47 protein-coding genes and 2 pseudogenes are annotated in these 55,230 nt (G+C 40.9%); 24 read left to right on the forward strand and 25 right to left on the reverse strand.

The window, feature by feature from the left end:
- Together BV372_RS37235 and BV372_RS28870 are read left to right on the forward strand one after the other, a co-directional pair.
- Positions 1 to 403 (forward strand): annotated as a pseudogene (locus tag BV372_RS37235) (hypothetical protein); the annotation flags it as partial.
- 142 nt (positions 404 to 545) lie between these two features.
- A complete protein-coding gene (locus BV372_RS28870) occupies positions 546 to 1,136 on the forward strand; it encodes a Uma2 family endonuclease (protein ID WP_179198267.1) in 591 nt (196 codons plus the stop codon).
- A gap of 22 nt (positions 1,137 to 1,158) precedes the next feature.
- Here the strand turns inward: BV372_RS28870 and BV372_RS28875 are convergent, their stop codons facing one another.
- The 4 genes from BV372_RS28875 to ndhC all read right to left on the reverse strand — a co-directional run bounded on the left by BV372_RS28875 (position 1,159) and on the right by ndhC (position 4,421).
- Positions 1,159 to 2,487, reverse strand: a complete 1,329-nt coding sequence (locus tag BV372_RS28875; protein ID WP_086690019.1) for a GIY-YIG nuclease family protein — start codon at positions 2,485 to 2,487, stop codon at positions 1,159 to 1,161.
- A gap of 323 nt (positions 2,488 to 2,810) precedes the next feature.
- The gene (locus BV372_RS28880) at positions 2,811 to 3,338 is read right to left on the reverse strand and encodes an NAD(P)H-quinone oxidoreductase subunit J (protein ID WP_086690021.1); all 528 of its coding nucleotides are present in this window, start codon (positions 3,336 to 3,338) and stop codon (positions 2,811 to 2,813) included.
- The gene (gene ndhK / locus BV372_RS28885; RefSeq protein WP_086690023.1) at positions 3,331 to 4,068 is read right to left on the reverse strand and encodes a photosynthetic/respiratory NAD(P)H-quinone oxidoreductase subunit K; all 738 of its coding nucleotides are present in this window, start codon (positions 4,066 to 4,068) and stop codon (positions 3,331 to 3,333) included. The genes BV372_RS28880 and ndhK overlap by 8 nt, the downstream gene beginning before the upstream one ends.
- Positions 4,059 to 4,421, reverse strand: a complete 363-nt coding sequence (gene ndhC / locus BV372_RS28890) for a photosynthetic/respiratory NAD(P)H-quinone oxidoreductase subunit C (RefSeq protein ID WP_045872960.1) — start codon at positions 4,419 to 4,421, stop codon at positions 4,059 to 4,061. Before ndhC ends, ndhK begins: the two co-directional genes overlap by 10 nt.
- 196 nt (positions 4,422 to 4,617) lie before the next feature.
- Between ndhC and BV372_RS28895 the strand changes: the two genes are divergently transcribed.
- The 6 genes from BV372_RS28895 (at position 4,618) to BV372_RS28920 (ending at position 6,920) form a co-directional block, all read left to right on the forward strand.
- Complete coding sequence (locus BV372_RS28895; RefSeq protein ID WP_086690025.1) at positions 4,618 to 4,962, forward strand: rubredoxin; 345 nt, start codon at positions 4,618 to 4,620, stop codon at positions 4,960 to 4,962.
- Between the two features lie 100 nt (positions 4,963 to 5,062).
- On the forward strand, positions 5,063 to 6,085 hold the full coding sequence (locus BV372_RS28900) for a photosynthesis system II assembly factor Ycf48 (protein ID WP_086690027.1): 1,023 nt from the start codon (positions 5,063 to 5,065) through the stop codon (positions 6,083 to 6,085).
- A gap of 119 nt (positions 6,086 to 6,204) precedes the next feature.
- Positions 6,205 to 6,453: a cytochrome b559 subunit alpha gene (gene psbE, locus BV372_RS28905; RefSeq protein ID WP_086690029.1), complete on the forward strand. Its 249-nt coding sequence runs from the start codon at positions 6,205 to 6,207 to the stop codon at positions 6,451 to 6,453.
- A gap of 9 nt (positions 6,454 to 6,462) precedes the next feature.
- The gene (gene psbF, locus BV372_RS28910) at positions 6,463 to 6,600 is read left to right on the forward strand and encodes a cytochrome b559 subunit beta (RefSeq protein WP_015115279.1); all 138 of its coding nucleotides are present in this window, start codon (positions 6,463 to 6,465) and stop codon (positions 6,598 to 6,600) included.
- A 9-nt stretch (positions 6,601 to 6,609) separates the two neighbouring features.
- Positions 6,610 to 6,729 carry a photosystem II reaction center protein L gene (locus BV372_RS28915; RefSeq protein WP_010997988.1) on the forward strand — a complete coding sequence of 40 codons (120 nt, stop codon included), beginning with the start codon at positions 6,610 to 6,612 and terminating at the stop codon, positions 6,727 to 6,729.
- Positions 6,730 to 6,800: 71 nt separating this feature from the next.
- Positions 6,801 to 6,920, forward strand: coding sequence for a photosystem II reaction center protein J (locus tag BV372_RS28920; protein WP_086690030.1), 120 nt, complete (start codon positions 6,801 to 6,803; stop codon positions 6,918 to 6,920).
- Between the two features lie 178 nt (positions 6,921 to 7,098).
- Here the strand turns inward: BV372_RS28920 and psaI are convergent, their stop codons facing one another.
- From psaI to BV372_RS28950, 6 genes are all read right to left on the reverse strand, one after another.
- Positions 7,099 to 7,254 (reverse strand): photosystem I reaction center subunit VIII, encoded by a 156-nt coding sequence (gene psaI, locus BV372_RS28925; protein ID WP_086690032.1) that lies wholly within the window; start codon positions 7,252 to 7,254, stop codon positions 7,099 to 7,101.
- Positions 7,255 to 7,365: 111 nt separating this feature from the next.
- Positions 7,366 to 10,176 (reverse strand): hypothetical protein, encoded by a 2,811-nt coding sequence (locus BV372_RS28930; RefSeq protein WP_086690034.1) that lies wholly within the window; start codon positions 10,174 to 10,176, stop codon positions 7,366 to 7,368.
- Positions 10,177 to 10,693: 517 nt separating this feature from the next.
- On the reverse strand, positions 10,694 to 10,939 hold the full coding sequence (locus BV372_RS28935) for a hypothetical protein (protein WP_086690036.1): 246 nt from the start codon (positions 10,937 to 10,939) through the stop codon (positions 10,694 to 10,696).
- A 2-nt stretch (positions 10,940 to 10,941) separates the two neighbouring features.
- Entirely contained in the window at positions 10,942 to 11,844 is a 903-nt protein-coding gene (locus BV372_RS28940; protein WP_086690038.1) for a hypothetical protein, read from the reverse strand.
- 162 nt (positions 11,845 to 12,006) lie between these two features.
- The gene (locus tag BV372_RS28945) at positions 12,007 to 12,783 is read right to left on the reverse strand and encodes an RNA polymerase sigma factor SigF (protein ID WP_086690091.1); all 777 of its coding nucleotides are present in this window, start codon (positions 12,781 to 12,783) and stop codon (positions 12,007 to 12,009) included.
- Positions 12,784 to 13,734: 951 nt separating this feature from the next.
- Positions 13,735 to 14,568, reverse strand: a complete 834-nt coding sequence (locus BV372_RS28950) for a photosystem II manganese-stabilizing polypeptide (RefSeq protein ID WP_086690040.1) — start codon at positions 14,566 to 14,568, stop codon at positions 13,735 to 13,737.
- Positions 14,569 to 15,561: 993 nt separating this feature from the next.
- Here BV372_RS28950 and BV372_RS28955 point away from each other — a divergent pair.
- On the forward strand, positions 15,562 to 15,921 hold the full coding sequence (locus tag BV372_RS28955) for a hypothetical protein (protein ID WP_086690042.1): 360 nt from the start codon (positions 15,562 to 15,564) through the stop codon (positions 15,919 to 15,921).
- Between the two features lie 77 nt (positions 15,922 to 15,998).
- Here BV372_RS28955 and BV372_RS28960 read toward each other — a convergent pair whose 3' ends face one another.
- Both BV372_RS28960 and BV372_RS28965 read right to left on the reverse strand, forming a co-directional pair.
- Positions 15,999 to 21,026 (reverse strand): hypothetical protein, encoded by a 5,028-nt coding sequence (locus BV372_RS28960; RefSeq protein WP_086690044.1) that lies wholly within the window; start codon positions 21,024 to 21,026, stop codon positions 15,999 to 16,001.
- A gap of 366 nt (positions 21,027 to 21,392) precedes the next feature.
- Positions 21,393 to 22,724, reverse strand: a complete 1,332-nt coding sequence (locus BV372_RS28965; RefSeq protein WP_086690046.1) for an ATP-binding protein — start codon at positions 22,722 to 22,724, stop codon at positions 21,393 to 21,395.
- Positions 22,725 to 23,705: 981 nt separating this feature from the next.
- Here BV372_RS28965 and BV372_RS28975 point away from each other — a divergent pair.
- The 3 genes from BV372_RS28975 to ftsZ all read left to right on the forward strand — a co-directional run bounded on the left by BV372_RS28975 (position 23,706) and on the right by ftsZ (position 27,188).
- A complete protein-coding gene (locus tag BV372_RS28975) occupies positions 23,706 to 24,551 on the forward strand; it encodes a cell division protein FtsQ/DivIB (RefSeq protein WP_086690050.1) in 846 nt (281 codons plus the stop codon).
- A gap of 722 nt (positions 24,552 to 25,273) precedes the next feature.
- Positions 25,274 to 25,852 carry a hypothetical protein gene (locus BV372_RS37990; protein ID WP_256973525.1) on the forward strand — a complete coding sequence of 193 codons (579 nt, stop codon included), beginning with the start codon at positions 25,274 to 25,276 and terminating at the stop codon, positions 25,850 to 25,852.
- Positions 25,853 to 25,898: 46 nt separating this feature from the next.
- On the forward strand, positions 25,899 to 27,188 hold the full coding sequence (gene ftsZ, locus BV372_RS28985; protein ID WP_086690052.1) for a cell division protein FtsZ: 1,290 nt from the start codon (positions 25,899 to 25,901) through the stop codon (positions 27,186 to 27,188).
- Between the two features lie 413 nt (positions 27,189 to 27,601).
- Here ftsZ and gshB read toward each other — a convergent pair whose 3' ends face one another.
- From gshB to BV372_RS29000, 3 genes are all read right to left on the reverse strand, one after another.
- Positions 27,602 to 28,582, reverse strand: a complete 981-nt coding sequence (gene gshB / locus BV372_RS28990; RefSeq protein WP_086690095.1) for a glutathione synthase — start codon at positions 28,580 to 28,582, stop codon at positions 27,602 to 27,604.
- Between the two features lie 119 nt (positions 28,583 to 28,701).
- Entirely contained in the window at positions 28,702 to 28,974 is a 273-nt protein-coding gene (grxC, locus tag BV372_RS28995) for a glutaredoxin 3 (RefSeq protein ID WP_086690097.1), read from the reverse strand.
- 529 nt (positions 28,975 to 29,503) lie between these two features.
- Positions 29,504 to 30,322 carry an XDD4 family exosortase-dependent surface protein gene (locus BV372_RS29000; protein ID WP_143845361.1) on the reverse strand — a complete coding sequence of 273 codons (819 nt, stop codon included), beginning with the start codon at positions 30,320 to 30,322 and terminating at the stop codon, positions 29,504 to 29,506.
- A gap of 351 nt (positions 30,323 to 30,673) precedes the next feature.
- Here BV372_RS29000 and BV372_RS37995 point away from each other — a divergent pair, with 351 nt between their 5' ends.
- Positions 30,674 to 31,240: a hypothetical protein gene (locus BV372_RS37995; protein WP_256973526.1), complete on the forward strand. Its 567-nt coding sequence runs from the start codon at positions 30,674 to 30,676 to the stop codon at positions 31,238 to 31,240.
- 182 nt (positions 31,241 to 31,422) lie between these two features.
- Positions 31,423 to 31,617, forward strand: coding sequence for a hypothetical protein (locus BV372_RS38000; RefSeq protein WP_256973527.1), 195 nt, complete (start codon positions 31,423 to 31,425; stop codon positions 31,615 to 31,617).
- Positions 31,618 to 31,683: 66 nt separating this feature from the next.
- Here BV372_RS38000 and BV372_RS29010 read toward each other — a convergent pair whose 3' ends face one another.
- Positions 31,684 to 32,340: a 2OG-Fe(II) oxygenase gene (locus tag BV372_RS29010; RefSeq protein ID WP_086690054.1), complete on the reverse strand. Its 657-nt coding sequence runs from the start codon at positions 32,338 to 32,340 to the stop codon at positions 31,684 to 31,686.
- Positions 32,341 to 32,475: 135 nt separating this feature from the next.
- Positions 32,476 to 34,221 carry a GTPase HflX gene (gene hflX, locus BV372_RS29015; protein ID WP_179198269.1) on the reverse strand — a complete coding sequence of 582 codons (1,746 nt, stop codon included), beginning with the start codon at positions 34,219 to 34,221 and terminating at the stop codon, positions 32,476 to 32,478.
- A gap of 98 nt (positions 34,222 to 34,319) precedes the next feature.
- On the opposite strand from hflX, the gene BV372_RS29020 reads away from it, so the two are divergent.
- On the forward strand, positions 34,320 to 34,508 hold the full coding sequence (locus BV372_RS29020; protein ID WP_086690058.1) for a DDE transposase family protein: 189 nt from the start codon (positions 34,320 to 34,322) through the stop codon (positions 34,506 to 34,508).
- A 19-nt stretch (positions 34,509 to 34,527) separates the two neighbouring features.
- On the opposite strand, the gene ctpC is transcribed toward BV372_RS29020, so the two are convergent.
- Together ctpC and ispG are read right to left on the reverse strand one after the other, a co-directional pair.
- Positions 34,528 to 35,811 carry a carboxyl-terminal processing protease CtpC gene (gene ctpC / locus BV372_RS29025; protein WP_086690060.1) on the reverse strand — a complete coding sequence of 428 codons (1,284 nt, stop codon included), beginning with the start codon at positions 35,809 to 35,811 and terminating at the stop codon, positions 34,528 to 34,530.
- Positions 35,812 to 35,957: 146 nt separating this feature from the next.
- Positions 35,958 to 37,184, reverse strand: coding sequence for a (E)-4-hydroxy-3-methylbut-2-enyl-diphosphate synthase (gene ispG, locus BV372_RS29030; protein ID WP_086690101.1), 1,227 nt, complete (start codon positions 37,182 to 37,184; stop codon positions 35,958 to 35,960).
- A gap of 660 nt (positions 37,185 to 37,844) precedes the next feature.
- Between ispG and BV372_RS29035 the strand changes: the two genes are divergently transcribed.
- Genes BV372_RS29035 through BV372_RS29045 form a run of 3 tightly spaced genes read left to right on the forward strand, consistent with a single transcriptional unit; the run spans position 37,845 to position 39,430 of the window.
- Positions 37,845 to 38,063, forward strand: coding sequence for a hypothetical protein (locus tag BV372_RS29035; RefSeq protein WP_086690103.1), 219 nt, complete (start codon positions 37,845 to 37,847; stop codon positions 38,061 to 38,063).
- Entirely contained in the window at positions 38,060 to 38,338 is a 279-nt protein-coding gene (locus tag BV372_RS29040; RefSeq protein ID WP_086690062.1) for a type II toxin-antitoxin system YoeB family toxin, read from the forward strand. The genes BV372_RS29035 and BV372_RS29040 overlap by 4 nt, the downstream gene beginning before the upstream one ends.
- Before the next feature lie 54 nt (positions 38,339 to 38,392).
- Positions 38,393 to 39,430: a cysteine hydrolase family protein gene (locus BV372_RS29045; RefSeq protein ID WP_086690064.1), complete on the forward strand. Its 1,038-nt coding sequence runs from the start codon at positions 38,393 to 38,395 to the stop codon at positions 39,428 to 39,430.
- 73 nt (positions 39,431 to 39,503) lie between these two features.
- Here the strand turns inward: BV372_RS29045 and BV372_RS29050 are convergent, their stop codons facing one another.
- Positions 39,504 to 40,385 (reverse strand): M23 family metallopeptidase, encoded by an 882-nt coding sequence (locus tag BV372_RS29050; RefSeq protein WP_086690066.1) that lies wholly within the window; start codon positions 40,383 to 40,385, stop codon positions 39,504 to 39,506.
- Positions 40,386 to 40,622: 237 nt separating this feature from the next.
- Here BV372_RS29050 and BV372_RS29055 point away from each other — a divergent pair, with 237 nt between their 5' ends.
- The gene (locus BV372_RS29055; protein WP_086690068.1) at positions 40,623 to 41,831 is read left to right on the forward strand and encodes an HhoA/HhoB/HtrA family serine endopeptidase; all 1,209 of its coding nucleotides are present in this window, start codon (positions 40,623 to 40,625) and stop codon (positions 41,829 to 41,831) included.
- Between the two features lie 52 nt (positions 41,832 to 41,883).
- On the opposite strand, the gene BV372_RS29060 is transcribed toward BV372_RS29055, so the two are convergent.
- The 3 genes and pseudogenes from BV372_RS29060 to ispD all read right to left on the reverse strand — a co-directional run bounded on the left by BV372_RS29060 (position 41,884) and on the right by ispD (position 44,101).
- Complete coding sequence (locus tag BV372_RS29060) at positions 41,884 to 42,228, reverse strand: DUF760 domain-containing protein (protein WP_086690070.1); 345 nt, start codon at positions 42,226 to 42,228, stop codon at positions 41,884 to 41,886.
- A 455-nt stretch (positions 42,229 to 42,683) separates the two neighbouring features.
- Positions 42,684 to 43,241, reverse strand: a pseudogene (gene scpB / locus BV372_RS29065) (SMC-Scp complex subunit ScpB).
- A gap of 176 nt (positions 43,242 to 43,417) precedes the next feature.
- Complete coding sequence (gene ispD, locus BV372_RS29070) at positions 43,418 to 44,101, reverse strand: 2-C-methyl-D-erythritol 4-phosphate cytidylyltransferase (RefSeq protein ID WP_086690072.1); 684 nt, start codon at positions 44,099 to 44,101, stop codon at positions 43,418 to 43,420.
- Positions 44,102 to 44,170: 69 nt separating this feature from the next.
- Between ispD and BV372_RS29075 the strand changes: the two genes are divergently transcribed.
- Together BV372_RS29075 and BV372_RS29080 are read left to right on the forward strand one after the other, a co-directional pair.
- Positions 44,171 to 45,130, forward strand: coding sequence for a glycosyltransferase family 9 protein (locus BV372_RS29075; RefSeq protein WP_086690074.1), 960 nt, complete (start codon positions 44,171 to 44,173; stop codon positions 45,128 to 45,130).
- Between the two features lie 667 nt (positions 45,131 to 45,797).
- Positions 45,798 to 46,559, forward strand: a complete 762-nt coding sequence (locus BV372_RS29080) for a hypothetical protein (protein ID WP_086690075.1) — start codon at positions 45,798 to 45,800, stop codon at positions 46,557 to 46,559.
- Between the two features lie 85 nt (positions 46,560 to 46,644).
- Here BV372_RS29080 and BV372_RS29085 read toward each other — a convergent pair whose 3' ends face one another.
- A complete protein-coding gene (locus tag BV372_RS29085; protein ID WP_086690077.1) occupies positions 46,645 to 47,115 on the reverse strand; it encodes a CRR6 family NdhI maturation factor in 471 nt (156 codons plus the stop codon).
- A 1,467-nt stretch (positions 47,116 to 48,582) separates the two neighbouring features.
- Here BV372_RS29085 and BV372_RS29090 point away from each other — a divergent pair.
- On the forward strand, positions 48,583 to 49,029 hold the full coding sequence (locus BV372_RS29090) for a Fur family transcriptional regulator (protein WP_086690079.1): 447 nt from the start codon (positions 48,583 to 48,585) through the stop codon (positions 49,027 to 49,029).
- Positions 49,030 to 49,041: 12 nt separating this feature from the next.
- Here the strand turns inward: BV372_RS29090 and BV372_RS29095 are convergent, their stop codons facing one another.
- A complete protein-coding gene (locus BV372_RS29095; protein WP_086690080.1) occupies positions 49,042 to 52,032 on the reverse strand; it encodes a pentapeptide repeat-containing protein in 2,991 nt (996 codons plus the stop codon).
- A 133-nt stretch (positions 52,033 to 52,165) separates the two neighbouring features.
- Here BV372_RS29095 and BV372_RS29100 point away from each other — a divergent pair, with 133 nt between their 5' ends.
- Positions 52,166 to 53,968: a DUF3685 domain-containing protein gene (locus tag BV372_RS29100; protein WP_086690082.1), complete on the forward strand. Its 1,803-nt coding sequence runs from the start codon at positions 52,166 to 52,168 to the stop codon at positions 53,966 to 53,968.
- A gap of 427 nt (positions 53,969 to 54,395) precedes the next feature.
- Entirely contained in the window at positions 54,396 to 55,121 is a 726-nt protein-coding gene (locus BV372_RS29110; protein WP_086690087.1) for a diacylglycerol/polyprenol kinase family protein, read from the forward strand.
- The last annotated feature ends 109 nt before the right edge of the window (positions 55,122 to 55,230 follow it).

The following is a 55,230-nucleotide window of genomic DNA, read 5'->3' on the forward strand; positions in this document are numbered from 1 at the left end:
AATGCTACCTATACTTAGATTTACCATCTGTCGCATTCTTTTTTCAAATTGGTATAATTTAAAACGTGGAATTTGCAGTTCAAAGATTAAGCGATCGCCTTCACAACCCCATCATTCAACCTCAGAACACGACACTTCGAGTTCAGAACAGGAAACATTGAGCTTGGAACACGAAACGTCAAGCTTAGAACTCGGAACTTCGAGTTCGGAACACGAAACGTCGAGCTTGGAACTCGAAACTTCGAGTTTGGAACTCGAAATGTCAAGCTTGGAACACGACACTTCGAGTTCGGAACTCAAAACATCGAGCTTAGAACTCGGAACTTCGAGTTCAGAACACGAAATGTCAAGCTTGGAGTATGAAATGTCGAGTTTAGATGATACCTGCGGTAAGCTTTGCTAACGCGCCTTTCAAAATTTTATTGACAAACTCAGCAAAGCATTATTAGCTTTGAATTAAACTTTATAACAAAAGACAATAAAATAAGCCTATTTTTAGTTTATTAATGTTCCTGCTAGTATAACAGCACATAGATTGCCTATTTATGCAAATACAAACACACAAACGCTATTACACACCTGAAGAATATTTAGAACTTGAAGAAAAAGCAGAATATAAAAGTGAATACCGCAATGGAGAAATCGTACCAATGACGGGCGGTACTACAAATCATAATAAAATTGCAGGAAATTTTTATGCTTACTTAAGGTTTGCTTTAAAAGGAAAACAATACGAGACTTATATCAGTGATGTACGTTTGTGGATACCTCGTTATCGTCAGCATACTTATCCTGATGTGATGGTGATTGAGGGACAACCTGTTTATACAGGAACCAGTACTACAACTGTGATGAACCCTTCCTTAATTGCAGAGGTTTTATCGAAATCAACTCAAAATTATGGCCAGGGAAATAAGTTTCTTTACTATCGCTCTATTCCAGAATTCAAAGAATATATTTTAATTGATCAATACCAGCATCATGTAATGCAGTATGTAAAAACCGCCGTAGGTCAATGGTCATTCATTGAACTTGAAGGTGAATCAGCAACTTTATCACTGCAAACAATTGATTTTCAAATTTCATTGAGCGAGCTTTATGAGCAAGTAAATTTTTCTGAAAGCGGTGAAGATTAATATTTTTTGAATTATTTGCTGTTTAGCTGTTATTGGTTGATAGAAGCGAAGATAATGAATTACTTTGCAGCCATACACACAGTTTTATCTTTTTTGAATCATCTGGTTTTGGTTTATATTCACCGGTTTTAATTTCTTCTAGAAGTTTGCCATTAAAGCTTGACTTATCTCTCATCAGGTCTTCAAACATTCCTAGTGGTAGTAGTATACTATCAACTTCTACATCATCCTCAGTGAACATAATATTTTCAATTCTAAACTTATAACCAGACCATCTAATAGTCGGGAGTCTATCGACTGCATTTTTTAAGTTTTCTATTATATTATAGCGTACCGGATCAGGATTTTTCTGCTCATAAATTATCCACCAATAAACATTGTGTCTAACAAAATGCTTACCATTTTCGCTAGTACAAACCTCTATTTCTACATCATCTACATACAAAAATTGACGATTCATTACTCTAGCTTCACCTTCAGCCATTGGTTCTAATTCCTCCCAAGGTTCAACTTCAACTACACTTTGATGATTACTATTGCTCTGATATTTCTTCTCAACCAGTTCTATTGGAATAGGGTCATCTTCTAAAGCCTCTAAACCTGAAGTTTCTTCCTTAAATTCCGGTGTATTTTCTAGAAGTATTTCTAGTTGTTCACTACTAAAAGCCATAAGTTCAACCCCTGCGATAGTGCGACGAGTCGAATCATCCATAAAGTGAACTAAACCCTGAAATGGAGCTAAATCTATTCGTATACCGTTGTACTCAGTTTGCCAATAGCCAAATTTTCCTAAATATTTAGGATCTGTGTGGTACTCTTTCCACTTCAGTGTGCTAGCTTTTTTATTGATATTTTTTAGTGCAGATCGTATGCTTCCTGATAAACCACGCCTATCGTAAACAGGATAAACCAAATATATTGTTGGTGGTTCTTCATTAGCAATTGGATCGAACCCAAATATCATAGTGTTACACTTAGCCAACTGCTGAAGACTCTGCTGTAGTGCTGTCTCTGCTGGAGTTATTCTTCTAATTGGTGCTACAACTTTTGACCAATTAAGCGGCGGCTTGTATAAATTTATTAACTCATTTTCGATAGTTGGAAGAGCATTTATCTGATTACTACAATTTATCCAACTAATACTAATACGGTCTTTGCGATTAAATCTTTTAAGCTGTTTAAATCTATGATGTTCTCGCCATCGCGCAACTAAGTTGATTGTTCTGCCAATATAAAGAATCTGACATTTGCTGTCAGAAACAAAGTAGATAGCTGCACAATTTGGCAATTGATCTTTGTCTAATAAATAAACAGATGGTAGTTCAGATAAATTGATGTTTTCTAATAACATCACAGGTTATCAAGATGTGAAATTGATATTCGAGTCAATTTAACCTTTGCAACTAAAGATATAATCACTTGCTATTTACAGAGAAAAGTAGTGACATCTTATTTTTGTATAGAGGCTACATTATATAGACTTCCCTCAAATTCTTCTAAAGTAACTTTCAAAAGCAAACTAGAAATAAAACAATAGCTCTGTACTTTCTTCTTCCTCCGCGAACTTCCGCGCTTACCTTTGCGTTAAAAAACAATACCCCCCTCCGCCGCCGGAGAGGGGTTAGGGATGAGATATCACAATTCTCACTGCTGAAACTCAGCACTCAGCACTGTCTAATAAGCGTCTTGCAACTCGTAGAAATCAGGCGAGATGTAATCCTTACGCAAAGGCCAACCCACCCAATCTTCTGGCATCAAAATCCGCTTCAGGTTGGGGTGTCCTTCATAGACAATGCCGAACATATCGTAGGACTCGCGTTCTTGCCAGTCTGCGGTTTTCCAAATCCAGTAGACTGAAGGTACTCTGGGGTTTTCCCGTGGTAAGAACACTTTTAATCGGATTTCTTCGGGGCGATCGCTATTATCACCAACTTTAGTTAAGTGATATACACTCGCCAAGTCTTGTCCAGGGCCAAGGTCAACACCACCTTGAAACTGGAGATAATTAAACCCGTAAGCATATAGGGCTGTAGCGGTAGGTAGTAAGAAATCTGGCTCTACCTTAATTATCTCTACCCCGTTGACATCTGCTGGCAAAACCTCATGGTCAAATCCATTTTCAGTCAACCATTGGGAAACTTTCCCGGCTTTTACCAGAGACTCTTCCGCTGCTGGTACTGGCTTAGATTCTTCTTCAGCCACGGTTTGTTTCCTCCTTTTGTTTCTGGGATGTCAGTAAAGCAGGTGGAACTGGCAAACCAATCGCTTCCGCCAATTCCTTCGGTGGTGTATAGCGAGTGTCTGATTGTAAATACTTACCAGTTAAAATTTCCTCTACTGGCTTGAGGTTATGAGTTGTGCTGTAGTAGCGGTGAATTTGCTTGATTTGATCCCGTTCTTGGATGGAATCGTTAGCTATCTTCTTCCGCAGCTTAATGATTGCGTCAATAATCGCTTCTGGACGCGGCGGACAACCAGGCAAGTACACATCTACAGGAATGAGTTTATCAACTCCACGCACAGCAGTAGGAGAATCAACGCTGAACATCCCGCCTGTAATTGTACAAGCTCCCATTGCAATTACATACTTCGGCTCAGGCATTTGTTCATAAAGACGCACAAGTTGAGGTGCCATCTTCATAGTGATTGTCCCAGCTGTAATAATTAAATCAGCTTGGCGGGGGCTGGAACGGGGAATTAGCCCAAAGCGGTCAAAGTCAAAGCGAGAGCCAATTAAAGCTGCAAATTCAATAAAGCAGCAAGCCGTACCAAATAGCAACGGCCACAAACTAGAAAGCCGCGCCCAGTTGTAAAGGTCATCAACCGTAGTCAGAATGACGTTTTCTGAAAGGTCTTGAGTGATTGAGGGACGCTCAATCGGGTTGATGATTCGCTCTTTGTCCTGGGTTGTTAAGTTAGAATTCAAGACCATTCCAAAGCTCCTTTACGCCATGCGTAAACTAAGGCGATTACAAGAATTGCAATAAAAATTAGCGCTTCAATGAATGCCAATAGCCCTAGACGGTGGAAAGCAACCGCCCAAGGATACAAGAACACAGTCTCCACATCAAAGACGACAAAGACCAGCGCAAACATATAGTAGCGAATGTTGAACTGAATCCAGGCTCCGCCGATGGGTTCCATGCCTGATTCATAGGTGGTGCGCCGTTCCGCACTTTTGCCGCTAGGCCGTAGAAGCTTGGACGCTGAGAGCGCCAGGGCAGGCACTAGGCTACAGATAATGAGAAAGCCTAGAAGGTACTCGTAACCGCTGAGAACAAACACAATGGATATCTACCGCTTATGGTGTAAATAACGCTGTAACTTTCTTTTACATTATATCTTTTAGCCCTTTCTGAAATCTGGGAAACAGACGCGCTGAGGGTATTTGATTCGTTTTTAGTTGTGATAGAAAAGTCTAACAGTTATGTCATAATTTTTAACGTATATTTAATATTTGCCCCTCTGCGAGGCCTAAGCCATGAGCGAACAAAGCGAACAAACTGTTGAAAATCAAGAGTTAGACCGCTACGAGTGTCGCGCCTGCGGTTACGTTTATGAACCTGAGAAGGGAGATGACAAGCATGACATTCCCTCAGGAACATCTTTCGCAGAACTGCCATTCACTTGGCGTTGTCCGGTGTGTAGTGCAAAGAAACAAGCTTTCACTAACGTTGGTCCTGCGGGACAAGTATCCGGCTTTCGAGAAAATCTTGGTTATGGTTTAGGTGTCAACACTTTGACGCCAACCCAAAAAAATATCTTGATTTTTGGTGCTTTAGCGCTTGGCTTCTTGTTTTTTCTCAGTCTCTACGGCTTGCAATAATACCCGCGATCTTTTTTCCAGTCCGTAGAGTGCCCGTTGCCTTTAAGGTAAACCTTTTAAAGAACCCGTACACAAATTTAGAAACAACTAAGAAATACTGATGCACGCAATTTTAAAAAGTTGGCAACGAATATTTGCCTTGTTGATAGTTGTCCTGATGTGTATAGGTTGTAGCAAAGTCCCCTCTACCAGCTATAACCCTTGGTCAATCATTTCTGTCCCCACAGAAGCGAAGCTGCTAGATATTGCTTTTACTGATAATTCTCAGCATGGCTACTTAGTAGGTAGCAACGCCACCATTTTGGAAACTAATGATGGTGGTGAGACTTGGAAACCCTTAACCCTAGCACTGGATGATTCAAGGTATCGCTTTGATTCCATTAGTTTTGCTGGTAAAGAAGGGTGGATTGTCGGAGAGCCTGCTTTGCTGCTGCATACTACTGATGAAGGTCGTTCTTGGTCACGCATTCCCTTGAGTGAAAAATTACCTGGTAGTCCTATTCGGATCAGTGCTTTGGGACCAAATGCAGCTGAGATGGCTACTGATGTGGGAGCAATATATCAAACCAAAGACGGCGGTAAAAACTGGAAAGCCCAAGTGGAAGCAGCAGTTGGTGTGGTGCGTAACCTAGAGCGTTCTGCTGACGGTAAATACGTTGCTGTTTCCGCTAAAGGTAGCTTTTACTCTACTTGGGAACCAGGACAAAATGCTTGGGTACCCCACAACCGCAATAGTTCTCGCCGGGTAGAGAACATGGGCTTTGCTGACAATGGGCAAATGTGGATGCTAGCACGAGGGGGTCAGGTGCAGTTTAGCGACCCAGCAAAACCAGAAGAGTGGCAAGAAGCACAAAATCCAGAATTATCCACCAGTTGGGGTTTACTGGATTTGGCCTATCGCACACCCAATGACATTTGGGTAAGTGGAGGTAGTGGTAATTTGCTGCACAGTGCAGATGGTGGCAAAACTTGGGCAAAAGACCGGGATGTGGAAACAGTTGCCGCTAACTTTTACAAAATTGTGTTTTTAGAGCCAGAAAAGGGATTTATCATTGGCGATCGCGGCGTATTGCTGAAATATAACCCCAAAGCTGAAACAGCTTCCCAAGCAGAGGCAGCTTAGGGCAACATTGGTTTATGTATTTATCCAGATTTCTGAGAACGACGTTGCAACTTGTAACTCTTTCTAAACTTTGTAGGATAATAAACTCAATAACAGTCTTTGTGAAGGTAGGAAATTAAATGTCAGGTACCACTGGAGAACGTCCGTTTTCGGACATTATTACCAGCGTTCGTTACTGGGTAATTCACAGCATCACCATACCAGCATTATTTATTGCTGGCTGGTTATTCGTCAGCACCGGACTGGCATATGATGTTTTTGGCACACCCCGCCCCAATGAGTATTTCACAGAAGTACGGCAGGAAGTGCCAATTGTGAACAATCGCTTTGAAGCTAAACAGCAAGTAGAAAAATATATCGGAAAGTAGTTTGAAATCATGACTAGCGGCAACAACATCAATCAACCAGTTACCTATCCAATTTTTACGGTTAGATGGCTTGCAGTTCACACTTTAGGTGTGCCAACTGTCTTCTTTTTGGGCGCGATCGCCGCAATGCAGTTTATTCAACGCTAGGAGCAACTCATGGAAAGAACGCCCAATCCCAATAATCAGCCGGTTGAACTAAACCGGACTTCACTGTACCTGGGACTACTACTGGTTTTTGTTCTGGGTATTCTGTTTTCCAGTTACTTCTTTAACTAACTGGCAAAATCTTTGTTAATCATTTGTTTATTGAACTTGTGTTGATTTGTTGTTAAGGGAGGAGAAAAGCTGTGTCTGGAAGTGGGAGAATTCCCCTGTGGGTCGTCGCTACGATCGCAGGATTAGGTGTAATTACCGTTTTAGGCATTTTCTTTTATGGAGCCTATGCCGGAATCGGTTCATCGCTTTAATATTAGCTGTAGCCCAATAGCATAAGTAGTGTGGATTCTCTAGCACTTGTTTAGAAATCAACATTATGAAAAAACCGCCTGTCTCACTGAGATAGGCGGTATTTTAGTATTTATTAGCTAGACAATGAGCTAAATAAATAATTGCTGCTCGGTAATTAGTAAAAAGTGAAGGAACTTATTACTTATTATCCGATTGGATAGCATCTTCGCGTTCAATGTATAAAAAGAAAAACGCGAAGGTCAAAGCTGGAAAAACTAGACCAGTCAGAGGAACCAAGATAGAAGGCAAGAAAGTAGAATATGCCAAGAGAGAAGGCAAAAATGCAGTTGACATCGCAAATATTCCTGTTAAATGACACTACAATTCAAGACGAGCTTACTGCAAATTCTGTCTCAATTTTTAAATTCTAAAGATTTTTAACACAGCAGCAGTTGCTAGGGATGTTTAAATACCTAAGAGTTCATCTAGCTGTAAAGTCGGCAAGTCTGGAGGAATCACAGTTCGCGTAATGGTAACTTTGTGACTTTCCTGTTGAGTCTGGGGATCAAGCGCGATCGCCTCAACTCGCATTTCTAAGCAGCCAAAAGGAATATGTAATTGCGTAGTCACTTCTAGCTCTGCCAAGGAATTCATCTGCAAATTTTTCAGCAAATGGGGACCGTCCATCAACCAGCGCGTTTGGCAATCTTCAATCCATAGCTTGATCACAACTTCTGAGGATACCTGAGGTAGTTCCACACGCACCCTTACAGATGTACCTGCTATTAGTTCGCCTTCTGGCACATGCAGTTTTGGAGTTGGTAAAGGTTCGACAATTGCCGCAGTCATCAGCTGTAAACGCGATGGCTCTGCCACAATTGGTACTGCTGGTACTTCCTCTTCCACGGTCAGACTCTCAGGTATGTCTACCTCAGGTTCAATATATATATCATCTACAACAATTTCTTCCGCAAACCTCGGTAGCGGTATCTTCGGATAACGCGGAGGCGGGGGGGGCGGTTCTGGAAGTGATGGAGTGGAATATTCTTTTGAGAGATTTTCTGCTGTCTCTAACTCCTGTTGAGCGATCGCCAACCAATCTGTTGGTATCTCCATCTCAGCATCTAAGTTTAATGGCAAGTGTAGTTCAACAGAGGGAGTTTCAGGATTATGAGCAACACGAGCCTGCTGATTGGGATTTGTCTGAGGCTCTACAAGATCGGTATCGTAATCTTGGTTTTGCAGATAGATGGGTTCAGGTAAAGAGAATCCTTGATTCTGCAACCATTTTGTAATCAACGGAGATGAGTATGGATTACCTTCTACAATTAATTTTGGATGAGGCGAAGTAGCTGTTGGTACGACAGGCTCATCAATTAATTCTGGAGTAGGCGGGGTAACTGTTAGTACAACAGACTCATCAATTAACTCCGAACTAGGTGGGGTAGCTGTTTGTGCAACAAACTCATCAATTAACTCCGGGCGAGGTGGAGTAGCTACTTCTGCAAGATAGGCATCTATTAATTTTGAACGACGGGAGACAGCTACTTCTGCAACAGACTCATCCTGAGATTCTTGATTGTTGATCAACAATTCAGTTGTTTTGTCAAACCCACCTAAAGTTATATCCAGCGCCTTTGAGTTTTCTGGACGTTGAGAGTCGGATGCATCTGAGACATCCCTGTTTACTGCTTCGCCATCGCTTGGCAAGTCAGTTAACGGTTTTAAGTATGGAAATGTGCTGCCAATCATTGATGCTCGCCGATTTTTAATGACAAGTTGATCCATGTCAATGGCGGCAAAAGTTTCAACTTTCTCTAAATCCTCTTCCTGTGTAGCCAGTTCTGCTTTAGTAGGCTCTGATGTGGAAGATTCTGCCAAAAGCGCAGTAGCAGCCGTCTTAACTGATGGGAGCGGTGGCATATTTGGCAAGTCCAACCCACGATGGCTATCTAATGATTTCTTACGCGATCGCGGTTTAATTTGTGGTGGCAAGAATTTATTTTCTGAGGGACTCAGAAGTAGAGACTGGTCTGGTTTGACAGCTTTAACTAAATTCAAAAGCGACAAATCGAGGATACCCGATGATTCAGGTGCTTGAGACACATCTGAAGTCATTGTTGTGCTCTGATTATCTACCAGTTCTGGTGTATTAGGTGTTAATGCGGCTCTGATTGCCAATAATTCGCTAACATCTGCTGTAATTGTGAAAGCATGGCTAGCTAACAGTGTTACCTCACCAACATCCGTAAGTGCCCCATACAAACTAATATCCGCCAAAATTAACTTAGATTCACAGCCAGCGGGAATATCAATTGAGGATTTGATAGTAAAAGGCAGCACCTCATTAGATAAGGGTTGCCTTACCTGGTTCAAGATTTCTAATTCTAGAGGTGAGCGCAGATAAATTCTTAATTCTAGAGAATAAAGACTTTCAAGGTAAGGTATCTCAACTTCCAGATCTGCTTTTGGTTGGAGTTCTACTCGCCCATTAATAGTAAGAGCTTGTCCCCACTGAGCAACATAAGTTTCCCGATCTAGGTTGAGTAATAGTGGTGGTAATGCTTGAGTTGCTGGAGGATTTTCCAGCATTTCATCATCCAGTAGGGGTTCAGAAGTAGGTAAAGCTAAATCTATTAAGTTTTGTAAAATCTGCTCTGCCGTCTCACCTTTAACCCACACTGGGCTGACAGGCTGATCGATGATCTCTTCTTCTAAAACATCAACTAGCGCTTCAGTGGTAGTAGAGCTACTGTGAGCCACAATTGCTAGTTTGGAATCTTCGGTAACAGTTGTTTCTAGTGCTGTTGTGGATTCTACTGGGACAGCAAATGCCAAATCACCATCAGAAATAGTATCTAGGTCATAGGATAAATCTGATTCTATATTGTCCCCATCTCCCGATGTTTTTACCTCCCCATCTGCATACTGAGGTAAAACTCGCAGATAGGCATTGTACTGCCAAGATTTACCGAGAATATCTGACATCAAGTCACCAGAGCATTGCAACTCCCAAATTCCTGGTTTGAAGTAAGTATAGGGAATTACAGCCATTAAGCCTTCTGAATTAGTGCGACGAGATCGCTTCTGAACTCGCCGCTTTGGTGGTATTTCTTGGGTAGAGGAGTGAGTTACCCGTACTTCCACATCTGTATTAGGGCGGTTAGAACGAGCTAAAACTCTATACCGACCCTCCAAAATTTCTACTTTTGGCGATTCCAGGGTATGCCAAGCGCGATCGCCCTGTCTTTGTATCAGAAATTGCCAATGTTCCATTGTGAGTGATGCCCAGACCGAAGACCAGCTGAGTAATATTTTGCATTACTTGCTTGCAAGTTTACCTCAGCAATTTACAATTGCATAATCTTAGACAATGATTTCATTTCAAAACTAGCCAAATTTGGCTGGGATGCCTGTGCCAGTTGTTATTTATCAGTTGTAAGTTGTTCAAAGGATCTCGTGTAATGCTGCCAAAGCGCACTACGCTTAGCTTGCTTCACCGAAGAAGTACGTAGGCGGCATATACGGCATACATATTTATTTACAATTAACCAGTGACTACTTCCTACTGACAAAATCCTTACCCACAAGGGAATCAAGATTTTTAAAGCATATTAAAATACCCCCAACTGCCCTCGTTAATTCGAGCAATTGGAGGAATTATCTGTGGCAAACATCTCGACAAAAGGTATCAAAGTTTTTGAAATTGAACTAAACCTGAGTGCGAGACACAGCAGAAATAGGTAATATCTCGCATTTAGGTATAGTCTGATACTTGAGATTAACTCAAGCTTCAGATACCATAACGATTTTGATAGTAAGCCAAAATTTGCTGAACAAGTTGCCGAGCCGCCGATGTAGGGTTCGATATCCAGCTAATCCACAAGCCTTCGATTTGACTCTGATGGTAATCAAACTGTTGGGATGACTGAGGAATCAAACCCACTTCTAAACCTTCAACTTGACGCAAATGAGCCGCTATCTCTCGATAGACTGCTAATGGCAAGCCAGCAAATTCAATTTTTTCCTTAGTCTCCATCTTTATGAAGCTCCGACAACAACAATATTTTGAGCTGGCATTATCCTAGAAACAGGATTTCCGCCAGGATTCGTATTTGGTGTTGCTGAGTTAGTAGGATTATCCCCTACCATTCTGGCAACTTCAATACCGTATTGTTCCACAATAACAATAGGATTGGAGCCTTCATTCATTTCAATACGTTTAATCAAAAGACCGTTTGCTAGGCGCTGTCCCGCTTGCACATAGCGACTCGTCGGCTCATTTGGTACTTTAATAATCGCCTGGAGTTGTTTACCAATTAAAACTACACCAGTCACAAGAACTGACCTTGCTAACTCAGGTTGTGGAGGTTGTGGTAGTACAGAAACTAGATTTGGGCTAGGAACAACTGGCGGCAAAAGTTTAGGCAAGACGGGAGTCAACTTAGGAGGGGCATTTACTCCTTTGTTAATGTTAATTTTTTGGGAAATTAAATTAGCTGCTTTGACCGCACTCCTTACTGGTCCTTTAACTACCGTGGTTACTGCTGCGGGTTTAGCAATCGGTAAGGAAGGTAACTGAGGAACAGGTTTGGTAGTATTGGTGGGAACTCCGGAAATCGTCTGTCCCATAATTTGTGCAAATGGGTCAGTTCGCCCTTTTGCTACCAAAATTAACCGCTCTGTAGTATTGGTTGTTTGAATCAAATTAGACGACGGACTGTAAGTTGCTGCTGCAACTTTTGATACCTTTTTGCCAGGCACTACTGGATTATTAAAAGATTGAGTAGCTGGCGGCGACTTAACTACTGGTGTTGCAGTTGGGGGAAGATTGGCCGCAGTCGGACTAGGATTACTAGCTTGCGGTGTTTCTTCTGAGCTACATCCAGCGATCGCCAAAATTAAAATAGCTGCACTTGCAATTGTTGAATTTCTTCTACCCATTAGCCGTTCTCAAAAGCCATAGGAAAATTTGTTTGGGACATAACATGCCTAAAATTTGTATTTAAGGCTAAGTCTGTTCCTTTTATAACCTAATTTTTAGCATTGCAATGGTTATTTTAAGCACTGCAAGCCTAGCATAACTGCGGAGTGAACTGATTGAGGTTAATCTTCAACCACACCCATGAGATTTTTCAACAAATCTAATCCTTTCTTGACCCTACGAGAAACCGTAACTACACTAATTCCTAAGTGTTCTGCTACTTGTTTTTGTGTCAAATCATGTAAAAATACGCATTCCAAAACTTCACGGGTGCGCTGTTCCAACTGCACCAATGCCTGTTGTAAGCGTATTTGGTCTTCTTGCGCTAGTTGAAAACTACGGTAGTGAGGATCTGGAACTAATTCTCCTAAGCTTGTAGCACCTTCTTCCCCATCTTGTATTGGTACATCCAAACTTAAAGGTGCACGATTAATCCAAGCTAATTTAATTTCTTGCCATTCATCAGGAGAAATTTCTAGTGCTGCTGCTACTTCAGAGTCCGTAGGTTGACGGTTATATTGTGCGCGCAAAGAACGCGAAACTCCTATCGCCTGCTGTTGAAGCGCCAAGTAGCGTCGGGGAATGCGTACAGTGACACCTTTATCTCGCAAGTAGTGCTGAATTTCACCACGAATATAGGGAATAGTAAAAGAACTAAAGGCATATCCTTTAGAAATTTCAAATTTTTCGATAGCCCTAATTAGACCTAAACAACCGACTTGGAGCAAGTCTTCGTAGTTTTCATGACATTGATTCATCCAGTAGTGAGCTTCTCTTCTCACCAGTCCAAAATTAAGTTTGACCAGTTGATTGCGAACGGTTTCTGAGCGGGAGTGCTGATATTCTCGCAATAACTGCCAAGTTTCATGCTTCAGTTCATTGGTGGCTGTGGTAGGCATAGCACCGCGTTTATTAAGCAGAGCAAATAAAGCTTTAAGTAATCGTTTGTAAACTACGGTGTGATTGGGCGATATCAAAGTAAATATCACCTGATATTAGCCAATAAAACCTATGGCACATAACTAATGATTTGCTAAAAGAACCATAGTAGGTTGGCAATCCAGCCGAGTTTAAACAACCGAAACTAGTATTTTGTTTGTTATTTAGCTTTGGTATTACCTGGAGCCAAAAAACTGTATATAGCCAAAATATAAAATTTATTACTAAATTTGAAACCGAGATTGTACCTAATTTATCTTATTAATTACGAGCTAAAGCCTTGAATAAAAAACTGTATTTTTGAAAATCATAGTAACTACTAAATAAATTTTGTAATCAGTAAAAATACGGCACTAATTACCAGAAGTTTATAGTAATTTTAAATTTATAAATATATTGCCTTGAATTTACTTAAATATCTACTATTATTCAGTAATTTATAGCAGATACAACTTTAAACTTCCTGTTACCCAGCTAGATGCTTTGATTGATTTATAACTTGTGATTATTAACTGAAAATTTAAACTTCAAAACAGTGAATTTTATATTGTCAACTATGATAGTAATTAGCTTAAGTCAAATTAAATGACTAATACTTATTTCCTAAATCACAGTTACAATTTATTCTTGCCTATACCTCAGCATCCTTACTACTACTTGATAGTGATCTTAAAAGCAAAACGTTACCCAGACGAATTTGTTAGTACTTAAGAGGAAGTAAAAATATTTGGATTATTTAAGCAAGCTCATACAAAAGAGAAAGCATAAGATATCTCTTGTTCTACATTATAAAAAAACACATACACCCTTTATAAAGGGGTGTATGTGAGTTAGATTTTGCATTCAAGCCTAATGCATATGAAATTTTTTTGCCGATTTGAGTGCCTGGAAGTTGCGGTACTCAAGAGAAGTTAGCTTTGAGATGGTTCAACGCGAGCGTAGAACAGACCACGAATCTTGACCTCCTTAGGTTCGCCAGCACCTAAATCGGTATCAGATGGCTGTTCGCTCTCGAAAGTACCTGCAATTTCACCACTAGCACTATCTACTTTTGCTACTTGCAGGGAAACTTTACCGCTAAGAATTTCAGCACGCTTGACGTTAGTGCGGGTAAGTTCTTCATCATCCGCTTGAGCAGGGAGAGCCACGGCATTATCATAGCCAGTAACCACACCCCGACCTTTGGGATCTAAGAAGGCAGCACCACGATATGAAGGTACTTTGAAGGTACCTTCAAAATCTGTGGAGGTATTAACACTGTTCAAACCAGGTTGTGTTTGAGCAACTAAGTTTTTGATGGTGAATAAGAAAGGTACTCGCTCACCACCAGGAAGCTGCACAGTAATGGCTTGGAAGTCAAGACCATCTTTTTCCTCAAATGTCAGGCTATTATCTGGATTAATTTTCAGATCGCCTTGTACTTGGTCAATGGTGGAGGTATACCTGGTTAACAACTTGCCAGCAACAAATTCTGCTTGTTGCCGTTTATTAGCGGGTTCTTCTTTGACAAAGAAATTAGTTGGTTCCAAGCAAAGTTCTTTGATCGTATAAGACTGGCTAGAATTTAAAGGAATTGAACCTCGGCTTGTTTCTGCCAGTTGAGGGCATTTGTTAGCCAAGCCAGTGCCGCGAATTTGTTCGTATGTGAGCACATCTCTACTGTTAGAAGATGGACCATCACTACAAGCAGTTATTAGCCCCAGGCACAAAGCCAAAAATGCAACAATTAAAGCGCGATACCTCATGGTCAACCTCAATTTCAAAAATTAATATCTAACGTTGTAAAACTGCACCAAAGTTTTGATCTCTGATGAGAAGCAGCCCTAGTGTTAGGGCATTTAAGGCGTTTGCCTTTAAGTGTCCTCAAAGGGGTTGCTGTTAGCCTTTAGCATTCCCATAGACGCGCGAAGCGCGGCTTGCCGCAGGCTAGGATAGGCTAGGGTCGCCACCGCTCAAACTGATCTTTGCTAAACGTATTTAAACGTTTCGCTGTGTTTAAGTCTGGGATTGAAACCCCAGGCTAGCCAGTACACCGCATCCGTTTTGGATGTGTGACCCAATAAGGGCAAAAACCAGCAGTTCTACTATTGTCAGCATCTGGTAGCGTCTGGGCGCATAGATGAGTGTGCCCAGACAGAGAGCGGCATAAGCCTTTACCTTTAAGGACACGAAGAGCGAAATTCCCTTCGTACTTTCCTCTAGCGTATGGCAAAAGTGGCATCGCCTAAGACATTCTGTATTATGTATGTGTCCCCACTACATACAGCCCTTTGTTTTAAAAAGTAAATCAGCCAGATCATACGATTTTTTGAAACTCAAAATCAAAGCACTCTAGTTTTAACCAAGAATACTTTGATCCCATTTAGCTCGCGTCTAGGCTGTACTCATTGTCACTGCTATGTTTTAAAAGCGATCGCAATTGTTTTGGACGAGATCCTAATCGGGCTATACTCTGCCCAAGAAAGGGCAGTCAACGCTAGAGAATTAACACAAGCTAATCAGGAGACAGCAAAGTAAAAACCTTTCCCAACTCTACAAGAAGTTGAATCCACTCTTCCGAAAATACGGACTCTTGTCAGGCCAGTGAGTACAACTACGGAACTAAGCAACCTGTTGGTTTCCGCAGTGGCCATTTATAACATCCTAAAAATGAAATGCTATTACAGGCTTGGCAGCCAATGAAAGCCAAAAATCTTGGGTAAATTTGAGTAGACCTTAATTTATAGGGAAAAGCTGGCATGGACAACAATAGAAGCTTGGAATCCGAGAAGTTGACTTCTAAATTAGAAAAGATCGCAACTACAGTCAATGATGTAGCAAAAAGTTGCCAAGGAGATTCGATAGCTCTTTTGGCTCTACTAAGGCAGTTGGAGCAGTTACACCGAGATATCCGGGATGGCTATTTTCAAGAAACTTTGCCTGATAACCGTCAGCAACTTTACTCATTACTGAAAGATATTGAGTCTGAGGGTGGTTGGCCTTATATCGAGCGCATGAAGTTACAAGCCTTTTTAGCACAATTGCTACAAAAAGCCACCGAGGACAATAGTGACGGTAGTGAAAATGTAGTTAACAGCGATCGCTCCTGTAGCTGGTGAGTTAGTAATAAATCACGCTTGTGCGCTTCACACTCATAATTAAATGATTGCCGAATTTGGAATTCTTTACTGCGATACTAGGGCTTGTGGGTAATAGTCTCGCAAAGAAGGCGATCGCGTTGGTCAACATTAGGGTTGTGTTTGAGGTAATCATCAACCCAGTTGCAACCACGCAGCAGTAGATCATCAATATCCAAGTTCCACAGAATGATCGTGTTGTCATCACCAGCCGAAGCTAAAGTTTGACCATCAGGACTAAAACTGACACTTAATACTGCCCCCTGATGCCCAGTGAGGGTTTTAATCAGTTTGCCCTCACGGCTCCAGAGTTTGACTGTACGGTCCCAACTAGCAGCAGCAAGCAATTCACCATTAGGACTGAAAGTAACAGCATTCACGCTATCGCTATACCCCTTTAATAAGGTTTTTAACAACGTACCGTCCCGTCGCCATAACTTCACGGTGTTGTCCCAACTAGCAGAAGCTAACAACTGGTCAGTGGGACTAAAGCTCACACCTAACACCCAACTATCTTGAGGTGAGAAAGTTTTCAGCAAGGTACCATCCCGCCGCCACAGTTTTATGGTTTTATCATCACTAGCAGAAGCTAAAACCTGACCATCGGGGCTAAAATTAACGCTATTTACCCAACTATTGTGCCCAACCAAAGTTGTGAGCAAGCGACCATCACGGTTCCAAACTTTCACTGTTTTATCTTTACTGGCTGAGGCAATAAATTGTCCATCTGGGCTGAAAGTCACGCTCATGACGCTATCGCTATGCCCAAGGAGGGTTTTCAATAAAGTGCCATCGCGCCGCCACAATTTCACAGTTTTGTCATAACTGGCTGAAGCTAGCATTTCACCTTGGGGATCAAAACTCACACTTGGGACTTTATCTAGATGTCCCAGCAGAGTCTTGTAAAGCCGAGTTTTCACATCACTGCTTTTGGTATCTCGCTGCCAGAGTTTCACTGTGCGATCGCGACTGCCAGAAGCCAATGTTTGACCATCTGGACTCCAAGCTACGCTCAAAACTCTACTTGTATGCCCTTTGAGGATAGGTAGTATTGGAGCATCTAGACGCCACAATTTGACGCTTTTGTCATAACTTGCTGATGCTAGGAGTCTGTTATCTGGGCTGAAAGCTACACTAGCAACAGCATCACTGTGTCCTTTAAAAGTGTTCAGTAAGGTGCCCGTGGCGCTCCAGAGATTAATAGTATTATCATTACTTCCGGATGCCAGAAGTTGACTATCAAAACTGAAATTTAGGCTCCAAATTATATTGTTATGCTGCTGTAAAGTTTTGCTAGGACGAAAATTAAAGCTGTTTTTACTACTATTGCGCTCTCTGCGCCAAAGTTGGATTGTTTTATCTCTACCGCCAGATGCAAGTAGTTGACCGTTGGGGCTAAAAGCTACAGCAGTTACACCTTGCCGATGTCCCTGCAAGGTGGATACTAATCTCCCATCTCGTCGCCAGATTTTTACTGTTTTATCTTCACTAGCTGAGGCAATAAATTGTCCATCTGGGCTGAAGGTTACCCAGTTAACCCATCCTTGATGTCCTCTGAGGACTTTGACCAAACTACCATCCTTACGCCAGAGTTTGATGGTTGCATCCTTACTCCCGGTAGCCAACAACTCGCCGTCAGGACTGAAACTGACGCTATAAACCCAATCTCCATGTCCTTCAAGGGTTGTGTATGGCTGTGGGTTAAATTCACCTGTAATTGCATTTTTGTGCCAGATTTGCACACTTTTATCTAGGCTGGCAGAAGCTAATGTTTGACCATCAGAGCTAAAACTCACGCTGGTGACAGCATCGCTATGACCTTTGAGAGTTTGTAGCAAAGTCCCGTCAGGACGCCACAGTTTTACCGTCCTATCCGTACTACCTGAAGCCAATAACTGACCATCAGGACTGAAAGTAACACCCCAGACAATATCACTGTGCCCTTCTAAGCGATTTTGCTCTTTAATACCATAAACAGCTTGTTGAAGGGCTGTTACCACCCGCATTTTCGTTTCTGCTTGCACTCCATCTGCCTGTTTTAGTCTTTTCCAAGCCCGCAAACTTTCTAATAGGGCATCAAACTCTTTATTGGACGCAAACAGAGCCTCGCTTGCGGCAGTAATAGCACTAATTTTAAAGTTAGTTTCGCTACGTTCGGCTCTCAGAGTTTGGCGAATTGCGGCTCTTCTCTGTAAGTCAGCTTGCCACCATAATACTGCTATTGCTCCGGCCATCATTGCCAGCGCTCCGCCTGCTATGCGTGCTTCTCGCAGCCGCCGTTGCAAAACCAAATTAAGCTGTTCTTGAGAGAGCTTTTGCGCTACTTCTGCTCTATCTTTTTCAAATCTAACTTTTTCTAATTCAGCGACCATGCCATAATTGTTTTTTTGCCGAATCGGTTCAACTAAGTAATCGTGAACAAGCTGGTAGCGATCGCCTAACTCTTCTGGCTCTCGTAACACTAGTCCCGACCCTACCAAAATTTCTAAAATAAATTCCCAAGACGAGTCAAAATTAGATATTGCAGCAAAATTATTCCCTAGAGCAACAGCTAAATCAGCTTTTGTTTTTAGAGGCCTTGTGCCTTTTTCATCAGTTAATTCCAACAATAATTTCCAACTACGCTCTTCGTTTTCCTGCCCACAATCTTTGATAACTTCCTCAAGCCAGCGTTCAACTAATTTTGCCGAGCTGCCACACAGCTTGTATTGTGCGAGCGTAGTAATATTTTCTGCTTGCAGTTGAGCACCAACTATCTGTAGCTCAATTGGATGTACTTTATCTAGTTCTCCTGCTAAATCATTTACTAATTGGTTAATTAACTCATCAGTTATTTCATAATGTGAACGTTTAGTCAGGCTCTGGATAATATTGATTGCATCATCACGGTCAAAATTCCCTAAATAGTAGCGAATATCTTTATCTAAGATGTTTTTATTAATTACACCCAAATCATATAAACCATCACTGTTTTCTTTGCTTAAACGCTCAAATTCTAATAAGTAATGTAAATAATCTTCACGAATTGCTAAAATTATTTTGACATACGGAATGTTTAAACATTCGCTAAAAAACTTATAAAATTGGATTTTCTTTTCAGGAGAGGTACTAATAAAGAAAAATTCTTCAAACTGGTCAAAAATAATAATTACTGTGTGATTGCGTTCAGAGGCTAAACGGAGTTTTTCAATCAGTATAGTTGGGGTAATTTCCAGATTAGCTGACATTTCTGTCTGTGCCATTACTTGATTAACATTGCGCCCCAATGCTGTGACCCAATCTGTATAAACAGATAAAACAATTGGTAAAGGAATACGTTCACCAATAACTTTTCCTTTCAAAGCTGGTACTAAACCAGCTTTGAGAATTGAACTTTTACCTACACCTGATGGTCCATGAATTACCGTAAGTTTGTAGTCGGCACGAGTAATTCGTTCAATCAAACGCTTAACATCTTGTTGCCGCCCAGAAGCAGCTATTTCCTGAGCCACTTCCTCAGGAATAAACGGTATTTTTTGCGGCTCTAGTACCGGGTTAATCCTGTAGCGTTGTGGCTGCAATTGACTGGCTCCAATAAAAGCGCGAAAGCCGTACTGATGTTCTATTTGAATTTTTTCTTGTTTCAGGCTAAAGGCTTCTGTATAGTTATGACGCTCAACAAAGTAAAGCGATCGCAACTCTTCTAAAATTTCCAAATAAAGCGATGGTTCATACTGTAGTTCACAAACCACTCTTGCCCATTCTAAGTTATTGATGGCTTCTTCCCACTCACCTAGATGACGTTGTGTACGCGCCAATAATAAAAGATACCAGCTTTCCTGCCGACGAGAAACTTCTGTTGCCAGTTCTGCAATAGAAAGTGCCGTATTCGCTAGCTCATGAGCTAGTATCCAATTTGACTCAGAAGCTGCCACATCTGCTAGAAAGCCATAATCTTGGGCAACCTGAGCAGGATCACCATAAGTTTCGTGCAAACTTAAGGATTTTTGGGCTAATTCTTCTAATTCTTCCCAATTTTGTAAGCGTTGCAGCATTTCGCAAGCAGGTAATATAAATTTGGCAACTAAGTCTTGTCTTTGCGCCTCCTCTAAAATTTCCAAGCATTTCCTAAACCACAAAAGAGCATCCTGCCAATACTTGCTATCAGCACCTTGGTATAAATCTGCCATCCGGCGGTAACACAGTCCCAGATGAAATATAACTACTGCTTGCCGAAGAAGTGGTGGGGATGGCAACATTGGCGGATGAGGGGAATAAACTTCTAAATTCTCTTCTAAACCCCTAAATCCACTCTCTTCTGAACCCACCTGCTGCCAAAGTTCTAAGCTTCTTTGATAGTGAACTAAAGCATCATTAATTTTATCATTGGCGTATTCATCACGCCCTAATACAAATTCTAAACTTGCTTCTAATTCTGGATCTAATTTGACACCATATAGGCGCAGCAAATCACTACGAGCAGACTCAATTTCACGGCGATTTTGCGACTTTGGAGCTAAATCAAGTGCATCATTAGATAAAAATTTATCAGCACCTGCTTCTAAAACCTTAGCAAATAAAGATTCTGTTTCTTGCCGGATCAAAGCAATTAAATACTCTTTTGCTAATTCAAATTTAATTGTAGTTGCAGCCCAGCTTTTAAAATCGGGCGCTAACCTAGAAAGCATTGATGCCACTTCATCTTGTAGCCAAAAAATCAATGGAAAAGGAAAAGTAGCGGCATAGATATCTCTTGCTTGATTTGCACCAGCCAGAAAATTATCGAGAGTGATAATGGACTCTAGCCCAAAAACCATCACAGCTGATGGCAAAGTGTCTTTAACAACCACAGGATGATCTAAAAATAGTTCTGTGATTATTTGAGTATGTAAAGCATTAGTTGATGGCTGAAGAAATATCTCTCTAATATTTATGTCTTTGGTGAGTAAGCGGAGATTACCCAACATTTGCTCACGTAATTGCCCATAGTTGCATCGGACTAAAATCAAAGCAAATTGGCCTTTGGAGAGCTTGATTGCTCGAATCATCCTTTGTAAAGCATGCTGATTTTCATTGACGATAGCTGCTGTGAATTGCCACTTTGTCATAAGTAAGAACTGGGCTAGAAAGGAAGAATAAAAAATTACACATCAAGCAGCAACCAGAATACTTGCCAATACTTGGTTTTGCATTTTGCGAAAAGTTTCCAAGAGAAGCCACTACATTAGTGGCTAGCGGTAGCGAGGCACGAGCGTCCCCTTAAGATTCTGGGGAGCTAATGCGTTGGGTGGGTGGCTCTGCGAAAACCCAAAGGATAGTAAGTGGTGCGGTTATCTCCATCAAAGACGCTAAAAAGTTTGCCTTGCTTGTAGACAACGTAGCCGCTTCCTGTCATCTGGCATAGGTTACCCGAGTTAGAGCAAGTGGATAACTTTTCTTGAACTAGCAACCTTTTCAAAAACAATTTTGAATTGTTATTTGTTTTGCTGCCAAGTCAGGACTTTTTCTGTTTCTGCTAATGCTGGACTAATACCAAACCAGCGTCCTTGAGGATCACGGTATTCAAACAAATACATACTTCGCAGTAAGCTCTGGTAGTCAGACTCGCCTTTCACACTTTGCTGCTGCACTACTTCAAACAGTAATTTCCATTGATATTCATCAATAGCTAGTAGCAGGTCATCTCGGTAGTCTTTAATTACGGCTTCTAAGCATTCTCTAGAGAAAGGCGGATCTTGCCGTTGTAAGCAACTATAAAGCAAACCTAATAAATTACGAATATGACCGCCACTGACACGGCATATACGACCTAAGGTGTCTGGGTGATCGAATAAATCTGTAATTAATAAAGGTCTTTCATTCCAAGGAATTTCTGGAAAAGCTCTTGCCAAAACTAGCTGGCGCAATAGCGACATCCCTGGTTCATAGTCTTCACCATCTCTTTGTCGCACCAAAACCATCGGCAATACTTTGGGCGCAATTCCTCCTCCCAAGCGATTTTTCAAAGTTTCATACTCATTAGAAAAAATTAAGGCTAAGGGAATTGTGTAAACTAAGTGGCATTTAAGTCGGCGTAACTGCTCACCTCGATCGATAAAAAGATACTCTGGTTGCGTCCGCCCAGATGCTACAGGCCGCATATCAACCCGATCTAAGTTATCTACAATTACTACCAATCCTTTTTGACCACGTTGCTTGAGCTGTTCAACAGCTTTTTCTAGTATCTCCTCGTTAATTGCTTGCAAAATACTGTTAGTACGTGGCTCCAGATATTGTCTCAATTGATTGCGCATCTGAGCACTATCTTTAGTTTTGGCAGTAATTTTGGCAATGCCTAAAGATAATTCCGCTTGTCCTGATAACTCTATAGGGGTTTGCAAAAAATCCCCTATTTCTTTAAACAAATTGTTAAAGTAACCTGGTTTGAGTTTTACACCGATCCCTTCTAAACTGACACTGACTTGACGAGCTACACTCAGCAAAATATCACTGATATCGATATCTGCCATATCTAGGTCTTGGCTGGATTCAAAATAAACTACATGGAATCCTGCTACTTCCAGCTCTGCCTTGAGACGTTGCAACTCTGTGGACTTACCACAACCAATATGACCCGTAAATAATTGGCAGGTTGGCTCATCTGGAGAAATACGGCTGATAGTACGTTGTAATTCTTCAACGATCTTGCAACCACGTACATCAGAGAAATCTATATAGTACTGCTTATCCAGTACTTCGCCCATATTTAGTGTGTAGCTTGGGTTACATGCTTTATAAAAACGTGACAAATTTAGTGTCGTTCTCATGTAGATGCAGATGTAGATTTAGATGCGGTTTTATTTGTATCTTTTGCTATGCAAAATCTCTATGTAATATAGAGGTGCAGAATTAACTCATTCACAATTAGTTTTTACAGGATACAGCTCTCAAAGCGGGATCGCTGCAAATAGCTGTCAGTAGAATGGTATATATCCAGTTCTTGCTTATACGTTAAGTGTATCTGTCCTTTTTACAGCTGCTGTGAAGCTTTTGACAATCTATAACCTTTACTTGATGTAGCAAAAAGCCTGATGCTGAGTTTATATGTAAAAAAGTTACTATCAAGTCCAGATTTAGAATTTAATCCTAGATGCTATGCTTAACACTTAAGCCGCTTTTTGTCAAAAAAATTAAAATATTTATATTTAAATTAATATTTTGTAATTGTCTGCAAAAAAACTGAGATGTCTAAATGTTGTAAATGACACTTAGTGATGTTTAAATAAATGGCACTGAATTAACGAGTCAGTTGAACACAAAAATCGTGAAACAAGGCGTGATAAAGTTTTTTAGATAAATTTTTCTTGATTTATTTTTATTCCTATAGCGGTTTATCTTAGGAGCATTCAGGTTTGATACTTGGAAAAATATTTAATTTTGCTATGATTCAGATCTTGCAAACATAAAATTATCGCTTCCAAGTTATAACCGTATAAGTACTGTGCCATACCTAAAATAAATACAGGTAGATTAGTATAGATTTTAAGCCATTCAATGTAGCTTTTATGGCTCATAGTAGCTGTCAGCCTACTATAAAATGTTACATGCAGGCAGGCTACAATAGACACCGCTAAGTTTCCATTGAAACTTCCTTGCGCCACAATCCTGGTGTACTTGCTGTAAAGTGTTACTAAAAACTGAAAATAATATTGAGAAGAGCGGTTAGAAGATGCCGACAGAGGTTTACTGAAATTATTTAACGATCCGAGGGTAACAACAACTTGGACTGGAATCAGAAAGAGGTGTAAATGGCTGGACTACTATCACTTTCCCGCACGGATTTAGCCCAACGCCGTAAAAAATTACGGAGACAGCAGCAGATGAAAATTATTCAGGCTCTTTGGCGTACCTTTGCTATTAGTAGTCTGGCAGGATGTTTGCTGTGGGTGGCAATCCAACCAATGTGGGTACTAAATGCTCCCAAACAAATTGTCATGAAATCAGGTAACCAATTACTGTCAGATGAGACGATTCAGTCACTGTTGATGTTATCCTATCCCCAATCTTTATGGCGGATTCAACCGTCGATTATCGCTGACTCTTTAAAGCGACAACCAACGATTGCGCAAGCGAGCGTTACTCGTCGTCTATTTCCTCCTGGATTAATTATTGAAATCAAGGAAAGAGTACCTGTAGCGATGGTTCAAACTCATAAAAGTGGAAATACTGACAGCACTAGTAAACAAGTATCTGTGGGTTTAGTAGATGCAAGTGGAGTTTGGATGCCTTTAGAAAAATATATATCGCTGAATCCTACTGGAAAATTGCCCACTCTCAAAGTAATTGGGTCGCCAGAGCAATACCTACCTCATTGGACTCAACTGTATTTATCAGTGAGCCAAAGTTACGTAAAAGTCATGGAAATTGATTGCCAAGATCCAACAAATTTAATTTTGAAAACAGAAATAGGCAATGTCCATCTTGGTCCACCGAGTTCTCAATTATCGGAACAAATGAAGATCTTGGCTCAAATGCGCCATTTACCCAGCAAGTTAAATTCTAGCCAAATAGATTACATTGATCTTCAAAACCCTGAAAATCCATTAGTACAATTGAACCAAAAAAAAATGAAGGTTAATTTTCAAACTCCCTAGAAATCTTTACCAGGCTTAATCTATCCAAGGGTCTTAGCAATTTAAGAAGTTTATGCTAGTAAATATATTTATTATTTTTTCAGTTTTTCAGTACTCATTACTAAAATCGGCGTTAACTTCTGTCTATAGTTAAGGAATTATTTACAAAACTTCCTTTAGTAAGTAAAAGAAGCTCAGTTTTTACCCTAACATTTATTGATAGGGTGCAAGCTTTTAGAAAACCTAATCCTGTCTTCTAGTGTAGAAACGCCTTTTGCGTAAGCAATTTCAACCTAACCCAGATAGTAAAAGAAAAAATCGTGAGTTTCTCTTTAATATCTAACTTATAAAACAAGCATACTGGTGTAGAGAGTCAAATCTTAGCTTGCTGTAGGATGGACGCTTGGTACTGCTATCAATCGTGTGTCGAGGATAATTCCAAAGACAGGTTGCAAAAGTTCCTTGGCGTAACGAGGAATTTCGCCCTATTTCCGGTAAGCATTGCTTCTGGAAAGTTAGCATTGTTCTTTGCTGACTGTAACCCCTCTCTGGGTTGCAGCGACACCAGTAACGATTTCTATAGGGTAGAATATTTGTCCAACCAATGTCCGTTAAGGCAAACTAAACAGCTAATCAATTAGGGTTGATGTATAAATTGACAAGCAAATTCTTCCTGACGCCAAGCCTACACATAGGTAAGTAGAGGGCAAATTTTGTGTAATAAGGTGGGATCATACCCAATAGTGAAACCTATTAACCAAATTTTGAAAGCAGTAAACAAGACGCGTCGTAACGCGTCTTTACAAATTGTGCAGTCTGAGTGTAATTTTGGGTGTAGAGTTACTTGTACTAGATATGAATGTATATTTAAGCACTTAAAGCTTTATAGAAAAGCTGAATTTAGCAATACCAATAATTTCTATGTAAAAGATTTTTCTTTGAAAGGAGATTATAAAATATACAAAATTAGCATTCTAACAGTGGCGAGAAAAGCAAAAAAAATCAATACTGTTAGTTGTAAAATTAGTGACCAATCTAAATCATTAGTAATAACAGAGGAAGAACATTGGAAATGCCAAATAAAACTTAAGCTAAATCGACAGCCTAATAGTGAAGATATTAATATTTGGTTGAGATTAGACAGAGCATTTTTAAGTAAATATAGGTATACTTCTCTAGAACTAGTTGTGCGATCGGCTGCGTTCTTGGCTGATGCTGTAGCGAAATTTCGCACTGACAATCCTGTTAGGGTTGGAAGTAGTGAGAACAATAAAGAACACTGTCATTATCTATGGCAGTGTCACACTATAGTTGACTCTTAGGTGAATAACACCTGAAAAAGTCGTTTATCTACCTTTCATAAATCCAATGACACTTGATAATAACCAAGGGCTTACCTATAAAAATTCCCAATCTGTGGGACAGTCAGGATTCTCACTGGCTGTTAACTCGACTAATCCTTTTAATCACTCTGGGCTTAATTTCGGACAAAATCATGATGGTAAGAAGATTACTGCTGAAAGTAACAGAATTGGCGAGATTGTTCCGGGTCGAGTTGCCAACATTAAAGTGATTGGTGTGGGTGGCGGTGGTGGTAATGCCGTTAACCGCATGATTGAGTCAGATGTCAGTGGAGTAGAGTTTTGGTCAATTAATACTGATGCTCAAGCTTTAACTCTAGCAGGTGCTCCTAGTCGGTTACAAATAGGACAGAAACTAACTCGTGGTTTAGGTGCAGGTGGTAATCCTGCTATTGGTCAAAAGGCAGCTGAGGAATCACGGGATGAAATTGCTACAGCTTTGGAAGGTGCTGACTTAGTATTTATTACCGCTGGTATGGGAGGTGGCACGGGAACTGGTGCAGCCCCAATTGTTGCAGAAGTAGCAAAAGAAATGGGTGCTCTCACTGTCGGCGTTGTGACACGTCCATTCGTGTTCGAGGGACGCCGCCGTACTAGTCAAGCAGAGCAAGGCATCGAAGGGTTAAAAAGTAGGGTGGATACGCTGATTATTATTCCTAACAATAAACTTTTGGAAGTGATACCCGAGCAAACGCCTGTGCAAGAAGCGTTTCGGTATGCGGATGATGTACTCCGCCAAGGGGTACAAGGTATTTCTGATATCATCACAATTCCTGGGTTGGTAAACGTTGACTTTGCCGATGTTAGAGCTGTAATGGCAGATGCAGGATCGGCATTGATGGGAATAGGCGTTAGCTCTGGGAAATCAAGAGCTAGAGAAGCAGCGATCGCTGCTATTTCTTCGCCTTTACTAGAATGTTCTATTGAAGGAGCCAGAGGAGTTGTTTTTAACATTACTGGTGGTAGTGACCTCACCTTGCATGAAGTGAACGCTGCTGCTGAAACAATCTATGAAGTGGTTGATCCCAACGCCAATATTATTTTTGGAGCGGTGATTGATGACAGGCTTCAGGGTGAAGTACGCATTACTGTAATTGCAACTGGGTTTACAGGTGAGCTACAAGCAGCACCACAACAAACTGTAGCGAATACAAGAGTTACAACACCCCCTCCAAAGCGGCCTGTGTCACAGCCACCTGCTGCTAGCCCTCCAACACCAATTGCAGAGCCAAAAGAAAAACCTGTATTAGATATTCCTGATTTTCTCCAACGGCGGCGTACCCCACCAAAGAATTAAATGGTGCTAGAATTTTGGGTTTGAGTATAATTTTCAGAACTGGTTGAGCGCTGTATACAAAATGCTGGGTATTGAGTTTCTTCAGGGTAGGCGTCAGCAATTCCGTATCCATCCCTGATATAGCTAATCACTTACGAAACTCTTCAACACTAAACACAAAACCTAATGAACTTGGGCAGGAGTTTTGAAACTCAGATGTCCTGTGGTGCATTTGGGACAAAAGTGTGAGGATTAAGGTTTTGAATAATACCAATGCTTTCTTTGCTCTTGACAGCATTTGTCTTAAAAATAGGAAGACTAACCCAGCGAAGACTGCACTTGCTTGTGTAGGTTCGCTAGGTTGTTAGGAACACTACACTAGGTAGGCTTCCCCTCAGCTAGGATGCAAAGAAATTAGAAAAGGTAAATAATTTTTATTTTTTACTTTGTAGAGTCTGCTCAACCCATACCAGGACACGACGACCAAGGCTAGTACCATTTAATCTGTCGATCTCACGAACTCCAGTTGGACTGGTGACGTTAACTTCGGTAAGGTAGCCGCCGATAACATCAATACCTACAAAAATTAAGCCGTCTTGGCGTAAATTTTTGGCTACTTGGTCACAAATTTCATGCTCTCTTGAAGTAATTTCAGTTTGAGCAACTGTACCACCAGCTGCCATATTATTGCGAAAGTCACTACCACTAGACAGGCGATTGAGGGCACCAATCGGTTCGCCATTAAGTAGGATAATTCTTTTATCTCCATCTTTTGCCTCTGGTAAGTAGGTTTGTACCATAACTGGTACTCGACCTTGAAAAGTACTAAGTTCAACAATTGAGTTGAAATTGCGATCGCTTGATTGTAAAAATAAAATCCCTTCCCCAGCCTTGTTACCTAGTGGTTTGAGAACAGTTGCCCCTTTTGCTTCCACAAATTTCCTGATAACCTGCTTATCAGCACTAACTATGGTTTCTGGAATTACATTGGTAAATTGAAGGGCATACATTTTTTCGTTTGCACTTCGGATACCCTTTGGACTGTTAATTACTAAAGTTTTGTTTTGGTCAATGTAATCCAAAATGTAGGTTGCATAGAGGTAGGAATCGTTGACTGGTGGATCTGTCCGCATAAATACAGCATCCATTGTTTCTAGGCAAGTTAAGGGACTTTGGGCTTCGCTCAACTTGTACCAAGGATTGACTGCAAAATAGCGTCCCTCCACCAACTGCACTGGTGTAAGTTCTACCCGCTGTAAGATAGCCCAGGCTTTACCTTCTACTACACTCAACAGATTGGCCTGCGTTACCCAAACTTCGTGTCCTAGGATTTGCGCTGCCTCCATCAAGGCAACACTAGTATCATGGCATGGATCAAGCTGATGGATGGGATCAATAATAAAAGCTAGTTTCACGCTTTCTGCCTCAATCACCAGGAAAATTAACGTTATTGAACTTACATTATCTCCTGATGTTTCAGCTGATTTACACTTACTTCTATTGTCAGAAAGCGTAATTCTAATAATTTGTCCTTTTATACGCTATTGCTAGAAGTTAGTAGCTCATTTAGCTTGCCTTGACTTTCTAAAGCATGAATATCATCACAACCACCAATATGATTGTTATTGATAAAAATTTGTGGTACAGAGCGTCTTCCATGTGCTCGTTGAGCCATTTTAGCCCGTGCTGTCTCGTCTCCGTCGATGCTGTATTCGATAAATTCTACTCCCTTATTATTCAGCAAATTTTTCGCCTGGATACAAAATGGGCAAGTCCTCCAGGTATAAATTTCTACTTTAGCGACCATAACGTCCTCAACTTGATTGAATATTTTTAATTTTAGAACGTTGGCACTGGCTGTAGTTGCTTTATTAAATTTTGGGTTAAATTTCAAAAGTCTCCCAATAGATCTGCACAAATAAAGGTTAGTCAATAGTCGATAGGCTTTTAGCTATAGACTCTTGACTAATGTTATGTTTGCACCAGGTTCCTTAATCAACTGATGGTATTCGAGTTTAAATACTTGCAGCCTCAGCAACTATACGGTGATTACTTGGCGCTCAAATTATTTTTAAGTATTAACCACTACCAAAAATGGAGTTCGCTAACCTTAAAATTTATGGCTTAGGTCTTTCCGACGTACCAAGGTCAGCATAGATTCTTATTATTAGTTGCTTAAAAAATTACTTTTATCAACTTAATGGATGATTCTTTCAAAAACTCAGCCACATGCACCGGATAAGGTGGCTCAACATGTTATGGTTATAAACTTTATTTATGTTAAATACTGCCCTGTATCCGGTGCTTCACGCTGCCACACTCTAAAAGAGTAAAATTTAAACTTGTACTAGAGGCTTTTTTTTCAACACTTTTAGCGCGCTCACTGCCAATAACCCAAGAGCTGCCGTAGTAGTAGGTTCAGGCACTTGTTTAGGCGGAGGAGGAGGTGGAGTAAAATAAGTGCCTTGGTTTTTTGTAAGACTAGGCTCACTTAAGTTTGTGCCATACTGGAAACGAACATTGTTAATTTTTTGGATATCAAAGTTAGTAGACAGACCTGATAAAACAAATGTGGCGGAGTCTTTTACAAAAGTTCCCGTTTTTACGGCAGGATTTGGACTATCGTAACCGCTGATGATACCGTAATTAAATTGCTGTCCCCCACCCCCTTGGAAAATACCCAAGCCAGCAGTACCTATACCATAGTGTTGGCTGATTCCAGACAGCGATGTTGTACCATTGCCAGTATTTGGCAATTTCCATTCATCAAGAGCCTTAAGATTGACATTATTTGTGGTGCTAGCGCCATTATTGGAAACTACTTTTGGAGCTATGGCTGAAGACAAGGATAAACCTGTGGGATTTCCTGTAATGTCCCAGAAAAGGGCTGTCAGAATATCAGAAGGGACTGTAGTACCTGGCCCTGTATTAGTTAAGGTGACTTGCAATTTACCTTGATTAATCAGTGAGTCATCAAAAACAACTGATGCTCCTAGAGTGTTAGTAGCTCCTCCTGAAGCTGAGTTAGTTCCTGTCGCAGAAAAAGTCATAGTAGCGGCATATGCTTTGGGTATTTGCCCAGCAGTAACCACAGCTATTGCTGATACAAAGTAGGTTAGATAACCTAAGATTTGCTTGGAATATGCTTGAGACATGCGGATTAAACCCCTCTGTTTTAGCCTGAAGCTAGTAAAATATTTTAAATCAATTTTCATACATAAGTAATCCTCAATATAAATTGGCACAAAAAATTTTGTCAGTCTACGGTTTTTCTAGAACTTCATTTAAAATTTAATTGAGCAATAAATATTATTTTTTTACAGGTTGTTCCCAAGATTGTAGTATTTTTACTGTGACTAGAAACGTAGGAAACATCAGTAAAATCTCGCTGTTGCCTTCGATAAATTTAGTTGTGTATTCATACATTTATTTCTAAGTTATATTCTTTATAAGAATATAACTTACGCCTAATGTGAATTAGAAAAAAAGGCGGGAGAAGTAAGAAGATGAAAGTTACCAGCAATTCATTTCAGACTTCCCCCATGAATAGCATAGACTTTGGAACGCTATTAACGACAATCTTTGTAGTGGTAGATGATTGGTATCAAAAGCAAGTAAAAAAGACAACGCTCCTAAAACCAGGAGTTAAAGCAAGAATGAGCGATAGTGAAATCATGACACTGGCACTGGTAATGGATTATTTGCCTTTTCCGGGAGAAACCCAGAAACTGTGTTTTATCCGAGGAAATTACTTTGAATGGTTTCCCAATTTACTTGACCAAAGTCAATTCAATCGTCGCTTACGTAAGTTGGATGGAATGTTAGAGAACTTACGCCGCAGTTGGGTAGAGCAATTGGTTGGAGAAAGTGAAAAATATTTCCTTCTCGACACCAAACCATTACCAGTATTAGGACTCAAACGTGACAAGCGACATAGTGATTTTGCAGCAAATGCTACTCCTGGTTGGTGTGCCGCTAGGGAAATGCGTTATTTTGGCTACAAGCTAGTTATGCTGTCAACGTGGAATGGAATTCCCATTGCTTATGACATAGTGCCTGCGCGCTCCAGATGAGAGAATTGCTGCTGATAGTGTTCTGGAGATGGTTAGTGCTAGTGATATTTACGCAGATAAAGGATTTATCTCTGCCGATTGGCAGGCCGCGCTCGCTCGTCGCACTGGTAATCGAATCTGGACACTCAAGCGCCATAACCAGCATCTTCAACATCAAGAGAGCTTGAAGCGCTTTATTAGTCGTGTTCGGAGCGCGTGTAGAAGGTGTTTTTCACGAAATTCAAAACACTGGTCGTAATCCCGAACGCTTACTCAACAAAACTGTTGATGGCTTTTGTGTACATATTGCAGCCAAGATTGCATCTCATACTCTGCGTTTGTTGCTCCGTCGCCGTTTTGGTATTGATGTTCTCACTTTCCAGTCTCAACCTATTTAATTCACATTAGGCGTAACTTAGTCTTTCCTACTTAAATACTCAGTTATTCATTTATAGTATTTACACTTAATTTGTTGCTCGATTAACCCAGCCGTTAATAGTAAAGCGGCTAGCAGCAAAAACTTTAGAGGGGCAATTAACAGGAAGTACTTCGTGCATATAGCGGCTGAGGAAGAAGACAATGCTGTTATTGCGAGGCTCAACTGTTTTAAAAAAGTCGGAATTTACATAAAAATTAGAGGAGATTTTACTATCGTAAATCAGCAATTCTCCACCAGAGAAATGCTTAGGTTCTTGGTAAAAGTAATAAACGTAAGTAAGTTCTCTAAGGACAGTTTCTGGACTACCATTATCATTATGAATTTTGTAATAATTACCATCATTATGTGCGGTTAGTTGGCTTTCAATATAACTTATAGGAAATGAGAGTAGCCCTAATCTAGTGATTACATCAGGTATAATCGCTTCTATTCGCTTTAAAATCAGTTGGGAGAACTCAGGAAATGAGTAGAGCACCATTGATTGACGATAATTCATCGCTTTAGTGGAAGTACTGGTAGACACAAACTCTGCTTCTTTCCCAAGAACATAGTTGAGTAGCTGCTGATGTTCATCTGGTGTTAAAAAGTTATCTATTTGTAGATACTCAGAAGATAAAACATTGATATTTGCAAGTTGAACTGCTTCTATTGGTTGTACCGAAATTTGCGGTTCTGTACTCATTATTTCTAATTAGGATTGACGACGGGGTAGCTTCAGCTTACTGAAGTAAAAAGATTCTCTACCTTTAATAGCAAATGCCGTAGTAAACATCACTACGGCATTTTAACTAAAACACAAAACTTTATTTTTTAGTATTTACCGAGAGTCAACAGCGTATTGAATCAGTTGGGTTAAGCGATGGCGTAGGGTTTCTAATCCTAAGCGCTGGCTAGCAGAAATAAACACTGCTAGAGGAAATTCTTCCCGAGCTAGAGCTAGGGTTTCGCTATTGACTTGATCTATCTTGTTAAAAGCAACCAATGCTGGTCCTGGAGTCACTGGCATTTGGGCCAAGATTTCTCTAACTGCGCGAATATGGCTCAACCAAGCTGGATGAGACAAATCGACCAAATGTAGTAAAGCATCAGCTTCTGTGACTTCCTCCAAGGTAGCGCGGAAAGCGTCCATTAATGAAGCAGGCAATTCGTGTATAAACCCTACTGTATCTGTCAGTAGAATCTCTTCATGTTCACCTGTCTCGGCATGGGAAATAACTAACCGGCGCGTGGTGGGGTCAAGAGTGGCAAAGAGTTGGTCAGCGGTATAAACTTCGGCATTGGTGAGGGCGTTCAGCAAGGTGGATTTTCCAGCGTTGGTATAACCAACCAAAGCCACTGAGGGAACTTCCCGATGTTGTCGGCGCTGGCGTAAGCGAGAACGATGTGCTTGCAACTGGTTAACTTCTTGTTGCAATCGAGAAATGCGTCGCTGAATAGCACGGCGTTCAGTTTCGAGTTTGGTTTCACCAGGACCACGAGTACCGATACCACCACCTAACCGGGACATTGCTAGACCTCTACCAGTCAGCCGCGGTAGCATATACTCTAGCTGTGCCAGTTCTACTTGTAACTTACCAGCGCGGGACTGAGCGCGTTGGGCAAATATATCCAAAATTACTTCGGTACGGTCAACTACCCGCAAACCAATCTGCGCTTCTAGGTTGCGGACTTGGGCGGGTGAGAGGTCGCGATCAAATACGACAAGATTTGCCCCCAAGGTTTGGGCAGTTAGGGCGACTTCTTGAACTTTACCTTCACCGACTACTGTCTGGGGATGAATACGCGATCGCTTTTGTTGTACTGTCTGCAATACATCACCCCCAGCTGTCTCTACCAAGCGTGCCAATTCCGCCAAGGTATCGTGGAATCTTAGAGGAGTCATCTCATCTGTCATCACTCCCACAATGAGCACGCGATCATGGTCAATATCTACTTGCTGGGCAACAAATTCTCGCTGAAATTCTGCTTCTAGATTTTCTACTAAATCTAAAAAATCTTGCTGTGTCAGTTCATCTAAACTCAGAGGCGGCGATACACTCCAGCTTGGAGTTTGGACAGTACTCGACCCAGCTTGAGATAAAGCTGCACTGGCAAGCAAAGCCTCAGACTCTTGGGGTATCAGATGAGCTAAATAAGCTTCTTTAACGTACCCAGCAGCACCGCCTCCTCGGCGTGTAAATCCCGTTCCAGTAATATTGAGTACAACCAGAGCGTCTAACCGTTGCAATGCCATAGCTGTTAGCGCTGCCTCATTAGGCGGTTCTGGCTTCAGATGAGTGGCTATACAACGAATACCACTAAGTCGTTCTGCACCATAACGGGGCAATTCTAATGGTGGAATTTGCGTTTGACGCGGTGTGCCTACCCCTACACGAATCACTTGTCCGCGACGGTTGAGGTAGGCACAAACAGGCTGATTGATTTCTGTACTAATTGCTGCCAGACGCTGGGAAAACTCGGACGTACTGATGCGATCGCCCGGTATGCGTTGGTGATATAGCCGCTGTAGTTGCTTCAGCTGGCTGGACTTTAATCCTTGGAGATTTCCGTAGATAGTCTCTATAGGCGTTTCTAACCAGTTAAATGGTCCCCCGAATCCTGCTATAGTCTATTTTACAACATGCTTAAAGCTACAAACTCTACCTGACAAGGCTTATTTTCATGACTGAGTCAACAGAAATCTGGTATGTTGTCAAGCGTCCTGCTGGTTATTGCGAGATAGTCGCTAATGTAGTTGCTGGGGAAGCTAATCCAGAGATTATAGAACAGTGGGGTCCTTTTACTTCTCAAGCAGAGGCGATCGCCCGTCGTGTCGGATTAATTAGGGCTGGCAAATGCCAACCCCAATAAATCAGAAAATTTATAATTTTTAATTTTTTCCTGTAGTTGTGGTGCCCCTAGCAGTAATTTGTTTGCCTAGCACTTCTACTGCTTTAGCGAATTGAGGATCTTGTAGGGTGGCAAGTTTGTCACGCTCGTTTAGCCATAACTCTTGCCTTTGCGCATCGGTCAAATCCAGCTTGACATCTGGATCAATCCCATGCTTATTAATATCTTTACCATTTGGAGTATGGTATTTAGCAATTGTTACGGCTAATCCTGAGCCATCTTCTAAGGGGCGCACTGATTGTACTAAGCCCTTACCAAATGTTTGAGTTCCCACTAAAGTAGCACGTTTGTTGTCCTGCAAAGCTCCAGAGAGGATCTCACTAGCACTGGCTGAGCCTTTATCTACCAACACTACTAATGGCTTATTTGTTAAAGCACGTCCATTTGCTATTTCTCGCTCTTGCTCACCTTGGCGGTCAATAGTGGAGACAATTGTACCTGTATTCAGCCACATCCGCGCAATTTCCACACTGGAGAATAGTAGACCACCAGGATTGCCACGCAAATCCAAAACATAACCAACAACTTGTTTGGTTTCTAAATTTTTGATGGCATTTTGCATTTCCTTGCCTGCATTAGCGCTGAATTGGTTCAGACGTATATAGCCCAGATTCCCAGCTGGTGTTTGTTTTTGCGAGTATTTAACTGGATGAATTTCAATGCGTGCTCGTTGAATTTCAAAATCTTTGGTTTGACCACTACGCCGAATAGTTAGTTTTACCTTCGTTCCTGCTTCACCGCGAATGAGGGATACTGCCTTGTTAGTATCCATCCCCTCAGTACTGTTACCATCGATTTTAAGAATTTCATCCTTGGCTAAAATCCCAGCCTTAAATGCAGGAGTATCCTCAATGGGGGCAATCACAACGAGCTGTTTCGTTTTTTCATCCTGACTGATTGTGATACCGATACCTGTTAGCTCTCCAGAGGTATCAACCTGCATATTTTTGAATTCCTGCGGGTTCATGAACCGGGTATAGGGGTCATCTAGCTTTTTCAGCATTTCCCGGATGGACTTATAAGCTTCCTCTTTATTACTGTAAGACTTACTTAAATACTCCTTCCGTACAGCCTGCCAATCTACCTGATTAAAAGTACCGTCTACGTATTGACGCTGAACAACTTGCCAAACTTCGTCTATCAATTCCTTGGGACTGTTATTTAAAGCCTGACCTCGTGAGTGAATGCCAAGGCTCGTAATAGCAATAGTTGAGAGCGTCACTGCCGTAGCACCCAAAACCAGCTTACTTTTTGTAATCACCATAATGACAGCTGCGCCAGAGGAAAAATTTTGTATAGTCAGTATGCTCAATCTAACACAGGGTATCACTGTAACAGACGAGCATGTATTCTTATTACAGCAAAATACTTGGCAATCCGGCGACCCTTGTGGTCGCCGTTACTAAAACTTTAAGGTTCTACCCAGCGTCCATCTGCCTTGATGAGGTTAATTAATTCCTCTACACCTTTGTCTTCTGGGACTTTTTTAATTTCTTCTCTGCCACGATATAAAGAAATATAACCAGGAGTCTTGCCTACGTATCCATAGTCAGCATCTGCCATTTCTCCGGGGCCATTTACAATACAACCCATAACTGCTATGTCTAGCCCTGTTAAATGCTTGGTTGCTTCTCGGACTTTGTGCAGTACTTCTTCTAGGTTAAATAAAGTACGTCCGCAGGAAGGACAAGCGACATATTCCACCATAGTTTTCCGCAAACCCAAGGCTTGCAGAATGCTGTAACAGACGGGAATTTCTTTTTCTGGTGCTTCTGTAAGCGAGACCCGAATTGTGTCGCCAATGCCATCAGCCAGCAATGTGGCAATGCCAGCTGTAGATTTAATTCGCCCGTATTCCCCATCACCGGCTTCTGTGACGCCCAAATGCAGGGGATAATCCATTCCCAACTCATCCATGCGCTTGGCGATCAGACGATAAGCAGCTACCATGACTGGTACTCGCGAGGCCTTCATCGAAATTACCAAATTGTGAAAGTTTAGAGATTCACAAATGCGAATGAATTCCAAAGCCGATTCCACCATTCCTTCTGGGGTATCGCCGTAAGTAAATAGCATTCTCTCAGCCAGAGAACCATGATTTACCCCGATACGCATGGCTTTACCTTGATCTCTTAAAGATACGACCAAAGGTGCTAGGGTTTCGCGGATTTTTTCGCCAATTTCATCAAATTCCGCATTGGTATATTCATTTCTATTAGTATTTGGCTTTTCAAACACATACAAACCAGGATTAATCCGTACTTTCTCGATGTGCTTGGCAACTTCCAAAGCGATTTTCATGCCGTTGTGATGCACATCAGCAACAATGGGCACATCTCGGTAGGATTTAATGAGTTTTTGTTTAATTTCCGCTAAAGCTTTGGCATGAGCCATACTTGGCACAGTAACGCGGACAATTTCGCAGCCAATCTCGTGTAGACGACGAATAGCTGCTACAGAACCATCGATATCTAGGGTGTCTTCATTAATCATTGACTGCACCACCACAGGGTAGCCACCGCCAATGGTGACATCTCCTACCTTTACCGGACGGGTTTTACGCCGCTTAATTGTTGTATCAAAGGTGGGTTCGCTAGATGTGGTGTTTACAGTTGTAACTGTGGGCAGAGTTTGCATAACCTCATTAGGTAAATTTGCTGTAGCGAAAATATCAAATTTCAAAATCTCTGTTTCTCAGATTGCCACAGCTGGGGCGATTTTAGTCAATGAGGGAGTAAAAAAAACATAAAGTGAGAAAAAAGCAGAAATAAAGGAGATTTATCGATTTTTCTCTTAACCGGAAATAGACAATTTACTAGCTTTTGCTACCAAGTAGCGATCGCGCTGTTACTGAGTTACAAATGCTATGACTGACGTCAATTAGTTTATAAAATCAAGTTTCATACTCTTTATCTGCTTAGATGTATCAAGGAGCGGCTTTAATTACCACGGTATTTTAGGAGTATATAATTAACAAACTGCATCGGTAGGGATGAAATAAATGAATAAATTATTATTTATCATCATTAATAATTAAAATATCAATATCTATGTCAGCTAATATAAAGTCATTATTTTATTTTAAAAAATTAACTATCTCTTCTTTAGCTTCATCCAGATGCTGAGCAATCTCTTTAATTTTTTAACTAAATACTGTCTAGTTTGACAGCGCTTATGTCAACACTAGAAAAATCTCTTTCACCTGCTGTGTAAAGTCTGAGTAATTCATCCTGGTTAATAAGAGCGATCGCCATCAAAATCAAGCTATTATATCTGTTACTAAATTGTCTGATGCCTATGCTAGAACAAACATTAATATTTCAAAAAGCTTTAGAAGCAGTAGAAGCACTAGATCCAGAAGCTCAAGCTATGCTTGTGGATATCATTCAAAAGCGTCTTAAAAGGCAAAGACGGGATAATTTATTAACACAAATTGTGCAAGCAGAGAATGATTACGCTCAGGGTAATATCCGGCGTGGTTCAGTTGCAGATTTAATTGCGGAGTTGGACGAGTGAAAAATTTAGTTTGGAGTAAAACATTTGTTCGTGCTTTTAAATATGTGGTTAATAAAAATCCTGAATTTCGGTTTCAAATTGAGGAAATATTGGATCAAATAGCTGAAGATCCATTTCAACAAAGTTTAGGTAGTCATAAATTAAAAGATGATTTGTTAGGTAGATGGTCATGCTCGATTAATTATAATACTCGGATTTTATTTAAGTTTGTTGTTAATCCAGAGTTAGGAGAGGAAGAAATATTATTATTGACTCTAGATCATCGTGAATTTTAAATAAATCAAAACTGAATTTGAAGAACTAAGTTAAAAATAAAGGACTGATTTTATATGAATACTCAAACTACAACTCAACTCTCAATACCCCCACACTTCAACTTGGAAAAAGTGGGCGAAGTCTGGCGCGTCCCCTATCAAGAACTCGCATCAGAAGCTGAAGCATGGGCACAAAAACTCAATATTCAACCAGCAGCTTTTGATAAACGCCGTATTTGTTTACTTTTAATTGATGTCCAAAATACTTTCTGTATCCCTGGATTTGAATTATTTGTAGAAGGAAAATCTGGCACGGGTGCAGTAGAAGATAATCAGCGTTTGTGTGAATTTATTTATCGTAATTTAGGAGTAATTACAACAATTGTGCCAACGATGGATACTCACACAGCAATGCAAATTTTTCATCCTATTTTTTGGATAAATGCCGCTGGAGAGCACCCGATACCAGCAGCTACAAGCATTACCCCAACAGATCTAGAACAAGGAATCTGGAAAGTTAACCCAGCAGTTGCTAATAGTATTACTAAGGGCGATTATGAATTATTGAAAAAACATGCTTATCATTATGTTAAGCAGCTAAGTCAAGATGGAAAATACCCTCTCACAGTTTGGCCTTACCATTCAATGTTAGGCGGAATTGGTCATGCTTTAGTTTCATCAGTAGAAGCAGCAATATTTTTCCACTGCATTGCGCGTCAGAGTCTAACACAATTTGAAATTAAAGGTGATAATCCCTTAACCGAGAATTATTCTGTATTACGCCCAGAGGTATTAATAGGTTTTGATCAAAATCCACTTGCTCAAAAAAACACGCGTTTAATTCAGCAACTTTTAGAGTTTGATGCTGTAATTATTGGCGGTCAAGCTAAAAGTCATTGTGTAGCTTGGACAATTGACGATTTATTAACAGAAATTAAACAGATAGATGCTAACTTGGCTAAAAAAGTTTATCTGTTAGAAGATTGTACTTCTGCTGTTGTTGTTCCTGGCGTTGTTGACTACACAGAACAGGCAGATGCAGCCTTTGCCAGATTTGCCGCAGCAGGAATGCATATTATAAAATCTACCGACCCGATCCAATCCTTTTTTTAACGCAGAGGAACGCAAAGTTTTCGCAAAGGAACACAGAGATTGTTCTGCGAAACTCTGCGTTTGAAAATAAGTCTTATTTGGTGAGATAACTCTTTGGATCTTGGGCAGCCCAACCCAGAGATGAGGTAGAACGTACTTCAAAATGAAGATGTGATTGTTTGGCAGCAGGTTGTCCAGTAGTGCCGACTGTTCCTAACAAATCTCCTTTTTTCACTGGCTGACCGACACTTACCTTAATACTGTCAAGATGGGCGTAGCGGCTTTGGAGTCCGCCACCGTGATTGATGATGACTAACTTGCCATAAGTACCTTGTTCGCTGGCAAAGGCTACAGTTCCAGGTGCGATCGCTTGCACAGGTGTGCCTACAGCTGCTAGCAAATCTACCCCACTATGAAAGAAGACTTCACCTGTGGTGGGATGAATTTGCCAGCCATAAGGTAAGCCTACAGTTGTAACTGCTGGCAAAGGATAGCCACTGATTTGAGTAGTCGATGGAGTTGGGGTGCGAGACGCAGTTAAAGGACGATTTGGTAAGCCATTCACCCCAGGAACAAACACAACTCTGGGGTTTTGCTGACAGCCATTCACTTCAAACATTGCATCAGCACGAACTTTATACTTGGCTGCTACTTGTCGCCACGTTTGACCCTGAGGCACTTCTACAACAATTCCATTGTAGGGAGGAATCTGAAGTTCGCTGCCAACAGTCACTGTACCGTTTTTCACAGCAGGATTCATGCTAATAATAGTTGCAGGATTGAGATTATAGAGTTGCGCTATACTCTCTAGCGTTTCACCACGAGCAACTACATGGCGCTGGAAACGAGATAGGGCAGGAGGAGTCGGGCAACTCTCTACAGCAGCATTGGCACTTTGTAAGTCTGGGAGTATGAATCCTAGCCCCAAAGCGCTGACTAAACCACAGATAAACACTAGACGGTAGGGACGAGTCATGTGTACCAGTAAAGAGAGCGTTAATTCTAGATTTTAAATTGGGTATTGAAGATTAGAAGCGGACTGGGGGCTAGTAGTTCCCTCTAAGTATGCTTAAGCGCTATGAAGAGAAAGAAGAATTACTTATTTTTTTCAGTTTTTCTTGACTGTTCTGTCAAATTGATCTGTCCACTTGCTGTTTGCTTGACTAAACTTAGAAATTAGCAACTGCATTGCTGTCATTAAAGCGGAATTATTATGAAGTTATCTTTAAAGCAACTGGCCGTCTATATATCTTTACTGATAATCGGTGGCGGTGCAGGTTGGTTAGGTAGTCGCTATCTCCTGCCAAAACGTTACTCTTTTCAAGAACTAAAAAATGTTACAGTTGCTTTGCCTCCAGAATCCGTAGCTCCTAATCCTGGGAGCGGACCTGTTGGCGCGACTGGGGGCGATAATGTGAATTTTATTGCCACAGCTGTGCAAAAAGTCGGCCCAGCTGTAGTGCGAATTAATGCCACCCGCAAAGTAGCAAATCCAATTTCCGACGCGTTAAAAAATCCCCTACTGCGTCGTTTCTTCGGTGAAGATGAGCAACCAATTCCGGAAGAGCGAATTGAACGCGGTACAGGGTCGGGATTCATATTAAGCGCTAATGGGGAATTATTGACTAATGCTCATGTAGTTGCAGATACAGACACAGTACAAGTCACCCTCAAGGATGGTCGGACTTTTGAGGGCAAGGTTTTGGGAGTGGATGCTGTCACAGATGTGGCAGTAGTTAAAATTCCAGCGAACAAATTGCCTATGGTAAAGCTGGGAAATTCGCAAAACTTAATCCCAGGTCAGTGGGCGATCGCTATTGGTAATCCTTTGGGTTTAGATAATACTGTCACTATTGGCATTATCAGCGCTACCGATCGCACTAGCGCTCAAGTTGGCGTTCCAGAAAAGCGAGTTAGCTTTATCCAAACTGATGCTGCAATTAACCCCGGTAACTCTGGGGGACCTTTGTTAAACGCCCAAGGCGAAGTTATTGGTGTCAACACGGCTATTCGTGCTGATGCTCAAGGTCTTGGGTTTGCGATCCCCATTGAAACTGCTGCTCGAATTGCGAATGAACTATTTACCAAAGGGCGTGTAGAACATCCTTTTCTGGGGGTGGAAATGACAGATCTTTCTCCAGCTAAAAAACAGCAGATTAATCAAGAAAATCAGCTCAATATCCAGCAGGATGCTGGTGTTGTGATTAAGGGCATCCTGGACAATTCGCCAGCAAAACGGGCAGGACTGCTTCCCGGAGACGTGATTCAAAAAATTAACCGCAAGCCAGTTAAAACCTCAGCCCAAGTACAGAGGCTAGTAGAGTCTAGTTCAGTTGGAGACATATTAGAAATCGAAGTCAGCCGCAACAGCAAAACCCAAATATTCAAAGTGCAATCAGGGGCTTATCCTCCGAAGAAGTAGTTCATCGTTGTAAGTAGTGAACCTATGCCCCAAAATTTTGGGTAGAAATTGACTATTGACTCGACAAATGATCTAACTGCATTCTCTGTTCCATCTGGCGCAGGAAATAGCCTGTCATCATCGCTGAAGCCAAAAGACCCGCTAGATTTTCCCTATCTGTTGTGATTTGCACGTTGAAATTTTCTGAAGGTAGCATTCCCACCAGCCCTTGGACGTTTTGCGAAATAATTTGCTTAATTTCAGGGCTTACGGACTGGGCAACGCGAGCTAAAACTTCAGGCGACTGGTGCTGTAGATATTTGAGCAACTGATTGGGATTTTCCTCAAAGTAGTCGTTTAGAAGCTGGTTGGCTTGTTCCTCAGAGTTGTCATTGAGAAAGTCAGGATTAAACTCCATTGGCAGTGTTTTGTAGCTTAGTTGCTGATTCTACTCTAAACCATAGTACAAGGGTAATGCATTCCCCACTGGTATAAGGCATGAACTCTATCCTGGGGAAGGCTGCTACCTGATTTACAGTAGAGAAAGTCTCATTTATCAGGATTTTTAGGCTCAACTTTACTGGCTAGCCTTGGTGTTGATCTTAGTAAATACTTCAGTAGCACTGCTAGAAGAGCTTTGCTTGATTATGTAGTCAAACAATTTTGGATTTTAGATTTTGCGGAAAGTTGCCAGGAGGGTTTCCCTCCGTAGCAAAATTTCCAAGACAGATTTTGGATTGACCCCTTAGATAAATCTGCTTGCTCTGTACCATCAAGGAATTATTACTCAGTGATGATCTCATAACTTGATCGGGGTTGAAAGGCTTTTATTTACTTTATAAGTACGAATGCCGCTTTTGTGTAAAAAATAGCTCACAATCCCACAATTTCTTCTGCTGTTGCCTCTGCGTTAAGTTCTAAATCCAGCTCTAGTTGTTGTTCTTTTTGATTTGTAGCTAATATCTGAGGAAGCTGCTCGATTTGAAAATACTGATGAAATTTCGGTGTTACTTGTAGCGAGTAAGAGCGAGAGTCACTATCTCGGCGTTTTCTCACAAAACCGAGTTCTACAAGTTCAGGAACGTGTTGATACACTCCCGAACCCCGCAGGTTAATCAAGTCGCTTTGGAGTATAGGGCTATTGAGGGCGATCGCGGCTAAAGTCCGCAATGCACCTAAACCTAATTCTACGGGGATTAGTGTTTGCACTAAGTCGTGAAAATCAGACCGTAGTTGCAAACTATAACCATTTGGTGTCTCTACGACTTCTAGGGCGCTATCTCGGCGGGCCTAGTCGTCAATTAGTTCAATGATGCCTTCCTCAACCGTAGCCCGATCGCACGCGGCATACTCGGCGATTTCACCGAGCGACAAGGGCTTACCCTTTAAATAGAGAATTGCTTCTATCTTCGTCGCTGTGGCTGTATTCATGAGTCGTTAGTCATTAGTCATTAGTCATTAGTCATTCGTCATCTGTATTTGACAACTGACACCTGACGAAAGACGAGTTCCAAGTGTGTGGGATATTATCATATTTATTTAAATACGTCAAGGTTGATTGAACCTTGCTAGTTTCCTTTGTGGCTCGTCCCTCGTCGATTTTTAGCTTACAAACCTCTGCTTTTGAGGATAAATTCTGCGATCGCTAAATCTTGGGGAGTTGTAACTTTGAGATTTGTCTCCTCACCTTGAACAATTCGGACTTCGATACCACACTTTTCAAACAAAGCCGCATCGTCAGTTACTTCCCAACCTTGACGCACACCTTCGGCGTGACACTGTTTCAATAATTTCACATCAAATCCTTGAGGAGTTTGGGCTGCCCATAATTGGCTTCGGTCAGGCGTACTTTGGATTATGCCATGTTCATCAACGACTTTGATCGTGTCTTTGACGGGTACCGCGGCAATCAAACCTGAACAGTGGCGAATGGCTTGGGCACAGGAATTGAGTAAATCTGGTGTGGCTAGGCATCTAGCGCCATCGTGAATCAAAACTTGCTCGGCGGCGGTTGGCAGCGCCTGCAAGCCATTGTAAACAGATTCTTGCCTAGTGGAGCCACCACGAATTAATTCCACTGGTTTAGTCAGCTTTAAGTTATCCAGAATTGCCCTTAAGTCATCCCAGTCAGTAGGTTGGGAAATAATTCCAATCCAACTGATGCTATGTGCCGCTTCTGCGGCTTTGAGCGTCCAAGTAATAATCGGTTGCGATCGCACTGTTAGTAGGAGTTTATTGCGGTCACTCCCCATTCTTCGTCCTATACCCGCAGCTGGAATTAGTAAATACACAGAATTCTTCAATCTTTTGGCTATATATTTTCCCCTAAAATAGGGAGCGAGTAAGCGTCAATAAATATTATGCGAGTAGTAGCCCTTGTACCTGGCGGAATTGGCGACCAAATTCTTTTGTTTCCGACTTTAGACGACCTGAAGCGTTATTACCCAAATGCTCAGATCGATGTCATAGTGGAACCCCGGTCAAAGGCTGCCTACCGGGTCAGCAAGTCAATTAACGAGGTACTGACCTTTGATTACAAAGATCGTAACAGTTTGGCAGATTGGGGTAATTTGGTGGGCATGATTCGCGATCGCGAGTACGATGTCGCCATTGCTGTTGGACAAAGCTGGTTAGTGGGTCTTTTGCTCTGGTTGACGGGAATTCCCACACGCGTTGGCTATCAAGGTAAAGGAGCACTGTTTCTCACTCAAACTATAGCTTTTAAACCTTCCCAGTATTTGGCAGGGGTGTACCATGATTTGCTGCAACAGTTGGGCATTAACTCCCCTTGCCCAGAATTAGCAGTGAATGTGCCAAAACCAGATATTGAGTGGGCACAGAAGGAACAAAAGCGCCTAGGAGTCGATGAAACAGGTTATGTCTTGATTTATCCTGGCTCTAGCCAATCATCCCCAGCTAAAGATTTAGATAAAATTTATCCTGCGAAAAACTGGCGGCAAATTATTCAAGACTTTCAACAAAAGCAGCCAGATTTGCCTGTAGTACTCGTTCAAGAACCTGAGGATGAACAAATTGTGCGATCGCTTTTGGAATCCTGTCCAAATATTAAGGTGACTTCCCCAGATAATATCGGCAAGCTGGCTGCGATCGTTGGCGGTGCAAGTTTGATGTTAACTACTAACAGTGTAGCCCTGCAAGTTAGCGTTGCAGTTCAAACTTATACCATTGCCTTATTTGGAGCCACAGAGCCAGCGCAGTTATTGCCCAAGAGCGAGAAATTTTTAGCGATCAAATCCTCCACAAGTAAATTGGCAGATATTTCGCCCAAAGTAGTTTTAGAGAAAATCTGGGGTGGCTAAACCAGCAGCTACGCAAAAGGTTACAGACAAAAGGCATTTATGATGAGCTTTTGCACTGTTCTGTAAGCCTACAGAACCAAACCCTACGAACCTTCTGCGGTTTCTCAGTAGGGGAAGCTACCTTTGTAGGTGAGTTCCCCTAATTTGAACGCTTTGTTACTCAATGGATTGGGTTGCCAATCTCATTATCAGATCAAAATCTAGGAAACTCACGGTCAAAACAACTCACGCCTTTACATTTATTAAATCCGCTACGTAGCGGATTTAAGTTTATTTACTGAAAAAAGTTTTTAGAAAAGTAGATTTATTTTGCGGAAAATCGTTAGTTTCGCCAAACTTTTGGGAAAAATACAATTTGAATTACTCCAATCATCTGTATTTTACTCAAACTTTTGAACCTGGAGGCACATTTTGCTTTAAACAAATAATTTGTAGAGTTGTTACGAAATGAATAGTCAAAGATTTACGTTAAAACAAAGACTAACAACCTCAGGCTTAATGACTGAGGAGACTCGGCTTTTGGGCGATCGCATGTTATTAAAATCATTGAATTTGTTCAGCCTATAAGTGAATCTAACACCCCAAATTAGTATTTCTTAGTTAGCCTATTGTCTTTAGGCAGGTGCATTTACCGTGAGTTATGTTGAGCTATCAAAAGGAAAAATAAATGGCGATTCGATTGCATGGCTTTCTTAGCAGTCCCAAGCGTTTCATTCAGATTGAAAGCCAGCCTCATCATATAACTGCAATTTTCAAAAGAATTTTACACTTTCAGTGCTTACATCGCTGCAAATTTGCCGATGTTCATAATGCTTATTATGACTGTGAAGCAGACGGAACTATAACTTTCTACCAAGCAAAAAAAGACGCAGCTTGTGAGCCAGGTATTTGGACTTATCTTGTATATGAATGTCTAGAAGGCGAAGAAACAATATTCTGTGATTCGTTTATCAATACAACCACAAATTCTTTGCAACTACTATTAGCTGGTTCTCAACTGCCTCAAGTTGCTGTAGATATTAATGAATACCTTAAATATAAAGATAACGAATGTGAATATTTAGATATGCAGCTTCCTGATGATTGGAATAATCAATTAGGAAGAGAAATTGCCGATCTGCTGCTTGAAGAAGTAAAAGCGTTTAAAACTTCATCTGTGTTTGCAGAAGCTGTGGGCAAAGAATATATGCAAGCAACTTTAGATGGATTTATTCAAGTAGCCCAAGATATTTTAGTCAAAAATGGTACAGTCAGAGATTTTGAATCTGCTCAATATGATGTGCTAAATAAAATTCAAATTGATGATATAGCTAACTTAATTATTGAATATAACGATTATCGTATATGGCAAGCTGCTTTACCCAGCAAATCGAAAGCAGTGGAATTTGCTTTTAATGCTGCATTAAGCTTTATATGCCGCCTTAAGTGATTTCAAAAATACTTATGACCAACCTCATGAGTAATGGAAAACTAAAATGACACAGTTTCAAATATTTCCATTACTCATGAAATGCTTAAAAAGTTTCAAAGAAAGCGTCATCTAATTCGTAACCTAGTATTTGTGCCAGAGATTTTAGTCGTGATTGAGTAGGTAGCCCCTGCTGTTTTAGCCAATCACTTAAAATAAAGATTTTTTGCATCAAAAATATTTCTAAGGCTTCAGGATTAAATTGAATGCCTTCTTTAGCACTAAACTGGTGCGGTACAAGCATGGCAGTATAACGGGCAAATTCTCCAGCTTTCCAATCTAATAAAAATGGTAACCAGGGATATTTCGCATCTAGACGGACAAACCACAGCCGCACCTCAGGAACCTCTGAAAGTTCCCTTGGGTCCCCTGGTTCCAGGTCATACTTGATATCAAAGCGCAGTTGCTGTTCGTGGGATGCAATTGCTCCCTCTTGGAATTTCTCAATCACCGTTGAGGCGGGCGACAGATCCAGATTGTTAATGGAGTCAGTATTGATTGCGATCGTGATTGTCATTGACTCAGCAGCCACTTTCTTTATGCTCAACTGTAGGCTTGACAATTTACAGTAGCAGCTTTCAGGTAGCAACGCTACATTTGCTGTGAATTTGCTGCCATTTTGATGGGCAAAATTAAAGACGCGATTAATATCGCGTCCTATAACGTCTTTGTCTATTTGCCGAAATTTAAAGGAAATTCATTTGCTTAAGAGTTATTGGCATTCATTTCACCTCTAGACCTCCTGTTGAAAAGATAGGTAGTCTACGGCTAAGAATGACATCTTGCCACCTTCGCTTTGTATTTCCCTATAGAGTATGCCATTAACATTGATGCATTCCTGGTTCATACCTAAAGGTATAAACTCTGTGCTTTGCATATACTTATCCTTTGTAATTTTGTTTACTTTAGTTACCTACTCCATAAAAATTACACAGTAAATACTTAAACTGAAATAAATCTTATTTGGCTCTAATAAATATCAATTTAATTTTCGGCTTTCTGTATTTACCTGTTAGACATTATGTAAATTTGCGGACGGTATGTTAATACGTGAATATGCTGAATTTTCCTTGGTTTTGGCAATGATTTCCGTGTTAATTCCATTACGATTTTTGCTTGATGATGCTAAGCAAAAATTATTATTTTCTTTTTCTAGATTAATTACATTATATTCGTAGACTGAATTATACAACTGGATGGATAAGTAACTACAAATAGCTAATAGGGGAAGATAAATAAAGAAAAATTAGTATATACTCAGATTTTTTTCGCAAATTTTCTCTTTAGCAAAATATTAAAAAAAGTTGAAATTAGTTTTGCTCAGCAAACGATCGCTAAATTATTTACTTAAGATTTACTTAATAAATTAATTACTTTTCAGTTTTGCATATGTTTAAAATAAATTGCTACTATAAGTAACCGTATTTATATCATTTATGTGTAAATTATTAAACACAAAAATTGTTGATTTTCGCCAAGCGAACTGATGTGTAGGTAAGGAAAAAAGGCAGACGCAAAATAGACACAGAGTAGTTCACAAAAGGGAAACCTTGAGAATTTTTGCGGTGCTTGGAGTAGCGAAGTTACTGCGATGGTGAGGTAAGACTGTAATTTAAGCAAACAGGAGCAACTTGCGTCAGTAGATCTGCTCAACGCAGTGACTCCCTATAAACAACTGCTGTAAGGGTTCCCGGCTTAGGCAACTGGATATAGCTGTTTTATTCGGGCATGGAACACACCTGCTTTTAGGTGGACATTACCAACTAATTTAAGCTAAAGTTGTAATGAGTTTGTTTTAGATTAAGAACTGGCAAAACAACCTCAACAAACAAAAAATCTTTACCTTCACCTGTAATTCCCGCAGCGATCGCCAGCAATAACGCAGGTAAGGACTAATAGTAGTAATATCCTCACATATAAGTAAGAATAATCAATTAACCTAAAATTGGGAAAATTGTCCTCAACAATTAACAAACTTAAAAATATGCAAAAACAAGCAATAACTACAAAACCAATTCGTTCTTTAGAAGATGCTCTTGAGCAGTGTCAACTGTTAGGAATGCGCGTCAGCCGTCAGCGTCGCTTTATTCTTGAACTGCTTTGGCAAGCAAATGAACATCTTTCTGCTAGAGAGATTTACGATCGCTTGAACCAGCAAGGTAAAGATATCGGTCATACTTCTGTCTATCAAAATTTAGAAGCTTTATCCAGTCAAGGTATCATTGAGTGTATTGAACGCTGTGACGGGCGTTTATACGGTAACATCAGTGATTCTCATAGTCATGTCAACTGCGTTGATACCAATCAAATTCTCGACGTTCATATAGAACTACCAGAAGAATTTATCCGCCAAGTTGAACAGCAAACAGGAGTACGGATTACTGATTACAGTATTAATTTTTATGGTTACCGCCATGCCCAAGAAAGCTGATCGCAAAAACAATTAAGGTAAATCTACAGGCACAGTCGGTTCATCTTCTTGGCTTTCAATTAACCCGATATTAAGAATATTTTCCCCATAAATATCTGTGTTTGCCGCAGAATTAAAGCTACTTAGGGGAGAGTTCTCTGACACGAACCGTTTCAAGCGTTGAAACTCTTCTAAAGAGAAAATAGCACCATTTAACATTGCATATTCTTTCTGCACTTCTGATACAAGAGAATCACATAAACAGGTGTAGGTGAAGTTTGCGCCTGTGAAGTTTGCGCCTGTGAGGTTTGCACTTGTGAGATTTGCGCCTGTGAGGTTTGCGCCTGTGAGGTTTGCACCACTTAAATTCGCGCCGATGAGGTTTGCACTTGCTAGATTTGCATCTGTAAGGTTTGCACCAGCTAAATTCGCACCCATCAATGCTGCTTCTAAGAAATTAGTTTGTCTGAGATTTACCCTAGCTAACATCACGTGTAACAAAAATGCCCCCGACAAGTTGATACCAGCGAGGGAATGGGATCTGACTCGTTTTGTAAAAGCATTTACGGATAACACTGCTGTTCTACCAATTAGCATGAACAGCGCTTGGGGATTAAATTCTGCTAAATTTTTATGATTTCCACAAGGTGAAAAAGAGACTTTAGCTACGCGATCGCAAGCACAAAGTAATAAAAATAAATTGAGTCCTACGACTGCATTTATTTGTTCGATATTAATAGGGTTTTGCAGGGTATGGAAATAAGTCAAAGCTTTGTGTGCTATACCCTCCTCTAACCAACGACCTTGACAGTAGTCACGCCAGAAAGACTCAAGACGTTGAAACAACACTTCAAAGGAAAATTGCCACTTTTGCTGACGGCGCAATCCTTCGATCGCGAGTGCTTCTATTTCCTGACTGAGAATACCGTAACCGAGTAAGTTGTAAAGGTGCTGGGCAACACTAGAGGGAGAGTCAAGAATGAATGTAGATTTACTATCAGCTGGTTCTTGACGCTGAGTTAGGATTTTCAATTGGGCAGCAATAGCTTCAGCGCAAAGATATTCCCCTAAATTAGGGTGAGTGAATTCAGTGCTAAGTAATGAATGCTGGCTTCTAAAATAAAAAGTCGGTAGGGTTTGAAGAGAAAATTCTTTAGATAAATTTATTTTAGGGCGATCGCTGTGTAAAATCTGGAGAGCGATCCCCTGCATTTGCTCAAGTAAATCTTGGGGATGGCGATTAGAAAGTAAATTGGCGATCGCTTCTGGTGTACGGTGGATATGAGCCGACCCTGAGCGCAGGAGCATTGTTTTTGTACCACCTGTGAGCGGATAGCCCAACAACCATCGATTGAGACGATGGTAAATTTCCCATAACAGAGGTGCGCTTGTAGCTTCTTGGGAATTAGCAGCTAATTGTAATATTTCCTCATCCAACAATCCGTCACGGTGTAGCACACCTAACAAATACAGCATCAAAGGTTGGCGGACTAAGGCGGAGAGTTGTGGTAACTTTGATTTTCTGAGAAATAACCCTGCCTGTTTTAAGAACGTAAAGTAATTTTGAGCTACGGGCAAAGATTGTACTGTAGTCCATTGCTGAAACCAATATCTGAGATCCTCTACATCCAACGGCTGGATGGTAATTCTTTTCAATTGCTGTGGTAATGCGGGGGCAATTTGCTGTAAAGTTTCTGTCCGACTCGTCAATAAAATTTTATGTCGTCCTTGCAACTGCAAGTTCAGCAACTCTTGAATAAAAAGCTCTTTTGCCCTGTTAGCTTGCTTAGTTGGCGGTAGTTCATCTAAACCATCAAGCAGCAAAAGACAGCGAGGATGATCTTGCTTTAACCAAGTAGCAAAATTTAGCTGTAAATCTAGTGGAAAAACTGAATTTAGGGTTGCTACTAAACTTTGACCGTATGTTATGTCTCGCAGCCGAATCAGAATCGGCATCCAAGTAGGATAAAGTTCCCATGCTACCTTTGCTGCCCAAATTTGGCAGAAACTAGTTTTACCATAACCAGGTTCCGCTTCAATTACAGCAATAGTTTCTAAATCAGCTAGCTGTTGCTGCGCCCATGCTTGTAAATCAATAGAAGAGCCAATTTTTTGACCTTGCTCAAAACTACTTTCCTCCTGTATTGGCAAACCTTTGAGGGGAACATAGATATCTTTGAGAGCAAAGGATTCCATAAATAACGGTTGACCGAGGCTTTGAAGTAACCTAACTCGGTAACTCTCTCTATAAGCATCAATTTTGTCATCTATTGTAGGGCTGTGAGAGCTTTCTACTAGTTCAGCTTCTAGGGTGACAGAATTGGATGGGAAGGAATTTCCTAAACGGACAAATTTTTGTAGTTGGGCTAGAGGCGCAGGATTCTCCGCAATAACTTTCAGCAAATAACCAGGAAGTGCGTGTGACAAACGCTGCGTTAACAGTTTCGCCTCAACCTCCTCTGCACCATTAGCAACAAACCAACCTATAGCCACATTATTGATTTGTTGTACCAGGAATGAGTCCGCTACCAAAGAAAGTGCTTGTTCCGCTTGAGTGTCAGTTAGTTTTCCTGGGTTGAGTGTATTTAACAACTCATGCAGGTGAGCGCTTTGGAGGGAAGATTCGGCTTTTTCTCTTACACCCTGATTCTTGATAATTGCTCGATCTAACCAAGGTTTTTGCAGGCTGACTTCCTGATCTAGAACTTGTTGCAAACTATGAAGATAGGCAATTTGAAATACTAGCCATGTACCCTCATTACGTTTTAAGGGTTTTTTTTGGCTGAGATAACGTAGTAGATTTTCAGTCAAATGAGCAATATCGGTAATTTCTTCCCAAACAGCTTTTAGAGGTAGTTCCAATACCTCTGTTAGGGTACAAATATCAAATGGCATCAGGCTTTTAACTTCCATGTCCTGAACAATACGGTAGGCAACACCTGCCATTTGCCCCACTGACAATCCACTAAGGCTGTGTATTTCGATACAGTTTTCCGCTAACCAATGCCGAATATGAAGGTTCATTTAATTACATAGGTTAATGGCTGTCTATGGCAATTATGCTCCATTTTTCAGGTTGCGCAAAGAAGTCACAATGAAGAGTATCGAAGTTGTTTTGTAGCTGGGGAAGAACAGGGTTTCTGTTTTTGAGCAAACTATGAGCGATCGCCCTCTAAGATTATTGTTAGTTGACCAAGACCCGATCTTCCGCTTAGGACTGCGGGTAGCATTGGCAGAAATTCCTAATTCGCTCATAGTAGCGGAGGTAGAAACAGATACTGCTGCTTTACAGGTTTTAGCAGAACTAGCCAAACAAGACCCTAAGCAAGTAAATTTAGTGATTTTGGAATTAGGGAATAATCGTTCTCCCAAGCTGCAACAACAAGGGTTACAACTCTGTGGGCAACTGAAAGCTTTATACCCCCATCTGCCCGTACTGCTCCTCAGTTCCGTTACAGAACCAGGGCTACTTCTAGCAGCAAAAGCGGCTGGTATAGATGGTTACTGCCCCAAAGGAACTCCAGTTTCTGAATTAGTTGCAGCTATGCAAGAAGTAGCTCAAGGTGGTTCCGCTTGGTTTGGGGAGATGGACACTCAGAACTCAACACTCAAAGCTCAGGACTCAGCACTCCGGACTCAGGAATTAAGACTCCCTTTCGCTAGGCTGCGAAATAATTTACGTTTGTCTGGAATTACTTACATTGAAGCCACCCTCAAGTCAGTGACGGCACAATTGCAAGTGCCTGGACTACCAGTAATGGATAGGGCCATTCTCGCTGGACGGCGGCGAGAACTCTTAGCAGCGCGTTGGCTGCTGAATCAGATGTTAGTTTTATCGCCAGAAAGACAACAACAGCAGCAATTTATGCCATCTTCTGTACAATTACCACCACCAACAATTCCTTCCCCAAGTAGTGCGATTACCGCATTAGATTCACAACAGCTACAAAATTCGCCACCTTTACTTAGCCCAAGGGCATTGCAATCTAATTTATTTGCATCTTGTATTACTAAGTTGCAATTTCCTCTAGAAAATGTCACAGATGTCCCTTTAGAAATTGACATCTTGCGCGAAGATAAAAAACGAGAATTGCTTTATCTAATTCTCCAAAAGCTGGCTCAACAATTAGATGAACTGCGGGTTGCGCAAATTCCAATTAATCAATTATATGATTTAAAGAATCCTATATTACATGATTTGTGGCAAGTAACAGTTACAGATTTTTTTGGCAAATTTTCACGTTTGCAAGTAGGCGATCGCCAAATAGAAATTGTCAGATTATTACTGCAAAACTTTCAACTAGTCCAAACAGAAATTCTTAATAAAATTCCTTTAATCATAGAGTTATTTGCACATTTATTATTTCAAACAGATTTGCAAGTTGATAATACCTCTTACCCAGCAGGTAGCTCAGAGGCTCAGTCACAAGTATTAATGATTTTAGAGAACTTATTAATTCAGGTAGCTAATGGGGTAGTACAACCGCTACTTAATTCATTAGCAGATTTAGAATTGATTAAACAAGCTTATTACGATCGGAGTTTGATTTCAACTAGAGAAATTGAACGCTTTAGAAATAATTTATCTTGGAAATACCGCTTAAATAATTATATAAATGAGCCGAGGGCAATTTTTGAAAGCCGCTATGAGCTATTTGTCTTTGCACCGCGTGGGATTGCTAAAACGTCAATTTATGCTCCTCGCGCTCAGGAGTTAGCACAATTATCAAACATACCGCTGGTGATGACTTTACTCCTAGAATTTCGCGATGCGATCGCACCTCGAATACAATCACTATTAGCTGTTTTCGGGAGTGGGATTGTTTTCATTCTCACCCAAGTCATCGGTCGTGGTCTGGGTTTAATTGGTCGTGGTATTCTCCAAGGGATTGGGAGTGTTTCGTTAACAGAAAAAAATCTTAAACGTAAGAGCAATAAGGGAACAGGGAGCAGGGAATAGAGATGCTATTACATCCCTTCTTCCTACACTCTACATCTTTATACCCTGAAACGCCTATTCGGTCATGAATAGGTAAATTTATTGAATAAGGAAGCATTCAATTATATTGATAAGGCAATTTACCTGTTTACTTGCGGAAAACACCAAAATGAGTACGCGATCTACTGAAATGAGAAAGCAATCAAGCATTTTGAGTAAGCAATATGCCATTTTACTTGCAGAAAACATCAAAATGAGTACGCGATTTACTGAAATGAGAAAGCAATCAAGCATTTTGAGTAAGCAATGTGCCATTTTACTTGCGGAAAACACCAAAATGAGAAAGCATTATGCCTTAATGAGAAAGCAATAAGGAATTTTGAGAAAGTAATCAAGCATTTTGTTGATTGATTTCAACTTAATCAAAATAAAATTAAGGCATTGGGCAATGAATAATAACTGGATCGGCTATAGCGATTTTATTGGATTGGCAGCATCCTATGTTTATGCTATTGGTTTACTGATATTTGGTGAAGGGCTAGGTCGGCTATTTCATGTCAAGCCAAACCTGACTCGTAAGATTATCCATGTTGGTGCAGGAATGTGGGTATTTGGCGTACTTCTGCTTTTTAACCACTGGGAAATTGGCATTGTACCTTTTGCTAGCTTTATTGCAGTCAACTACTTGCTCTACCGTTACCGAGTTGTTAGTGCAATGGATACTGATGACAGTTCACCAGGTACGGTCTATTTTGCGATTTCTGTAACACTGCTGTTTGGGCTGCTGTGGCGACCATCTGGCCCAATAGATAGTGTCCCTATTGCTGTAGCTGGAGTCATGGCGATGACTTGGGGAGACGCACTGGCGGCATTAATTGGTAGACGTTTCGGTAAACATAAATACCAGGTAGGAAATTCTGTCCGTTCCTGGGAAGGTTCAGTAGCAATGTTTCTATCAAGTACGACAGCCATTTTTTTGGTATTACTGTTACTACCTGGTTCATCGCTCAGTCCTTTAGCAGTATCTTATGGTGTTGATAGAGCAATATTGGCGGCTGTTGTTAGTGGTGCTTTGGCAACGCTAGCTGAGGGAGTTTCGCCTCATGGTACAGATAATCTCAGCGTTCCGCTAATGACAGCAGGAGTAGTATGGGTTTTAATTAATAATTCGTAATTCGTAATTAAATGTTTATACATTAATACGGTTCAGTAGTATCTGTAGAGTGGGCAATGCCCACCCAGCCCTTTCAACGCGAACAAATGAACTAGTAGGGGAGAATCAA

This window comes from Nostoc sp. T09, assembly GCF_002154695.1.
GTDB lineage: Bacteria > Cyanobacteriota > Cyanobacteriia > Cyanobacteriales > Nostocaceae > Aulosira.

Coding starts and splice junctions, on each gene's coding strand:
- BV372_RS28950 (WP_086690040.1), bottom strand. CDS start 14,568: ATGAGGTATCGCGCTTTAATTGTTGCATTTTTGGCTTTGTGCCTGGGG.
- BV372_RS28915 (WP_010997988.1), top strand. CDS start 6,610: ATGGAAAGAACGCCCAATCCCAATAATCAGCCGGTTGAACTAAACCGG.
- BV372_RS28870 (WP_179198267.1), top strand. CDS start 546: ATGCAAATACAAACACACAAACGCTATTACACACCTGAAGAATATTTA.
- BV372_RS29045 (WP_086690064.1), top strand. CDS start 38,393: ATGAATACTCAAACTACAACTCAACTCTCAATACCCCCACACTTCAAC.
- BV372_RS29110 (WP_086690087.1), top strand. CDS start 54,396: ATGAATAATAACTGGATCGGCTATAGCGATTTTATTGGATTGGCAGCA.
- ctpC (WP_086690060.1), bottom strand. CDS start 35,811: ATGGTGATTACAAAAAGTAAGCTGGTTTTGGGTGCTACGGCAGTGACG.
- BV372_RS37995 (WP_256973526.1), top strand. CDS start 30,674: ATGAAAGTTACCAGCAATTCATTTCAGACTTCCCCCATGAATAGCATA.
- psaI (WP_086690032.1), bottom strand. CDS start 7,254: ATGTCAACTGCATTTTTGCCTTCTCTCTTGGCATATTCTACTTTCTTG.
- BV372_RS29090 (WP_086690079.1), top strand. CDS start 48,583: ATGCAAAAACAAGCAATAACTACAAAACCAATTCGTTCTTTAGAAGAT.
- BV372_RS29035 (WP_086690103.1), top strand. CDS start 37,845: ATGCTAGAACAAACATTAATATTTCAAAAAGCTTTAGAAGCAGTAGAA.
- psbF (WP_015115279.1), top strand. CDS start 6,463: ATGACTAGCGGCAACAACATCAATCAACCAGTTACCTATCCAATTTTT.
- BV372_RS28895 (WP_086690025.1), top strand. CDS start 4,618: ATGAGCGAACAAAGCGAACAAACTGTTGAAAATCAAGAGTTAGACCGC.
- BV372_RS29050 (WP_086690066.1), bottom strand. CDS start 40,385: ATGACTCGTCCCTACCGTCTAGTGTTTATCTGTGGTTTAGTCAGCGCT.
- BV372_RS29085 (WP_086690077.1), bottom strand. CDS start 47,115: ATGACAATCACGATCGCAATCAATACTGACTCCATTAACAATCTGGAT.
- BV372_RS29095 (WP_086690080.1), bottom strand. CDS start 52,032: ATGAACCTTCATATTCGGCATTGGTTAGCGGAAAACTGTATCGAAATA.
- BV372_RS29000 (WP_143845361.1), bottom strand. CDS start 30,322: ATGTCTCAAGCATATTCCAAGCAAATCTTAGGTTATCTAACCTACTTT.
- BV372_RS28930 (WP_086690034.1), bottom strand. CDS start 10,176: ATGGAACATTGGCAATTTCTGATACAAAGACAGGGCGATCGCGCTTGG.
- BV372_RS28965 (WP_086690046.1), bottom strand. CDS start 22,724: ATGAGAACGACACTAAATTTGTCACGTTTTTATAAAGCATGTAACCCA.
- BV372_RS28945 (WP_086690091.1), bottom strand. CDS start 12,783: ATGCCTACCACAGCCACCAATGAACTGAAGCATGAAACTTGGCAGTTA.
- BV372_RS29100 (WP_086690082.1), top strand. CDS start 52,166: ATGAGCGATCGCCCTCTAAGATTATTGTTAGTTGACCAAGACCCGATC.
- grxC (WP_086690097.1), bottom strand. CDS start 28,974: ATGGTCGCTAAAGTAGAAATTTATACCTGGAGGACTTGCCCATTTTGT.
- BV372_RS28940 (WP_086690038.1), bottom strand. CDS start 11,844: ATGGGTAGAAGAAATTCAACAATTGCAAGTGCAGCTATTTTAATTTTG.
- ftsZ (WP_086690052.1), top strand. CDS start 25,899: ATGACACTTGATAATAACCAAGGGCTTACCTATAAAAATTCCCAATCT.
- BV372_RS28935 (WP_086690036.1), bottom strand. CDS start 10,939: ATGGAGACTAAGGAAAAAATTGAATTTGCTGGCTTGCCATTAGCAGTC.
- BV372_RS29010 (WP_086690054.1), bottom strand. CDS start 32,340: ATGAGTACAGAACCGCAAATTTCGGTACAACCAATAGAAGCAGTTCAA.
- psbE (WP_086690029.1), top strand. CDS start 6,205: ATGTCAGGTACCACTGGAGAACGTCCGTTTTCGGACATTATTACCAGC.
- BV372_RS29020 (WP_086690058.1), top strand. CDS start 34,320: ATGACTGAGTCAACAGAAATCTGGTATGTTGTCAAGCGTCCTGCTGGT.
- ndhK (WP_086690023.1), bottom strand. CDS start 4,068: ATGGTCTTGAATTCTAACTTAACAACCCAGGACAAAGAGCGAATCATC.
- BV372_RS28955 (WP_086690042.1), top strand. CDS start 15,562: ATGGACAACAATAGAAGCTTGGAATCCGAGAAGTTGACTTCTAAATTA.
- BV372_RS29080 (WP_086690075.1), top strand. CDS start 45,798: ATGGCGATTCGATTGCATGGCTTTCTTAGCAGTCCCAAGCGTTTCATT.
- BV372_RS28960 (WP_086690044.1), bottom strand. CDS start 21,026: ATGACAAAGTGGCAATTCACAGCAGCTATCGTCAATGAAAATCAGCAT.
- BV372_RS29055 (WP_086690068.1), top strand. CDS start 40,623: ATGAAGTTATCTTTAAAGCAACTGGCCGTCTATATATCTTTACTGATA.
- BV372_RS28975 (WP_086690050.1), top strand. CDS start 23,706: ATGGCTGGACTACTATCACTTTCCCGCACGGATTTAGCCCAACGCCGT.
- BV372_RS29075 (WP_086690074.1), top strand. CDS start 44,171: ATGCGAGTAGTAGCCCTTGTACCTGGCGGAATTGGCGACCAAATTCTT.
- BV372_RS28900 (WP_086690027.1), top strand. CDS start 5,063: ATGCACGCAATTTTAAAAAGTTGGCAACGAATATTTGCCTTGTTGATA.
- ispG (WP_086690101.1), bottom strand. CDS start 37,184: ATGCAAACTCTGCCCACAGTTACAACTGTAAACACCACATCTAGCGAA.
- BV372_RS29060 (WP_086690070.1), bottom strand. CDS start 42,228: ATGGAGTTTAATCCTGACTTTCTCAATGACAACTCTGAGGAACAAGCC.
- BV372_RS28875 (WP_086690019.1), bottom strand. CDS start 2,487: ATGTTATTAGAAAACATCAATTTATCTGAACTACCATCTGTTTATTTA.